Origin of the sequence: Natrinema gari JCM 14663 (assembly GCF_000337175.1) — an archaeon.
Taxonomy (GTDB): domain Archaea; phylum Halobacteriota; class Halobacteria; order Halobacteriales; family Natrialbaceae; genus Natrinema; species Natrinema gari.
On record NZ_AOIJ01000040.1, the window covers coordinates 54,021 to 94,853 of the forward strand.

A 40,833-nucleotide genomic window follows, 5' to 3' on the forward strand; every position below is an offset into this window, starting at 1 on the left:
CCGATGCCGAAGATCGCGCCGCCGATCAGGACGTTCCGATCGAACGGCTTCAGCCGGCGTTCGTACCGGTCGCCGGTCAGCGGCGCGCTGTCCCGGAGGCGGGGCATCACGGCGAAGGCGATCCCGGAGACGATCGCTGCGCCGAACATGACGAACAGCAGTCCGAGGTCCTCGAACTGCAGGAAGTGCAGCACGACTTCCGGGCGCGCCATCTGGCTGAACCCGAGGCCGAACCCGAAGATCAGGCCGCCGACGAGGACCAGCGGCATGAACAGGGGATGGCGATCCGCCATTACGGACTCACCCCCAGTGCCGCGACGATCTGTGCGGTGGCGATCGCGACTGTCAGGAACGTCAGTACGCCGACGATCGAGGTTTTCGACGCCGAGCCGACGCCACAGACCCCGTGGCCGGACGTACACCCTTTGCCGATTCGGGTACCGATCCCGACCAGGATGCCGCCCAGGAACAGCCGCCACGGCTGGACGGCCGTCGCCCAGAGCGTCACGCCGCCGACCTCGTACAGGTCGCCGGTCGTCCCGGCGTCGTAGAGCGGGGTCGTAATCACGCCCGACTGGACCGTCGCAGCGAACGCCAGTCCGCCCAGGACGATCCCGAGCGTGAACACGACCCGCCAGTCACGCGACGCGACGTACCGCTGGAACCGCGACCGCCCGGAGACGTACGACAGCGTCGACTCGAGGAACGTGCTCGCCCCGGCCGGGATGCCGGTTCCGACGTAGATGACGACCGTGCCGAGACCGACGAGCAGCCCGCCGACGGCGTAGCGACTGATCCCGTTGGGGAACAACTCGGCGGTCAACTGGAGTGGGACTGGATCTGCTACCATCGGGCGTTAGTCACCGGCGAGCGACTCCTGGCTCGCCGCACAGTTGTTCGGGCCGAGCTCGAGTTCGAACGCGTCCTCGTCGTCGGCCGTCTGCTGGCCGAGGTTCGTCGGGATGATCTCCTCGTAGTTGGCCGGTCGAGGCGGCATATCCGAGAGGATCAGTTCGACGAACGCGTCTTCGTCCATCGTCAGGGCGTCCATCTCTGCCTCGAGTTGCTCGAGCGGTGCGGTGTAGGTCCCGTCTTCGGCGGGCTCGGCTGCGTCGCTGGCGTGAGCGCCGCCGATCAGCGTGTCGTCGGGGAGGGACAGCACGCGCTCCTGGAGCGACTCGTAGAGCTGCGCGGCCGCCTCGGGAGCGCCGTCGTCGCCCTCCTCTAAGTCGGGCCGGGCGACGCTCTCGACGAACAGCCCGTCGCCGGTCGCGAGCAGCGAGCCGTCGAGCAGGTACGCGGTCATGCCGGAGGTGTGGCCGGGCGTGAAGACGGTCTCGATCGTCGCCGAACCGACCTGAAACTCGTCGCCGTCCGCCGCGAGCGTCATCTCGTCGGCGTAGGTGACGCCGCGGTCGACCGATGCCTCGGGGATGACGCCCTCGACGCCGACGGCGTCGAGCGCGCGGACCCCGGAGATGTGGTCCGCGTGAACGTGCGTGTCGATCGCGTACTGCAGATCGGCACCGAGTTCGTCGGCGTCCTCGAGATACCGATGGGTGAACGCGCGCAGCGGGTCGATCACGGCCGCCTCGTCGCCGTCGACGAGGAAGTAGCCGAGACAGCCCGTCGCAGGGCGCTGGTACTGATACAGCCGTCCGCTCCCGTCGTAGCGCTCGATTTCGACGCGGTCGTAGACGCGCGCCCAGCCGTTCATCCCGTTCTCGAGGTGATCGACATCGTAGCCACGCTCCGTCAGCGTCCCGGCGACATACTCGCTCGAGCCGCCTTTCGCACACACAACGGTAAATTCGCGGTCATCGGGAAGCCGTGCAAGAACGCTGTCATCGATTTCGTCGTCTAAGAACTCGAAATACGGGATGTTGATGGAGTCGACGTTCCCTCCGTCGATCTTCCACTCGTCGTACTCCGATTCCATACGGGTGTCGAGGAGCGTGAGCCCCTCTCCCGCGTCGATTCGGTCCCGCAACTCGGCAGGGCTGACCGATTCGATTTCCGCGTCCGGCGTTGGAAAGTCCATGTCGTCCATGTTGTACAGTTCCCGGTATCGGCTACTCGCACTTAAGGTTTTGTGTAGTAGTCCCCCCATAGCACAATACAGTGGCTTCGAGGACAGGACCAGAACCGATAATGTGCCCACAGTGGCCGAACATGGGCAAATAGTGGCTTACTGGTGCATATGGATGTTTGTGTATTGTACAATAACCGATGCCCTTTTATTGGCGCAAGCTATATTGTGCAATAGCTCCAATACGGGGCACAGAGAAAATCATGAGTTCGGAATACCAGACCACGGAAACGCTGGACGTGACAGGACAGTCCTGCCCGATGCCCGTCGTGAAGACCAAGCAAGCGATCGACGACCTCGAGGCCGGCGACGTGCTCGAGGTCGTCGCGACGGACTCGGGCAGCATGAGCGACATTCAAGGCTGGGCCGAGGGTACCGACGGCGTCACACTCCTCGAGCAGGTCACGGACGCCGATCAGTACATCCACTACGTGGAGAAGACAGCAGAATGAGTACGGAGCACTCGTCGCCGACCGACGACGCCGACCTCGAGTTCGACCCCGCCGAGTTACAGGCGCTGCGCGAGCGCGTCGCGGAACTCGAGGAGACGGTCGCCGACGGCGACGACGGGACGAAAATGACGATCGTCGCCACCCAGGGGAGTTTCGATATGGCATACCCGCCCTTGATCCTGGCGAGCACGGCCGCGGCCTTCGGCTGGGATGTCGTCGTCTTCCACACGTTTTGGGGCCTCGACATCCTCCACGAGGAGAAGTCGGCGGGCCTCAAACTGAGCGCCGTCGGCAATCCGAACATGCCGGTCCCAAACGCCATTGCCGCACTTCCCGGCATGGACACGGTGGCCACGAAACTGATGCAAAAGCGGATCGACGACAACGGGACCGCCACCATCGAGGAACTGATCGACCTCTCGCTCGAGAGCGGCGTCGATTTGCAGGCCTGCCAGATGACGATCGAGTTGATGGACTACGATGAGGACGACTTCTACGACGGCGTCACTACCGGTGTCGGCGCGGCCACCGCATTACAACACATGGCCGACTCCGACATTCAACTCCTCGTCTAGGCCGCGACCCGTTCGACTCGGGACGCGTCAGGACGTTCGGTTTCGCTCACGGTGTTCCGATGTCGGTATCGTGAGGCCCGTCATCCGATGGCACTACCCACGTTTCGAATTTGAAATTCGTCCCGCCGAATGACAGCATATGTCAATCATGGTCTATAATTCCCCCTTCGCATTCTGAAACAATTTATCAGGTAGATATTTAAGACATGAATTTCCAACCACTGCCGTATGGCAGTTCAAAGCGACGTGACCTTGCTTTACATCGTGGCTGGATATCTGGCCGTGATGCTTGGCGTCGGTGTCTGGGCATACGGCGAAACCGAGACGGCTGAGGACTTCATGGTCGCCGGTCGAAGCCTCGGCGCGGTCGTCATCGCCGGGACGCTGCTGGCGACGTGGATGGGGTCCGGGACGGTAACCGGCGGCGCGAACTCGATCGCGTACGATAACGGCCTGATCCCCGCGATCCTCATCGGGACAGCCTCCCTCATCGGTATCGGCGTGTTGAAGGCGCTCGCACCGCGTATCAGGCGGTTCGACAAGCTCACGGTCCCCGAAATGATCGGGGAAGAACTGGGCGACGAAGGGCGGATCATCAGCCTGCTCGTGATCGCGTTCGCGTACGTCGGGATCGTCTCCTACCAATTCATCGGTATCGGGTTCGTGTTGAACGTGACGACCGGGCTCTCGGTCATGCAAGGAACCCTCCTCGGAACGGCCCTCATCATCGCACTCGCGGCGATGGGCGGTCTCATGTCGGTCGCGTACACGGACGCGATCAGCGCGTTCCTGATGCTCGTGGGCCTCGTCATCGCGGTTCCGTTCGTGTTCTTCGAGGCCGGCGGCTGGTCGGGCATCACCGCGAACGTCCCCGCAGCCCACCTCGATACGCTCGGTAACCTGTCGTTCCTCGAGTTTTTCGCGCTCTGGGCACCGCCGCTCCTGTTGATCCTTGCCGACCAGAACATGTACCAGCGGATCATCGCCGGCGAAACCGACGACGGAACGAACGCGGGACTGATCGCCTGGTTCGTCGGCGCGATCGCGACGATGACGCTGGTCCCCCTGATCGCGTTCGCCTCGCGGGCGATGTTTCCCGCACTCGACCCGGGAATGGCCCTGATCGCGACGACGACCACGCTCCCGACGTGGGTCGGCGGTCTCCTTCTCGCCGCCGCGACGGCGTTTATTATCACGACCGGGAGCTCCTACCTGCTGTCGGCCTGTACGAACCTCTCACAGGACCTCTACAAGGGATTCATTAATCCCGACGCGCCGGACGAACGGATCTTCTGGCTGACGCGGGTCCTCGTGGTCGTCCTCGGGCTCTTCGCGTTCGTCCTCGGTCAGTACTTCCCGACCATTCTCGAGGTCCAGATGTACTCGTACACGGCGTACGGGGCCGCGATCACGCCGCCGCTGCTTTCGATCTTCCTGTTCCGGGATCGCCTGACGAAAATCGGCGGACTCACCGGGATGGTCGCCGGTGCCGTGCTCGCGGTTTCCTGGGACACGGTGCTCGGCAGCCCGTACGGATTGGACGCGGTGATCGTCGCGGCACCGATCGGGTGTGTACTCATCATGCTTGTCAGTTACCTCACGAGCGCGCGGTCGTCGCCGTCGCCGACCAAGGCTTGAGCGTCCGCCGACGAACGGTCGGCCGTTTCGGTGATGGCTGTGGCTTTCCGACTGTTCGTTCCGAGTGCGATCGAAATCACCAATCCGTACATCGGTGTGCAGACGAGCCCCCTTGGATACTCGTCATAAACTGGACCACGACCGACGGCGCACAGCGGATCCCTCACGCACGGAGCGTCTCGAACGCCTCGACGACGTGCTGCCGGTGATCGCTGTCCGCCTCGGCGTAGCCGGCCGCCGGCCCACCCATGCCGAACTGCTGTGTTCGCTCGTGGTTGGCCGTCGGTCGGTATGTGAGTCGTCTCGTCGACCGAGAGTGCGGATCGGGCGTTCATTCGCCAGTTCCCTGGTGGGATTTCGTCCGAGCACCTGAACGTAGATTTTTCATAACTATACCAGAATTTTTTATACTGCAACCGTTGGTGTATCGCGTGGGTGTAATACCCATGACAGAATACGACATCGAAGAGGTCGACGACGACGAAGAACCGGCGCTCCATCAGCATCACAAGGTCGTCGAGTCCGACGACTGACGACTTTCGGACGATCCACGGGGACGCGACCGGGCGTCATCGGATGCCCGCGGCCGGCGAAATGACGTCGGCCCGGTAGCGCCCGTGGGTTTCCGATTTTCGGGACCGGACGAGAGAAACTGAACGATTCGACGATACGTATGAAGGTTAGAACGAACAACCTCGTGCAGTTCGACTGGAACGGACCCGCGGACGGTGGCATACGCGGGACCGTGTTCGTCGACGGAACGACGAACACGTACGAACTCGACGACATCGATGTCGTCGAAGTCCTCGAGTACGCGTTGACGGCCCGTTCGAAGGACGACCTTCGAACGTTCGCTTGCGACTCCCTCGAGTGTGAGACGACGGCGGCCGACGACCTCCTCGACACGCTGATCGAGACCGGCTTCCTGCTGCCGGACGATCACGAGAACTTCGTCGCGTATCGGACGTGGATGGACAAGGGCTGGCAACGGGCGCTGTTCTACCATCTCCGTACCCGAACGGCGGATGTCGAACGGCCGACGCCCCCCGACGACCGGGAGGAGACGGCCCGGAGCGGCGAGTCCCTCGAGCCGCCGTCCGCGACGGCTCGAGACGGGCCGCGGCTCGACCTTCCCGACCCCGACGAACTCCCCGACGAGTCGTTTCGCGCGGTCGCATTGCGCCGACGCACCCATCGCAACTTCAGCGGTACCGAGATGGACTTGACGACGCTCTCGACGGTTTTACACCATGCTTTCGGGCCGGTGAAAGCGGTCTTCGATCACCTCGAAGAAACGCCGCTCGCCGAAACCGAGCCTGGTGCCATCCGGCGAGCGGGACTACGCGTGTATCCCGTCGTACAACGGTGTCGGGACGTGCCGCCTGGCGTCTACGAGTACGACATTCGAGAGCACGCCTTGGTCCGAATCCGGACGTTCGATACCGTCGAAACGGCCGACGACGCGGTTACTGATGCTGCACACCGGCAGAATCACCACACGGATGCGGCCGTCTCGTTGTTTTTCGGGTCGGTGTTCGACCACGATCAGCGATGGTGTCCGAAATCCCGCGGGCTTCGGAACAGTTACCTTCACGTCTCGGAACACGCGCATCGACTCGTCCTCGTCGCGACGGCACTGCGTTTGCGGAACTTCGTGACGCCGGCGCTCAAAGACGAGCGGATCGACGCGCTCGTTGGGGTCGAAGGGGACGACGAGGCGATCACGTACTTGGTCGCGATCGGTGAGTGACATGCGGGGACGCGTTCGGAGTGATCCGCGATGAGGCGAGTCGTGGTCGTCGCCGGCGTCGGGCCGGGGCTGAGCGCCTCTATCGTTCGCGAGTTCGCCGACCACGGATGGTCGGTCGGCTTACTCGCCAGGACCACCGATACGATCGGCTCACTCGCTCGAGAGATCGAAGACGATGAGACCGCGGCGGTTCCCGTCCAGGCCGACGTGACCGACCCCGGGGACGTAGAACGGGCGTTCGACGAGATCCGTGCGGAACTCGGAGCCGTCGACACCCTCGTCAATCACGCAGCCACCGTTTATGCTGGTGGCGTTTCGGATGTCACCGCCAGGCAGCTCGAGGAGATGTGGCGGGGGTGCGTCTTCGGCGCGTTCCTCTGTGTACAGGCGGTCGTCCCGAACATGCGCGATCGGAACGACGGCACGATCATCTTCACCGGTGCCGACGCCGGAACGCGTGCTCGAGAGGACGCGGTCGGGTTCAGCAGCGCGAAGTTCGCCGTCCGCGGACTCGCCCAGGGGATGGCGAAAGAACTGGGTCCGGACGGGATTCACGTCGCTCACGTCGTGCTCCACGGTGGAATGGATACGCCGCGTACCCGACGGGCGATGCCGGATATCGATCACTCGTCCCTTCTCGATCCGGACGAAATCGCGACGACCTACCGGCACCTCGCCGATCAACCGCCGCGATCGCGGACGACCGAAGTCGACATCCGGTCGTACTGAGCCCTGCATTGCGGCCCGCGGAACCGATCACTCGGTTATCCGGTTTCAGTGTCCACCCCGTCCCTGGAGCCGGCGGACGGAACGACGTCCTTCGGCACGGGCGATTCGACGACGACGAGGAGCCACAGTCCGGCGAGCATCACGACGGTCGTAATCGCGATCATGGTGATCGGAGACGTGACGTCCGCTATCAGCCCGCCGAGGGCCCTGAATCCGATCATAAACCCCATCGAGATCATCACGACCGTCGAGAGGATCGTCGCGCGGCCGATCGAATCGGCGTGGGCGTTCAGATACTGCTCCTGGAGCGGTTTACTGACGTTTCGAGCGACCCGACAGGCGAACAGGGCGAGCAGCGCCACGAGCGGAGACAACGGGGCGACGACGAACAGGACGCCGACGCAAAGCGGCGCGCTCACAAACCACCACCTGATCCCGACGATCCGTTCGATAGCTCCCGAAAAGAACGTGACGACGGCGGAAACGAGCGAAAACCCTGCGTAGAGCCAGCCGAGTTGGCTGATGTCGATCCCGATGCCCGTCGCGATCGGTTGCGTAAACGTCGCGACGAGACCGAGGTACGCCGTAAACAGACCGCTGTAGACGACGAAGGACCTGAGCCCCCGAACCGACAGGAACTCGCGGACGACCGGAAGTGCGTCCACCGGCGTGAACGCCTCGGCGTCGGACCGGTCGCCACCCGACGTCGACAAGCCGAAGACGGCGACGATACTGCAGAGATAGAGGCCGGCGTTCCCGAGGAACGGATACACCCAGTTTATCGTCGCCATCCACGCGCCGAGCAGGGCCGTACCGGCGCTCACCGCTAGCTTGAGCGCTTTCGCCCGCCCCTGAACGGCGGTGAACGCATCGGCCGCTTCGGCTCGAGTCAACCGATCATACAACCAGGCGGAGGCGACTCCGGAGCGAAAGACGATGCCGACCGCCCACACGACGTACGCGACGAGAAAGCCGGCGAACGTCCCCGAAACTCCGAACGTAAGCATGGCGACGATCGTGAGCGAACTGCCGGCGACGAGCATGCTCCGCCGGCCCAGCCTGTCGCCGAGATAGCCCGCGGGCACTTCGCCGAGCAACGTCGTGAGCGTAAAGAGCGCGGTCAGGAGTCCGATCGCCGAATAGGACAGCCCGCGGTGCCGAACGTATTCGATGATGACCGGGGCGATGAACCCCTGACTCATCGTCGCCCGATAGAGATAGTATCGACGGATGTCGCTTCGAGCGCGTTCGACGGTATTCGCGAGCAACGACTCGGTCAGCACGGGTGTCAGGGATCGGTAGACAGCGCGGCATAGGCGAGCAGCGGCTCTTCGGCGTGGTCGACGCCGAAGCAGTCCTCGAGGTACTCGTCGTCGAATTTGAACCCGGCCATCGTCGTCAATCCGGCCGCTCGAGCGGTGATCCTGAGCGTCTCGAGGACGTGCCCGAGATCGTGCAACAGGACGCGATACGTTCGCGGCTCGCGGTATCGCCACATGCTCCGTTCGACGACCGACGTACAGCCGATGAGAGCCGCCGGATCGGAGTCGATACCCCACAGCAGGGGTTTTTCGGGATCGGTGTCGATCGGGAGCCGTTCCAGGGCGTGCTCCCGAACCGAATAGTGGTAGATGCCGGCGGGGAGATCCGCCGCTTCGAACACGGCCACGTACCCTTCGGTCGGGTGACGCGCGCCGCCCGACGGAACCGGCTTTCTGAGCTTCGGCCCCTGGTGTTCCGTCTGCAGCTTGCCCGTCTCCCCGAACGCGAAGTACAGGATCGCAGCGAGGGTCCGCGCGTCGAGCGCGTCCCGGGTCGAATCGGCGCGTCCGAACAGCGACGTCGACAGCGCGTCGGCGACGGACACCCGTTCGGCTTCCTCGACCGGCGGTAACTCGATCCGCTCGTCGATGTCGTAGTCCTTGTAGATCGCCGGCGGTTCCTCCCGCGCCCGGTACTCCCGCATGATTTCGGTTTCCATTCCCTTGACGTCCTCGTAGTCGGAATTCTCGACCGCCTCGTCGATGAACGGATAGTCGCGGATGTACTCGTGATACTCCAGGGCGGCCCGCCAGCCGGTGGCCTCCCAGGAGGCGGTCCGACTTCCGTGCCGGTCCGCCGGGCGGAGAAATCCGGCCTCGATCAGGTCCGCGACGAGAGCGGCGGCGGCGTCCGCCGAGAGGTCAAGCGTCTCCAGCAGCGTCTCCTCGAGTTCGTCCCTCGAGTACCGCCCGTCTATCTCGGCGAGACCACGAAGGACCTCGGCGCTCGAGAGTTCGAACGTTCGGGTGGCAAGCGGGTCGATGGCCAGTAGCGACGGCTCCTCCGTCCGACCTGCCTGTTCGGTCGTCACGGACAAGAGTTCGTTTCGCGTATATTCGACTGTTCTTGTCATGGATTTCCAATCGACAATTAACAATATAACGCTTCTGGTGCAACTCTCACAACGGCGGCCGGGACGATACCCGACGGAACGGACGGTCGATCCGACCGCGATAGCTGGACGTTCTGTCCGTCCCGCCCCGGCCGGGCGCTAGGCGATCGGGTAGGACACGCCGGTTACCACGCCAACGGCCAGGCCGAAGGTGCTGATTGTCAGCAGCGCGAAGTGCGGGGCAAATGCCTTCGCCGCACGCCGTTTCGAGTCGGTCAACGCCGTCGCGACGTGCCAGGCGATCGCCCCGCTCCAGAGGACCGCGAGCCAGAGCCAGCCGGTGACGAAGAACGACACCCAGGCCGAAACGATCCCGGGACTCGCTCCCGGGGGAAGCGACAGGGGAATCCCTAACCCCTGTGCGACGACGGTCACGGTGTGGCCGCCGTTTTCCAACAGTCCGGCGATAACGAAATCCCCGAGCGCCCACATCAGGCCCAGCGGCGCGTAGCTGAGTCCGAACTTCGTGAACGACGTTTCCCAGTCGAGGCCGCTCCAGTCGCTTGCCAGCTTGTTGGCGACGGCGAACCCGACGAGTGCCGCGACGACGCTCGCGAGATAGGCCGTCGTCGAGACGAGCAAGCCCGGCAACCGTCCGCCGAGGGCGGTCAGGATTGCGCTGCCGAGGACGAAGTTGATCGGGATCGCACCCCAGATGACGAGTGCGATGATCGCTTCGTCGACCAGCGGGATCCGCTCGGTAATTACCTTAGCCCCGGGCCAGCGAAACCGGAGTTCCACGTCTTCGTCCGGCTGTTCCGACGTACACCTCATGCAGGCGGTACACCGGCGATCGGTGCTCAGGTAGTCGCTTTCGTACTCGAGCGTGGCACATTTGACGCCGGTTTCCTTGTTCTGGGCGACCTCGAGCGGGGAGAACTTCGCGGTGACGCTCATCACTCCCGTGGCGGGGCAGACGTACCGACAGAACGCCTGCCGCTGGTAGACGAGACTCACGGCCACGGCGACGCCGATGATCGCGAGCCAGTAGTACGGGACGCGACGCGGCAGATACGAGACGCCGAGGTCGGCCATTCCCCATCGCGCGAGGACGAAGGTAAACGTCGTTAGCGACAGGACCGAGAGCGGCAGCCCGAACGCGACCCGCTTCGATCGCGTGTACATCGGGAAATGGCGCTGGAGACCGAACCGCTGCGTGAACCGGACGATCGCTCCCAGCGGACAGAAGTAACACCAGATCCGGCCGAAAAAGAGGAGGCTAAGTATCATAATCGGTGCCCACCAGAACCCGAAGAACACGACGCTCCCGAAGTTCTGCCCGGAATCCGTCGGTCCGACCGCGGCTCGGTAGAGCGCGTAGAAGAACACCGCGACGGTGAGCAGGTTAACGGCATGCTGTACGTTCTTGTTCGTGAAAAGGAACCGAACGACCCTGTTTTGCGTGATCGTGATTCCCCTCTTCGAGGATCGATCTGCTGTCATCGGCGGTTTTTTTCTCCGAACGGATGTCAATCGTTTGGTGTGACACTCGAAGGAACTCGGATGAACGGCCTGGTGTCCGTCTCCTGTGACGGTTACGCGAAGCGAGGCGGTGCGAGTAGTGAAGCGGCGAGTGAGACGGCATGAGAGCGCTCTGTCACCCACTCCACGGGAATCCGTGTCGACACAGCGGTGATCGCGGGTCCTGTGCCTCGCTGGAGACCGATACGAAGCCAAACCAGAACGTTTACAACTGTACTTTCAGTAGGACAATTCAAGTTTCACATGGTCAGCATCGAACCGTTTGCACGGAGTGTCAGCCGCGGCGTATCGGCACCGTCGGCTGAGCGATCGTCCCGCGGCGGCGAGCGCTTTCGACGGCGTGACTCTCGAGACGACCTTCGAACCCGGCGGTCGACTGGAAGAGACTGATGGACAGTTCACGTCGACGGCTGCTCGCCGGCATCGCCGGCGGTGGACTCGCGTCCCTTGCCGGGTGTTCGGGGGCTAGCACAGCCGACGAGACCGCATTTACGATCGGGCTCGCGTCGGATCCGACCGACACCAGCCAGTACGACAACTGGGGCGGCATGACTCCGTACTGGACGCGCGTCATCGAGCCGCTGGTCTGGGGCACCGACGACATGCAACCCAAACCCTGGCTCGCGACCGACTGGACCGCGACCGACGACACCACCTGGCTGTTCGACCTCCGGGAGGGCGTCCCCTTCCACAACGGCAAGGAGCTGACCGCCGACGATGTCGTCTACACGTTCGAGGAGAACATCCTCACCGAACGCGGCGACTTCATCTACGGCTGGCTCCACCTCGAGCCGGGCAGCGTCACGAAGGTCGACGACTACACCGTCGAGTTCGAGACGACGGACCCGTTCCCCGGATTCCCCGGCACGATCGCCCACAACATGATCGACATCCAGCACCCGGACGCCGATCGGCAGGCCGGGAAGATCATCGGCACCGGACCGTTCACTCTCGAGGAGATCCAGCCCGGCCAGCACGTCCGCGTCGAACGGTTCGCAGACTACTGGGGTGGCGAACCGAACCCAACCGAACTCACGTTCCGGGCGGCCGAAGACGAGACGACCCGGACCGACCTCCTCGAGAGCGGTCAGGTCGATCTGATCTATAACCCGGCAAAGAGCCGGCTCTCGTTGCTTCGCGAGCGCGACGACGTTCGCGTCGACGCCCAGCAGTCCGCGGGGGCGGTATCGGTCTGGCTCAACATCCACCGCGACCCGACCGCCGACGTGGACCTGCGGCGCGCGCTCAACCACGCGATCTCCCAGGAGGAACTCGTCGGGACTGTGCTCGAGGGGGTCGGCGAACCCGCCCGCGGCCCGATTTCGCCGGTCATCGACTGGGTCGACGAGGACGAACTCCCGACATACGAGCGGGATCGAGACACCGCCCGCGAGCTCGTCGACCGGTCTGCCTACGACGGCGAGGAGCTGAGCTGCCTCGTCAGTGCCGACATGGACGACGGCAGGACGATCAGCCAGGTCCTCGAGTCCCAGTTCGGCGAGATCGGTGTCAATGTCGCCATCGAACTGCTCGAGAACGCGTCCGTCAAAGACCGGACGAACCGCGGCGAGTTCCACCTCCACATCGGGAGCACGGGATCGAACAGCCCCGGCGCGGACTACATCATGTGGGAGAATTTCCACACGATGGGCGTCGACAACAAGGACCTCTACGAGGCCGAGGGGACCGGGCTGTACAACCTCGGCGGCAAGGTCGACGACCTCATCGAGACCGGCTACCAGTCGCGCGATCCGGCCGCAAAGCGCGACGCCTACGTCGAAGCCCAGCGGAAGATCATGGCGGCAGCCGTCGTAGTCCCGCTGTTCTACCAGGAGTACATCGTCGCCGCCGACGCCGCGGTACAGGGCCTCGAACTCCACCCGATCGAACGGTTCGCCGAGTGGCGCGACCTGACGCGAACGGCCTGACGAAGCGATGATCAGCTACGATTACCTCGCATCCCGGCTCGCGACGTCGCTCGCCGTCACGTTCGGCGTCTCGGTCGTCACGTACGGCCTGATCTTCCTCACGCCCGGGGACCCGGCCGAGATCATTCTCTCCCAGCAACTCAACCGCCAGCCTTCCGCGGCCGAGATCGAGGCGTTCCGCGCGGAACACGGGCTGAACGATCCGGTCCCGGTTCAGTATCTGCACTGGCTGACCGACGTCTTCAGGGGCGATCTGGGAAGCTCCTACTACAGCGACACATCGGTTTCGACGCTGATCGTCGAGGCGGTGCCGCTGACACTCGAGTTAGCCCTCGCCGCGATGCTCGTCGCGCTCGCGATCTCGGTCCCCGCCGGCGTCGTCAGCGCCGTCCACCGCGGGTCCCCGATCGACTACGCGAGCCAGCTGGGCGCGCTGCTCGGCGTTTCGATGCCGAACTTCTGGCTCGCGTATCTGTTGATCCTGCTGTTCCCGCTGAAGCTCGGCGTCCTCCCGGTCGCCGGTGCCGGCAGTTTCGGCCACCTCGTGTTGCCGGCGATCACGCTCGGGACCGGCATGGCCGCCGTCGTCACGCGGCTCATCCGAAGTTCTATGCTCGAGGTCCTCGACGAAGCGTACGTCGACACCGCCCGCGCCAAGGGGTTGCGCGAGCGGATCGTCGTCTACAAACACGCGTTGCGAAACGCGCTCGTGCCGGTCGTGACGATCCTCGGGCTCCAACTGGGGACGTTGCTGAACGGGGCGGTCGTCGTCGAGATCATCTTCCAGCGGCCGGGGTTGGGTTCGTTGCTCGTCGACGCGGTCTTCGAACGCAACTATCCGGTGGTTCAAGGTGTCACCCTCGTCACCGCGATCGTCTTCGTCGCGACGAACCTGCTCGTCGATCTCACCTACCGGTACCTCGATCCCCGCGTCCAACTCGGGGGTGAGACGGCGTGATCAGCGCTCTCGATATCATCGTAACGGGCCTTCGACGCCGGTACCGGTCGATTCGCACGTCCCGAGCGCTCGCGGCGTTTTTCGCGAACCCCCTCAACGTCGCGGGGCTCGCGATCGTCGCCACCCTGTCGATCGCTGCCGTACTCGGCCCCGCCGTTGCCCCGTTCGATCCGGCGAGTCAGGATCTCGCAAACCGGTTACAGCCCCCGACGCTGGCCCACCCGATGGGAACCGATCAACTCGGACGAGATGTCTTCTCGCGACTCCTGTACGGGGCCCGGCTCTCGGTCGGCATCGCCGTCGCCGTCACCGCGATCAGGCTCGTCCTCGGGACGGCGATCGGTCTGCTTGCGGGCTACGCCGGCGGCTGGATCGACGAGTTCCTGATGCGACTCGTCGATATCCAACTCGCGTTCCCGGGCCTGGTGCTCGCGCTCGTGGTCGCCGGCATCCTCGGCCCCAGCCTGCGAAACGTCATGCTCGCGCTCGCGGTCGTCGGCTGGGCCTCCTACGCCCGCCTCGTCCGTGGCAGCGTCCTCTCGACGAAAGAACGCGAGTTCGTCGAGGCCGCCAGGCTGATGGGCGTCTCCCGGGTTCGAATCGCCGTCCGCCATCTCCTTCCGAACGTCGTCGGTCCGGTTATCGTCCTCGCCACCATGAATCTCGGGACGGTCATCCTCGGAACGGCCGGCCTCTCGTTTATCGGCCTCGGCGCACAGCCGCCGACGCCCGAATGGGGGACGATGCTCTCGGCCGGCCGCCATCATCTCCGTGGGGCGTGGTGGATCGCGAACGCCCCGGGTGCGGCGATCATGCTCACCGTCTTCGGGTTCAACCTGCTCGGCGACGGACTCCGCGACGTCCTCGATCCGAACCACGATACGACCCTCGAGAAACCGACGTGATCACGACGATGACAGAACAACCACAAGATTCCGCGCTCCTCTCCGTCGAGAACCTCCACACGCGCTTTCGGACCAGCGAGGGCCCCGTCCACGCGGTCGAGGGCGTCTCGATGACCGTCGACGAGGGAGAGATCGTCGGCCTGGTCGGCGAGAGCGGCTGTGGCAAGTCCGTGACCGCGCGCTCGATCGTCGGCCTGCAGGACCCGGGCGAGGTCGTCAGGGGATCGATCCACCTCGACGGCATGGCCGTGACCGACGCGACGGACCGACAGCTCCGCCGGCTCCGCGGGGACACCGTCTCGATGGTGTTTCAGGACCCGACCGAGACGCTCAATCCCGTCTTCGACGTCGGCGAGCAGATCGCCGAATCCCTCAAGGTCCACGATCAGCTCGACTCCCAGTCCCTGCTCGAGTACCTCCACGTCCCGCCGTTCAGCAGCCGATCGGAGTGGCACGAGTACCGCGAGCGGGCGATCGAACTCATGGCGCAGGTCGGCATCGCGAACCCCGAGGACCGCGTCGACGCCTACCCGCACGAACTCTCCGGCGGGCAGCGCCAGCGGGCCGGTATCGCGATCGCTCTCGCATCCGATCCGGACCTGCTGATCGCCGACGAACCGACGACGGCGCTGGACGTGACCACGCAGGCACAACTCCTCGAGCGACTCCGGCGGCACAACGCCGAGCGCGGAACGGCGATCCTGTTGATCACGCACGATCTGGGCGTCGTCGCCGACATCTGTGACCGCGTCGTCGTGATGTACGCCGGCGAGGTGATGGAAACCGGTCCGACCGAGCGCATCCTCGAGGACCCCCGCCATCCGTACACGAAGGCGCTGCTCGACTGTCTCCCCCAGCGCGTCGACCGCGGCGATCGCCTGGCGACGATCGAAGGATCGGTCCCCGAACCGACCGGCGACCGGACGGGCTGTCCGTTCGCTCCCCGGTGTGACCAGGCGACCGCCGCCTGTCGGGACGGCGAGATCTCGACCGTCGATCTCGGCGACGGTCGCGGAACCGTCACCTGTGGCGAGTCGAGCACGCTCGAGGCCCACGCCGCGCGTTCAGGGATGGCCGCTTCCGATGGGGCCCCCGAACCGGGTTCAGCGACCTCCGGGAGCGCTCCCGGCGGCGGTCCGGACCGGTCGACGCCCCCGCTCGTCGAACTCGAGGGTGTTTCCAGACGCTACTCGCTCGCGAACGGGCCGATCGAACGCCTCCTCGGGACCGACGACACACTCCGGGCCGTCGACGATGTCGACCTCGAAATCCGGGCCGGGGAGACGCTCGCGCTCGTCGGCGAGAGCGGCTGTGGCAAGTCCACGCTGGCCTCGCTGCTCACCGGCCTCGAGGCACCGACGACCGGCACGGTTCGAATCGACGGCACCCCGGTGGGAACCGCCGCCGACCGCGATGCCGATACCCTCGCCGACATCGGCGTCGTGTTCCAGGACCCGCGCTCCAGTCTCAACCCCCGACTGACCGTCGAGCAGGCGATCGGCGAACCGCTACGGAGCAGCGGCTGGGACCGGTCCCGTCGTCGGGACCGCGTTCGGGAATTGCTCGAGCGCGTCGGCCTGGCGGACCGACACGCGACGAGCTACCCGCACGAACTCTCGGGCGGCCAGGTCCAGCGCGTCGCCATCGCACGCGCGATCGCGCTCGAGCCGTCGTTGGTCGTCCTCGACGAGCCCGTCTCCGCGCTCGATGCCTCCGTTCAGTCCCGTCTCCTCAACGTGCTCGCGGACCTTCAGGCCGACCTCGACCTCGCGTATCTGTTCATCTCGCACGACCTGACCGTCGTCGAACATATCGCGGATCGCGTCGCGGTGATGTACCTCGGGGAACTGATGGAGGTCGGCCCCGCCGACCGCGTGTTCGACTGTCCGACCCACCCGTATACGAGGGCGTTGCTCGAGGCGATTCCGTCGCTCGACCCGGGCGGTTCGACGGGGACCTCGCTCGAAGGCGATCGGCCGAGCCCGGTCGATCCGCCAAGCGGGTGTGTCTTCCGGAACCGCTGTCCGATGGCCGAACCGAAATGTGCGGAGACCGACCCCGACCAGCGTCAGCTCGGGCCAGTACGCGCAAAATGCCATATTGCCCCTGATTGACGACTGGACGGCGTCTCGATGGTCGTTTGCAGCGACTCAGCACCCCGAATACGATGGTTGGTGGTATCCTGACCGCTCCCCTTTCCCAAGCGACCAGCGGTCGTCCTGACCTCACCCGCTCGTCGGACGCGTCCGTTTCGGAAAACCGTACGGCTTAATCGGGAGACCTGCCAACGAATACTATGGTTCGTCGAAGCGTTTTGTTCTCGCCCGGTAACAAACCCGACCTCATGCGGAAAGCGGCCGAGAGCGAGGCCGATGTCGTCGTCTTCGATCTCGAGGACGCAGTTGCACCGGCGGACAAGCAGGCTGCACGCGAGGCCGTCCGCGAAGTGCTCGCCGAGGTCGACTCCGAGCGGGAGATCTGTGTTCGCGTGAACCCGATCGGAACGTCGGCCGCCGCCGATCTCGAGGCGATCCTCCAAGGTACTCCGCCGGACAGCCTGCTGCTTCCGAAAACGGAGTCAGCCGCGGATGTCCGAACGGTCGACCGACTCCTCGCGGAACACGACGTCGAGCTGCCGGTTCTGTCGCTGATCGAATCCGCAGCGGGCGTCCTCCGGGCCGATGCGATCGCAGCGGCCGACGCGACCGCCGCGCTGTTGTTCGGGGCCGAGGATCTCGCGGCCGACATCGGCGCGACGCGGACGAGCGAGGGAACGGAGGTGTTGTACGCCCGCGAACGGACGGTGCTCGCTGCCAGCGCTGCCGGGATCGACGCCATCGACATCGTCTATACCGACTATACGGACACGGACGGCCTCCGCGAGGAAACGGCGTTCGCCGCACAGCTCGGGTACGACGGCAAAATGGCGATCCATCCCGATCAGGTTCCGGTCATCAACGACGCCTTCACGCCCAGTGACGAGGACATCGAGTGGGCGGAGCGCGTCCTCGATGCCCGTGATCGGACCGCCGCGGGCGTGTTCGAAGTCGACGGCGAGATGATCGATGCGCCACTCATCGCACAGGCCGAACGCATTCTCGAGCGCGCCGGACAGTCGACGTGACCGATTCGGGAGTGAAGCGATGCCCGTTCGCTACCGCGCGTCCCTGATCCCCGCGAGCGCGTCGGGGTTCTCGATGCTGCTCGTGTCGCCGAGGTCCTCGCCGGCATAGAGCGCCTCGACGACACGCCGAACGATCTTGCCGGACTGCGTTTTGGGAAGTTCGTCGACGAACAGCACCTCGCGTGGACGGAACGGTTTGCCCAACTCCTCACCGACTTGTGCGCGCAGGTCCGCGCGGAGGGCGTCGGTTTCGTCGACCCCGTCCTCGAGGACGACGTAGGTGACGACGGCGGTGCCGGTGGTGTCGTCGGGCGCGCCGATGGCGGCGGCCTGGGTGACCGTCTCATGGTCGATGAGTGCGCCTTCCACCTCCGCGGGGCCGACCTTGCGGCCGGCGACGTTGAGCGCGTCGTCGGCCCGGCCGTGGAGGAACCAGAAGCCATCCGCGTCTCTCTGGGCCCAGTCGCCGTGGTCCCACATGTCACCGAACGTCGACCAGTACTCCTCGAGATAGCGCTCGTCGCCGGCCCACAGGGATTTGATCATCGACGGACAGGAGTCCCGCGCGACGAGGTAGCCCCGTTCGGTGTCTTCTTTGACCGAGTTGCCCTCGCGGTCGACGATGTCGATGTCCATCCNTCATCGACGGACAGGAGTCCCGCGCGACGAGGTAGCCCCGTTCGGTGTCTTCTTTGACCGAGTTGCCCTCGCGGTCGACGATGTCGATGTCCATCCCGAGGCCGGGCCCGCCGAGCGTACAGGGTTTCAGAGGCTGGGGGGGCAGCGGCATCAGGAAACAGCCACAGATCTCCGTACCGCCGGAGATGTTGATGATCGGGGCCTCGCCCCCGCCGACGTTCTCGTGGAACCAGTGCCAGGATTCGGGGTCCCACGGCTCGCCCGTTGAGCCGAGGATTCGCAGCGAAGAGAGGTCGTGGCCGGAGAGCCAGTCGTCCCCGTGTTTTCGCAGCGCCCGAATCGCCGTCGGTGAGATGCCGAACTGGGTGAGCGTGTGGCGGTCGATCATCTCCCAGAATCGATCGGGCTCGGGGTAGTCCGGCGCGCCCTCGTACATGAAGACGGTGCCGCCGAAGGTGTGTGTCCCGATCAACGTCCATGGCCCCATCATCCAGCCGATGTCCGACACCCAGAAGAACCGGTCCGACGGCTTGAGGTCCATCCCGAAGTGTAGTTCTTTGGCGGGCTGGACGAGCGCGCCGGCGTGGGTGTGAACGATTCCCTTCGGCTTGCCGGTGGTGCCCGACGAGTACAGCAGCATCGATTCCTGCGCACTCGGGAACGACTTCGTCTCGTACGTGTCGTCCTGAGACGCCACAGCCTCGTGCCAGTGTTCGTCGCGAGCCTCGTTCCAGGGTGTGCCATCGGCATCGGCGAGACCCAGTCGGTCGTAGACGATCGTGTGTTCGACGTGGCCGACCGCTGCGATAGCCTCGTCGGCAGTCTCCTTGAGGTGGACCTCGCTCCCGCGACGGGAGAACCCGTCGGCGGTGAACAGGACCGAACACGCCGAATCCGAGATCCGGGTCGCCGTCGCGTCGACGCCGAACCCGGAGAAGATCGGCACCGCGATCGCGCCGAGCTTGAAACAGCCATAGAGGATCGAGATCACCTCCGGAACCATCGGCATATAGAGGCCGACAGTGTCACCAGTCCCGACGCCGCGCTCCTCGAGCGCGTTCGCGACCCGATTCGACTGGCGGTGGAGGTCGTGGTAGGTGACCTCGCGGACCGTGCCGTCTTCGCCCTCCCAGAGGCAGGCAACGTCGTCACGGGTTTCGCCGTCGGCTGCGTGGCGGTCCACGACGTTGTGAGCGATGTTGAGTTCTCCACCGGGGTACCACTCGGTGAACTGCGGTCCGGCGCTGTCGTCCCTGACCTCGTCGAACTCGATCCCGAGGTAGTCGACGAGTTCGTCCCAGAACCATTCGATGCCGGATTCCGGAACGCCATCGATGTCGGTCGTCGTTCGTTCGATGAGTTCCTCGTAGTCGTCGATCCCGTACTCCTGCATGAACTGCCGGACGTTCGTCGATTCGACGAACTCCCGGCTCGGTTCGTATGCGATGTCGTCGATCTCGGATAGCTCTGTCATTCGTCTCTCGGTTTCGCAGTGAGACTGCTGGTTGGCGGGCGATACGTCGATGCGAGTGGGGTGGGCCGATGGGAACACGTATTCCCTCGCCGCTCGTTGCCGAGCGTATGAAGGCCGTCGTCCGAACGAACTTCGACGACAGCGTCACCGCTTACGACGCCTACGAGCAGCGAACCGGCCGCTTCACCGCACTCGCAACGCTGCTGGCCGCCGAACTGTCGGCTCGAGTCGACGGCCCGTTCGAGTCCGTCCTCGACGCCGGTGCCGGCACGGGCGCGAGTACGCGCGTTTTCGCCGCGCGGGCACAGCGCACAGTCGCGCTGGACATCAGCCGCGAGATGCTGCGCGAACTCGAGGCCGCGCCGCGGGTTCAGGCCGACTTCGATCACCTGCCGTTCGCCGACGGCTCGTTCGACGGCGTCGCGTTTACCGCGTCGCTCTTTCTCGTCCCTGACCCGCCGGTCGCGACGCGGGAAGCCGCCCGCGTCCTGCGGCCGGGCGGGGTCGTCGGTGCCGTCGCGCCGTGTGGCTGGGTCGACGCCGACGGCACGGACGTCTTCGCGGACCTCGAGCGGGAATCGCGGTCGCCGACGGGTGCCGACGTGGTGGAGGCGGCGCTTGCCGAGGCGTTTTCCGTCACCACGGGCACCTGGCGGTTCGCGACGACGGCCGCCGACGTGCGGCGGTTCCACGCGATTCCGGCGATGGCGGCGCGCCTCTACCCGAACCTCGCCGCCGACGAGCGCGTCGCGAAGGCGCGCGACCTGCTTGGCGGTCTCGAGGGGACCGTCGAACAGCGGTGGCGCTGGATCGTCGGCGTCGCCGACTGATGTCTCCCCGACGTTCACGCCGAGGGGGATGTCAGTCGGCGTGCTCGCGTTTCAGCGAGAGCGCGGTCCGGTCGAACTCACAGACCAGCGGTTCCTCGGGATCGTTCACTTTGAACACGTCGACGTGCATGGTGACGATGCCGCGCTCGCCGTCGCTGGTCTCTCGCTTGTCGGTAACCGTCGACTGAACCCGGATCGTATCGCCGTGATAGACCGGGTTCGGATGTTCGATGTTGTCGTACGACAGGTTCGCGACGATCGTGCCGTCGGTGGTATCGGGGATCGTGAGCCCGACGGCCAGGCTCATGGTGTAGAGCCCGTTGACCAGCCGCCCGTCGAACTGCGTCCCCGACGCGAACTCGGCGTCGAGATGCAACGGCTGCTGGTTCATCGTCATGTCGCAGAACTGCTGGTTGTCGCGTTCGCTGATCGTCCGTCGCTTCTCGTGTTCGATGGTCTCGCCGACCTCGAACTCCTCGTAGTAGCGTCCTGTCATGGCTTATCTGGAGACGTTCGGGCGGTGATCAGAGGACGGTGCCGTGTTTCTTGTCGGGCAGGTCCTTCTCGACGGTCTCGTAGAAGGCAAACCGCGCCTCGAGTTCCTCCCGCAAGTCGCTTGGCGGGACGATTTCGTCGATGACGACCTCGCTTGCCATCCGGTGGACATCGATGTCCTCGCGGTACTCCTCGCGGAGTTCCTGCTCCATTCGCTTGCGCTCTTCCTCGTCGTCGATCTCGGCGAGCTTGCGGGCGTAGACCGCGTTGATCGCCGCTTCGGGGCCCATGATGGCGATTTCGCCCGACGGAAGCCCGATGACGCTCTCGGGGTCGTAAGCGGGGCCGGACATCGCATAGATGCCCGCGCCGTAGGCCTTGCGGACGACCACCGACTGCTTGGGCACCGTCGCCGACGAGGTCGCGTAGATCATCTTCTTACCCTGCTCCAGGATCCCGTCTTTCTCGACCTGTGAGCCGGCCATGAAGCCGGGCGTGTCACAGAGGTAGAGCAGCGGGATGTCGTAGGCGTCACAGGTCCAGATGAATTCGGCGGCCTTCTCGGCGGCGTCGGGGAAGATCGCGCCCGCCCGGTGTGCCGGCTGGTTGGCGACGATCCCGATCGGCCGGCCGTCGATCCGGGCGAAGGCGGTGATGATCTCCGGCCCGTACTCGGAACGCAACTCGAGCGTCGACCCCGCGTCGACGATCCGGTCGATAACGTCGAACATGTCGTAGCCCTTGTTGGGTTCCTGGGGAACGACGGCGTCGATGCCGTCGGGCGAGGCGGCGGGTGCCTGCCCGTCCGTCCGGGGCGGAGTCTCGTCGCTGTTGTTTGGGAGATAGCCGATGAGTTGGGCGACCAGTTCGCGGGCGTGTTCCTCGTCTTCGGCGATGAGGTCCGCACTCCCGGAGTGCTGTGCGTGAACGTCCGGACCGCCCAGTTCCTGGAGATCGATCTGTTCGCCGGTGACCATCTCGACCATGCGCGGGCTGGCGATGGCCATCGCGCTCACGTCCCGGACCATGACGGTAAAGTCCGCGAAGACGGGGGTGTACGCCGCGCCGGCGATACAGGGGCCGTAAAGCACGCAAATCTGGGGGACTCGACCGGAAAGCATCGAGTGGTTGTAGTAGTATTTCCCGATGCCCTCGCGGTTGGCGAAGAAGCCGGTCTGCTGGTCGATCCGCCCGCCCGAGGAGTCCATCAGGTACAGCACCGGCTTGCCCGTCTTCAGGGCGCGCTGTTGCATTCGCAGGAATTTCTCGACGCCCTTTGCGGCCATGCTGCCGCGCTTGACCGTGTAATCGTTGGCCATGAAGTGGACGTCTCGTCCCTCGAACTCGGCAGCGCCCGTAATCAGCCCGTCGGCCGGTAGCCGGTCGTCGTCGTCCGCGTCGGTGTTCGCACCGTCCGGATGCCAGTCGTCGAACGCCGCGAACTTGCCGTCCTCGAAGAGGAAGTCGTCGCCGAACCAGAGATCGATCCGGTCGCGGACGAACAGCTTCCCCTGGTCGGGCAGTTGGTCTTTGTACTTCTCCGGCCCGCCCGCGAGGATGTCGTCGATCTCGTCCAGCAGCGTCTCCTCGCGGGCCGTCGGGCCGAGTTCCGAGTCCGGGTCGGCCGCGGCCGTCGCGTCGGTACCGCCGTCGTAGGACGCGCTGCCGATCTCCTCGCCGCCGTCGGTGACGACGGTGACGTCGTCTCGGTACTGCGACGCCATCGCCTCGGCGATCGCCTGTGCCTCCGCGTCGGTCGTGTCCGTTGAAATTCGAATTCGCATCGGTGTTACTCCAGTGTGACGAGCGTATCGCCCATGTCGACGGAATCGCCCTCCGTGATCGGGACTGACTCGACCGTCCCGCCGGCGGCGGCGACGACGTCGTTCTCCATTTTCATCGCCTCGAGCACGCAGACGACGTCGCCGGCGGCGACCTCGTCACCCGCATCGACGGCGACGGAGAGGATCGTTCCCTGCATCTCCGCGGTGATGGCGTCGGCGGTCGCGACCTCGGCAGTATCCGTCGTTGCGGCTCCGCCACTGGAGCCGCCGCCGGTATCGGCACTTCCGGCCGTCGCTCGCGGGAGCCCGTCCTCGATGACGACATCGAACCGCTTGCCGTCGACCTCGACGGTCACCTCGTTGGTCGTCGCTCCCGTGCCGTCGCCGCCGGCGGCCGTTGTGGGACCCCAGCGGTCGACGGCCGCCTCGAGTGCGTCGGCATCGAGTTCGCGATCGAGGTACTTCGTCGTGTGATCGCCCGCGACGAAGGTCTCGTCGTCGAGCATCAGTCGGTGGAACGGGATCGTCGTGTGGACGCCCTCGACGACGAAGTGCTCGAGCGCGCGCTTCGAGCGCTCGAGGCAGTGGTCGCGGTCGTCGCCGCTGACGATCAGCTTCCCGATCATCGAGTCGTAGTCGCCGCCGATCTCGTCGCCCTGGGCGACCGCGTGATCGAGGCGAATCCCGATACTCGTCGGCGGCCGGTAGGTCGTCAGTTGTCCGGGGGTGGGCGCGAAGTCGGCGGCCGGGTTCTCGGCGTTGATCCGGTACTCGATCGCGTGGCCGTCGATCGCCACGTCGTCCTGGGCGAAGGCGAGTTCGTCGCCGGCGGCGACTCGCAACTGCCAGCGGACGATATCGATCCCGGTCACTTCCTCGCTGACGGTGTGTTCGACCTGGATGCGGGTGTTCACCTCCATGAAGTAGAACTCGCCGTCTTCCACGAGGAACTCCACCGTGCCGGCGTTCGTGTACCCGGCTTCGCGGACGCCCTGCCGGGCAGCCTCGCCGATGTCGCCGCGCAGGTCGTCGTCGAGGGCCGGGCTCGGGGCCTCCTCGATGACCTTCTGGTGGCGACGCTGGAGCGAACAGTCGCGTTCGCCGAGGTGACGGACGTTGCCGTGCCGGTCCGCGAGCACCTGCACCTCGATGTGTTTGGGTGCCTCGAGGTACTTTTCGACGTAGACCGAGTCGTTACCGAAGTAAGCCTCACCTTCGCGGCGGGCGCTCTCGAGGGCGTCGTCGACTTCGGCCTCGCTGCGGACGATCTTCATGCCGCGGCCGCCACCGCCGCCTTCGGCCTTGATGGCGATGGGATAGCCGAACTCCTCGCCGAGCGCCCGCACCTCGTCGGCGTCGTCGACCGGGTCGGTCGTTCCCGGAACGACCGGGACGCCGGCTTCCTGCATGACGGTTCGGGCCTTCGTCTTCTCGCCGAGGGTTTCCATGGCGTCGCTGGGTGGGCCGACCCACGTGAGATCCGGCGTCTCCTCGACGCGGCGGGCGAAGTCGGCGTTTTCCGCGAGGAACCCGTAGCCGGGGTGGATCGCATCCGCGCCGGCCCGCTCGGCGACGTCGATGATTTCCTCCTGATCGAGGTACGATTCGCTGGCCGGCGACGGGCCGACGTTGTACGCCTCGTCGGCGTACTCGACGTGGCCGCCGTCGCGGTCGGCATCGCTGTAGACGGCGACCGTTTCACAGCCCAGTTCTTCGCAGGCAGCCATGACGCGCACCGCGATTTCGCCGCGGTTCGCGACGAGAACTTTGTCGAACATGGTCAGTAGGATTTGGGGAAGCCGAGTTCCTGGCCGATGTGGTTGTAGGCCATCTGCTGGGAGACCGGCGCGAGTCTCGTGAGGTTGATCTCACGCCACCAGCGCTCGACGTCGTACTCCGTCGCGTAGCCCCAGCCGCCAAACGCCTGCATCGACTGCTTGACGGCCTCGATGCCGGCCTCGACGGCCGTCGCCTTCGCGACGTTCGTCTCGTAGCCACACTCCTCGCCCTGGTCGTAGAGCCAGGCGGCTTTCTCGCGCATGAGCGACGCCGTTTCCATCCGCGCGTAGGCCTGCGTGATCGGGAACGAGACGGCTTGGTGACTCCCGATCGGCGCGTCGAACACCTCGCGGTCGGTGGCGTACTCGATGGCCGTGTCCGCGGCCAGTTTTCCGATCCCCGTTCCGGCCGCGGCAAAGCCGATGCGCTCGGGGTTCAACATGTCGACGAGCGCCCACCAGCCCTCGTCTTCCTCGCCTAACAGGTTCTCCTCGGGTACGCGGACGTTCTCGAGGAACACTTCGCACGACTTCGAGTAGTTGATGCCGTGTTTGGCGATCGGCGAGACGTCGATGCCGGGCGCATCCATGTCAACGATAAAGAGGCTGATACCATCGGTGCCCCGATCGACCTCCTCGAGCGGCGTCGTGCGGGTGACGATGATCATGTTCTCCGCCCGGTCGGAGAAGGTAATCCACGCTTTCTGTCCGTTGAGGACGTACTCGTTGCCGTCTTTCTCCGCTCGCGTGGCGACGTTCAGCGTGTTCGTTCCCGCTTCGGGCTCGGTGATCCCGATCGAGAAGTTCCGCTTCCCGGCCGCGATGTCGGGGAGATACCGCTCCTGCTGGGCCTCGGTGCCGTTCTCGCGGATGCCGACGGCGGCCATGCCGGCGGTGAGCACCAGATACCAGGTGCCGGCCATGCCACAGCCCTCGGCACAGAGCGTCTCCATCGCCAGTCCCATCTCCTGCATACCCATCCCGGCACCGTCGTACTTCTCCGGGATCAACAGTCCGTGGAAGCCGGCGTCCGCGAGTTCGTCCCAGAACCCCTTGGCGAATTCGCCGGCTTCCTCTTTCTCCCGCCAATACTCCGGTCCGTATTCGGCTGCGACCGCTTCCGCGGTCGACTGAATCATCGAACGTTCGGTGGTAGCTTCGAAATTCATTGTGTGATCTGCGTGATTACGTCTTCGTGATCGATCGTCTCGAGAGACAGTCGCTTACGTCGATTTCTCGGTCTCTTCTTCCGCGTCGTCTTGGAGTTCGGTTCGACGGATCTTCCCGGTGACCGTCTTCGGCAGTTCCTCGCGGAACTCGATCTCCCGGGGGTACTCGTGGGCCGAGAGCTCGTCGCGCACGTGGGTCCTGATGTCCTCCTTGAGGTCCGCGGACGGCGTTGTGCCCTCGCTTGGCACGACGTAGGCCTTCACGATGTTGCCCCGCTCCATGTGGGGTTTAGGCACGACGGCCGCCTCGGCGACGGCCTCGTGTTCGCCCAGCGAACTCTCGACCTCGAACGGGCCGATCCGGTAGCCCGAGGACAGGATGACGTCGTCCGCACGCCCCTCGAACCAGAAGTAGCCGTCCTCGTCCTTGTGCGCGAGATCCCCCGAGAGGTACCACTCCCCGTCCGGTCCGTCGACGAAACACGACGCGGTCTTGTCCGGTTTCTGCCAGTATTCGTCGAAGAAGCAGGGATAGTCCCCGCGCTGGGCGATCTCACCCGTTTCACCGGGCTCGAGCACGGCACCGGTTTCGGGGTCGACGATGTCGGCCTCGATGCCAGGGAGCGGCTTGCCCATCGAGCCGGGTCGCAGCTCCATCGTCGGGTAGTTGTTGATGATCATGTTGCCCGTCTCCGTCTGGCCGTAGGTGTCGAGGATGGTGACGCCGAGTTCGTCCTCCCCCCAGTCGACGACGCCGGCGCTGAGTGGCTCGCCGATCGAGAGCGCGTGTCGCAGCTCGAGGTCGACATCGGCGAGGACGGACTCGTTCTCGCGGAGCATCCGATAGGCCGTCGGCACCGAGAACAGCACGGTGATCGGATATTCGTCGAGCAGGGCCGCCCATGTTTCGGGGTCGAACTCGCCCTCGTAGGTGAACAGCGAAGCACCCCAGAACCAGGCCCCGAGCGTGTTGATCACGCCGGTCAGCCAGCCCAGATCGCCCGTACTCCAGTAGAGGTCACCGGGCTGGAGATCGACGGTGTACCGCTGGGTCGCCGCCACGCCGGCCACCCATCGCTGTTTGTGGCGGACGCCCTTCGCCAACCCGGTCGTCCCCGACGTGTAATAGAGCAAGGCGTCGTCCTCGCCGCCGGTGTCGGCGGCCTCGTAGTCCGTACTCGCGCCGTCGAGTGCCGTATTGAAGACGACATCGTCCGCGGGCGCGCCGCCGCCGCGGTCGACCGTGATAACGTGTTCGACCGTCGGTGCGTCCGCGAGCGCGTCCGCGACCGTCTCGCGGTTGTCGGTCGTCGTCACGAGCACTTTCGCGTCGCAGTCGTCGAGCCGATAGGAGATGCCGTCCGGTCCGAACCGCTCGTTGACGCTCCCCCAGACGGCCCCCCGCTTCAGCGTCCCCACCATCGCCACGTAGTGTTCGGGAATCCGTGGCATATACGAGAACACGCGGTCACCCTGTTCGACGCCCAGCCCCTCGAGAACGTTCGCGAACTGGCTCGAGCGATCGGCCAGCTCCCAGAAGGTCATCTTGGTCAACTCCCCGTCGGTCCCGACCTGATAGAGCGCGACCGTCTCGCGTTCGGTCGCGTGCCGATCGGCGACCTCGTGTCCGATGTTGAGTTGCCCTGGTGCGTCCCAGTCGGCTGCCGCGTAGATGTCGTCCCACGAGAACTGCTCCCGTTCGGCCTCGTAGTCGGACAGATTGTGGCTGGACACCATACACCGCCCCGCAATCCCTTCACCGTATATAGCTGTACCGGTAAATTCTGCACCAACAATAGCATAACACTGGACACGAACACTGAAATTATAGACTCGTTCACGGTACCGGTTTGCGTAAACGCATCTGTTTTCAGTACATACGTCATAGTACATATTGGACCGATAGTGTTCGGCTTCGCGTCCGGCTCTCAGGTCTCGTCGCGTTCGCCGTCGCGTTCCGTGTCGTGACGGCCGTTCCAGGCCTGTCGAGCAGCGTCACGAACGGGTCCCGGGAACGACTGTTCGAACGCGACTCGCGGGGCGATGTACGAATCCTCCCATCGGGGGTCCCAGGCCGCGTTCACGTACAACCGAGCGCCGGTTTCCCCGTCCTGACGATATCGGGGCCGCTTCGCCGCCGGCGCGGCCGATTCGCTGAAGATCCAGTCTCGAGACGGGTGCGCTTTCACCCAGATATCGCCGAGGACGCGCCCGAGGTCTCGCGGCGAGACGTCCTCATCGACGATAACGACGGTATCGAACAGTGACGAGAACGTAAAGAGGATGTTGGCGAGTTGCCACTCGAAGCCGGCATAGAGGACGTCCGTGGCGACGAAGCAGATTCCGAGTTCGGTCTCCGCCGGCAACAACACCCACTCGACGGGCGAGATCCCCCAGTAATCGTTGACCCGATGGTACAGCGTCGCTGCCGCCGCAAGTCCCGTGAGCTGTACGTCGTCCGCGAGCGGTCGTCCGACGGGGGACACCGGGAGCACCGGGTCGTCGGTCGCGATCACTCGCTCGATAGAGAGGGCCAACGGCGTGCTCGCGACGACGTGCTCCCACGCCTCCTGCCGGTCCGACTGGAAGTCGGGGTGTCGATCCTCAACCGTCGTCTCGATGACCAGTTCCGTCGCACTCGGGACGAGGCCGCCGTTCGTCGGGACGAGCGGGACGTTGTCCGCGACGCCGCAGTCCTGCACTGGGTGTTCGATACGGCCCGTGACCGTGAGCAGATAGGCGGTCGTGATCGCCGCCGGCGGCACGCCGAGGGCGATCGAAAGCGTCCCGCCGTCGTCGAGCAGTGACGAGACCGCGGCGGGCGTGTAAACGCCGAGCGTGTCGTCGCTGATGACGGACCCGTAGATCGGTGCCCAGTGCGATCCGTCGGCCGTCGCGACCGACACGACCCCCAGGGTCAGCGAGGGCCAGACGTCGTCGGTGCCCCGGGGCAACTGCAGTTCCTGAACGCCGTCGACGGTGCGTGACGCGGCCTGTCCCGCGTACGTCGGTTCCACACCGTCAGCCGGGCCGAGGGCCGTGATCGTGTCCAACAGGGTGACGAACGGCGCGTCGGGATCGAGTCCGAGACCCAAGGCGAGCCGCGACCACGGGTGGGAGTCCCGGCGCTGCATTTGATCGGGACCGCTGAACGTCCCGCTGGCGAGATCGACGCCGTCGACCCGTTCGTATCGGATCGCCGGTCCGCTCGCGCGGAGCGCTTCCGCCGCGACCACGTCCACGGGAACGTCGTCAGGGTCGTCGAGGGTCACGAGATCATCGTCGCTCGCTAACCCCCGCAGGTATTGTGTGAACGGAATCATCGTGACTCACCGGTTCGCTCCTCGAGGTGGGCAAACGGTACCGGCGAGACGCCCGCGTCGACGAGGTGTTGCTGCGCTCGCTTTCGCAGCGACTCGTCGTCGGGTCCGTCCTCCGCGGGGGACTCGCTGGTCGCGTCGATGTACGCCTTCGCGGTCTTGGCTTTCGAGGTTCCGACGTCGGCGCTGCCCTTCTCGTCGGGGGTCTGGTAGATGTTGAGGGGGACTTTCGGCATCCGCTCGACGCCGAACTGGTGAAAGTCCGCGTCCGGATCGGCCTCGAGCGCGATCGCCGTCAGTACGGCCCGCGGGTCGAGCGGGTCGGTATCGGCGTCGACGAACACGAAGAAATCGATGTGAAGCATTCCCCAGGTCGTAAACACGAAGTTCGCCAGTTCGTGGAGATAGCCCGGATAGGGACGGTCCGTCGCGATGACCCAGACGGTGCGAGACGTAAAGCGCCACGGGACGGCCATCGTGACGTCGAAGCCGGCCGCCCGAAGGCCGAGGGTCGCGTCGGGGCCTGCTGCAGCGGTCTGGAGCGTGCTGCTCGAGTTCTGGCCGTATCCGACCCCGGTTCCTTCGACGCAAAACGGCACCCGCGGCTCGGTGCGGCGGGTTATCGCGTCGACCGCGAATACCGGCATGGACCGCCGCGGCCCGTTCATGTATCCGAAGTAATCGCCGAACGGTCCCTCGTCGAGTCGCTCGCCCGGAAGCACCCGGCCCTCGAGGACGAGTTCCGCCGTCGCCGGGACGTAGAGGTCGTTCGTCTCGCACGCGACGAGGTCGACCGGGCCGTCTTTCAAGCCGCCCGCGAAGGCCGCTTCGCTCCGGCCGGTCGGAATCCACATTTCCGTACTGCACTGGACGGCCGGTTCAGCGCCGAGGACGACCGCGACCGGCATCGGTTCCGCGCGCGGTTCGTAGTCGTAGTAGTAGAGGTTCGGGGCCTGTTCGCCCGCCAGCAACAACAGACTAGCAAGGGCGTCGTCGTGGATCATCATCCGATGGGTCGACCAGTGTCCCCACTGGGTCTCCGGGTCCGGCGCGACGACGGTGTGGAGGTTGGAATATCGTCCGCCATCGCCCTGATGGAGATACGGCCAGGGGATCGACAACAGGTCGACGTCCGCCCCGGTATCGACGACGTCCTTACAGGGGGCTGCGTCGCGGTCGACGATCCGCGGCTCCCGGGGCGACCGGAGTCGATCCACAATTCTCTCGTAGTACGCGGGCCCCGACAGCCCGGACGCCAGCCCGAACGCCTGGGCGAGGTGGTCCCACGGTCGACACCGCGGACCGCGATACGGATCGCCGACGAGCGACGCGTCGATCGCGGTCTCCCCGACCGACTCGAAGACCGGCACCTCGCCGTCCGAGCGGTTCGCGAGCGTCGTGATCGCACTCACCTCGAGATCCCACGATCTGTCATCACTGAACGAGACGAGCGCAGCCGCGTCGTCGAGGGACTGGAGGAACTCCCGGAACGACGGCCCCGTCATGGCTCGCGCTCCGAGCGGGCGCGTCGGAGCGGGTCGTCCTCGAACTCCGTCCGGACGTTTTCGTATGCATCCAGCAATGCGGGCTGGTTCTCCGCGAGATACTGAAACGATATTTCCCGAAGGGCCTCGGCGGTTGAATCGTACTGCCCCGATTCGACGAGATACCGCAACACCACTTTGAGATCGTCGGATCGCGTGTTGACGATGTTCGACGTCGCGTCTTGATCGCTCGCGAGCCGACGAAGGAGGTCCTCGTTGATGCCAGCCGAATCGATCTCGTCGATGAGTTCGATATACCGCTCCTTGCTGACGTTTTCGTGTGGTCCAGCGACGACGGTCAGTGGAGTCGGATCGGTGAGGTCGTCGGGTTCGCGAGCGATCCGTACTCGAGCCTCGAAGATTCGTTTCGTCTCCGCATCTGTAATCTGGAGTGTCGTTTCTGTACGCTCTTCGTCGGGCAGATGCTCCTCTGCTGTAATGTAGTGGTTCGACATAGCCTCCACGTTGTCGTTTCCGCGGCCCGTGTCTCGCGGGTGCACGAGCCAGTACGCGTCCCTATTCTCGTTCTCCACTTAAAGAGGATCGGTTCATCCGACTGCGGAGTCGGAGACCGTACGGTCCCGTCTCCCGTGACTGCGTGGAGACAGTTGGAGGCAGCGGCTAACTCGGAACGCAACGGTCATGGGATAAAAATATGTCTACAGCACGAATTGAGACAGCTATATGCCGGCCGATAAGACTGACGGGACGGACGACGAAGCGGAGCGATCGTGGCTAGACCGACTCATCGACCTCGTATGGATTCTGCCGTAACCGTATGCCACGCCGAGGTCGCCGAGCGCTCGGAAGGCTGTCCGACGCACAAACGGACACGAGGTGAACTCGAGGAGCCCGCGTACAGCGGTCACGGAGCCGATGCCAGCAGTACGCGTCGTATGCCATCGCCGAGGCAGCGATCAGTGGGTCGGCCTGTATGAAATACTTCGAAAGTGATGGGTTGGACATAATATCGCACCTCTGTCTGTTTTGGAGCTGTGTTGGGTGTCACTGTCTCGGCTCGAGATCGGACCCTGCGACCGTGGAGTACTGCCGTGAGAACGACGCTGGCTCGACGGAAATCACGGCGACTGTCGCTCACTGTGTCGCGTCCCATTCCAGAGTCGGCAAAGACGGCCGTTTTGTCCGGCTCAAACGATGACACGGCTCAATACCGATGCGGCTCGCAGCCGGTGAGAACGGTTGTCGACCCGGCCACGACCAACTGAGCGCACCGGCAGCCGATTGGATTCCAACTGCCGGCCGGTCCGCCACTCTCGAATCGCCGAGTGTGCCCGCTCGAGAGCGAACCCCTATGGAAGAGAAAGTATCGGTGCAGCTGATGGTTCGATGGGCGGCGAGTGCTCGATTCGATTTCGAGTCGTGATCGCTGCCACACCGACAGCGGCGAGTCACCGCTCGGAACTATCGGGCGGGGCCGGTTGCGTGGATTTACACACATACGAGTGTAACATCTGGCCGGACAGAGACACACGGATGAGACCGCGGGAGTATCCGACTCTCTCGAAACGAACTGTCGCCCTCCCCCGCGGACCGTGGACACCCCGTCCGAGTGGTTTCGGTATCGACGAAGGTATTCGTTCCGACGATGCCGAATCACTTGTACGTCGGCCGTAGGATCTCTTTCACCGGATGATTCATCGCCTCTTACCGGTCTCCTGCTCGAGATCCGTTTCGGGTCCTTCGAAACGTCATATCACCAGTAACACGGCAGGGAGTGCATGTTCGCTACGGTCCGGAAGCGTTGTGCGGTCGTTGGGTGGGCGTATCGGCTGTGCTATTTTTTCAGTGACGCCACCGAAGCCTCGGTCTTGAACTCTCCTCCTCGGCACGGGACAGTCCTTGGAGAACCATTCGACGGAGCCGAACGTTTACTATGGCTGCGACGAAACGGGTGCGTCATGACGGGCACATCGAACCGGTCGGTCGAACGGGCGTTCAGGATCGTCGACGAACTCGCGGAAAACGGGAGCGGACGGGTCTCGGAGCTGGCGGAGCGCCTCGATATGCCCGTCAGTACCGTGCACAACTACCTCCAGGCGCTCGTCTCGACGGGCTACGTCGCCGTCGAGGACAAGGAATACTCGACGACGACGCGGTTTCTCGAGGTCGGGCATCGACAGCGCCACCGGCTGGAAGTGTTCAAAGCCGTCAGCGACGAACTCCAGGATATCGCGGCGGAGACTGGCGAACACGTCACGCTGCTGGTCGAGGAAAACGACCAGTGCGTGATCGTCGCGGTGCAGGAAGGGCCCGACGCCGTCAATCTGTTCGCGTACCCCGGAGCCCGAATGCCGCTTCACGCGGCAGCCCCCGGGAAAGCGATCCTCGCACACATGCCCGACGACCGAGTTCGGGAGATCATCGACCGACAGGGACTCGTCGAGATGACGAAGCAAACGATTACCGATCCCGACGTGCTCTTCGACCAACTCGAGCGGATCAGAGAACAGGGGTACGCCGTCGACGAAGGCGAACGAATCGCGGGCATGGTCTGTCTCTCCGCGCCGGTACTCGACAAGGGAGACCGCATCCGCGGTGCGATCTGCGTCTGTGGCCCCCAGAGCCGCATCGACGAGGCGAGGCGCGAGGAGATCGCCGATATCGTCCAACGGTCGGCGAACGTGACACAGGTCAACCTCGATTACGTCTGATCGGGACCGGCCACACGCGTCGCCGTTCGTCCGGAGTCGGACGCGGATTCAGGAGCCGTCACGGCTATAGAAACATTGACCGTCACTGCACACCTGCTCGCACGACGGCTGTGCGCTGGATGTGTCAATCGGTCCGTTGGTGTACCGCGGCGCTGTCGCCGACGGTCAGTCTCCGGCCGACGCGGCCGACCGCGACCCGCGATGCCGACGGTAATCGCCGGCCACCTATCGGCCGACGAAGTCGGGTTCGTCGTCGCCGAAGAACGCCTCGAGTCCGCGTTCGTAGTCGTCCGTTCGCGTCGCGCGTGCGATTGCGTCCGTCTCCGCCGCAAGCTGGCGCTCGAGCGAGCGGTCGTAGCTGTCGGTTAGCAGCTGCGTCGTCGTCCCGAACGCGTGAGTCGGTCCGGCGGCCAGTTCAGCGGCCACGTCGGCCAGCCGGTCGTCGAACTCGTCGGCGGGAACGACCTCGGTTGCCAGCCCCAGTTCGCGGGCGTCCTCGGGTCCGATGGGCTCGTCTCGGAGGACGATCTCCTTGGCGGCACGGAGACCAACCAGTCGCGGCAGGAAGAACGTCGCGCCGCCGTCGCCGGTCAGTCCGATGCCCGGATACGCGAACGTGAGCGTCGCGTCCTCGCCGAGGACGAGCAGGTCGGGAAACAGCGTGAGACTGAACCCGATCCCGGCGGCGATCCCGTTGACGCCACCAACGACCGGCGTGTTCGCCCGGTGGAACTGGACGATCGCTTCGTGGGCCCGCCCGGCTAGCTCCCGGATATGCGCCGCGTCGGAGTCGTCACCCGACAGGGCGGTGAGATCGGCTCCCGAGCCGAAGAAATCGCCCGCGTGTGTCAGCACGATACACCGCGTGTCCGGGTCCTCGCCGAGGGTCGTCGCCACCGAGACCAGTTCGTTCGCCATCTCGAGGGTCAGCGCGTTTCGACCGGCCGTGCTATCGAGCGTGACCGTTGCAACGCCGTCGTCGTGATCGATCGAGAGGTTGTCGTATGCGACCATCGATCGGGCGTTCGCGGCCGTCTCGCTTAACGGTTTGCGCTTCGGTTCGGACCCGGCCGATCCTCGGGAATTCGATCTAGACCGCGTCGGTCAGATCGAGGGGATCATCGACGAACAGTTGCGGCTCCATCTCCGCCAGCTCGTCGGCCACGAGCGGCTCGAAGCCCATCTCGTCGATGACACCGGTCTCGGGATCGAGACCCGGTGCGATCTCGGTGAGGACGAGACCCTCGGGAGAGAGTTCGAAAACGGCGCGTTCGGTTACGTAGACGATCGGCTGCTCGGTTTCGACGGCATACTCGCCGCTGAAGGTGATCTGCTCGACCGACTCGACGAACTTCGGGCTCGTTCCCTCGCGTTCGATCGCGAGCGCGCCGTTTCCGGTCGCGATCTCGAGACCATCGGTCGTCAGGGTGCCACAGAAGACGACCTTGTCGGCGTTCTGGGTGATATTGATGAACCCGCCACAGCCGGGCAGTTGTGAGCCGAACCGGCTGACGTTGATGTTGCCCGCGGCATCCGCCTGTGCCATGCCCAGGAAGCCGATGTCGAGTCCGCCGCCGTCGTAGAAATCGAACTGCTGGGGCGAGGACACGAGCGCCTCGTGGTTGACCGCGGTCCCGAAGCTGATCCCGCCGGATGCGGCACCGCCGACCGGACCCGACTCGACGGTCTGGGTAATCTCGTCATCGACGCCGCCGTCGGCCGCGACGACCGGCACGAGTTCCGGGACGCCGACCCCGAGGTTGATAACCGAATCCGGCTCGAGTTCCATCGCGGCCCGGCGGGCGATGATCGTCCGCGCGTCGAGCGGGAGCGGCTCGCGCTCGTCGTCGGTCGGCTGCTTGATCTCGCCGCTGTAGGCGGGATTGTAGGCGTCGCCGTACGTCTGCTGGTGGTGACTCGGCGGCGCTTCGACGATGGAATCGACCAGCACGCCGGGGACGGCCACGTCGCGTGCGGTGAGCGTGCCCGACTCCGTGACGCGCTCGACCTGTGCGATCACCGTGCCACCGGAGTTGTGGGCGGCCTGGGCCATCGCCAGCACGTTCGAATCGAGCGCTTCCCGTTCCATGGTGACGTTCCCGTCTTTGTCGGCCGTCGTCCCCCGGATGATCGCCACGTCGATCGGCACCGAGTGATAGAACAGGTACTCCTCGCCATCGACAGTCATGAGCTCGACGATGTCCTCGTCGGTGACGTCGTTGACCTTCGCGCCGTCCTGGCGCGGATCGACGAACGTCCCAAGCCCGACGTGGCTGATCGTGCCGGGCTTGCCCGCGGCGGTGTCGCGGAGCATGTGATCCATCACGCCGAAGGGGAGGTTGTAGGCCTCGATCTCGTTGTCGACGATCCGTTCCATCAGGTCGGGCGTAAAGCCCCAGTGGCTCGCGATCGTGCGCTCGAGCAGCCCATCCTGGACGAGATGTGACAGGCCACGACCCTGTCGGTCGCCCTCCGCAGCGGGATGATACAGCGTGAGTGCGCCGGGCTGGCCGGTTTCGGCGTATCGCTCGCCGAGCGCCTCAAGGACGTACTCGGGGAGTCCGACGGCGACGAAGCCGCCGATGCCGACCGTATCGCCGTCGTCGATGCGTTCGATAGCCGCCTCTCTGGACTGACGAACTGTCATACCACCTCCTCTCGAGAGGTGCTATTTTTAGTTACCTATCTCCGGCTCCCGGGCCGCCGCATCGACCGAGAGCACCGGTCTCGAGGGCGTGCGCTCGCGGAGCGGATACGCCGCTGCCGCTGTCGGGCACCGAGCGGAGCCGGTGGACTATCGCTCGCTCGGACGGCTCGGGACGGCGACCAGCGGAATCGGACGCTTTACTATCCCACTCACGAAAGACCACGTATGGAGTTGACGAACGAACAGCAGCTTATACGGGACACGGTTCGAGAGTTCGTCGAGACCGACGTTCTCGAGGGGATCGATGAGCACGACGCTGACCAGACTTTTCCGGAAGACGTCTGGGACGGGCTCGCGGAGCTCGATCTGACCGGGCTGACGGTTCCCGAGGAGTACGGCGGGTTCGACGCCGACGAAGTGACGTACAGCATCGTCAATGAAGAACTAGGGCGAGGACATCTGGCGGTCGCGACGGCCCTGTCAGTCCACTGTCTGGCGACGTCGTGTATCCGCCAGTTCGGAACCCAGGAGCACAAAGACGAGTGGCTGCCCGAGATGGTCGACGGTCGCCCGGTCGGTGCCTTCGCGCTGTCCGAGCCCGACGCCGGCTCGAACCCGGCGGAGATGAGCACCGAGGCCCGACTCGAGGACGGCGAGTACGTCATCAACGGGAAGAAACAGTGGATCACGAACGGCAAGCGAGCGGGCGTCGTCGTCCTGTTCGCGAAGACCGATCGCGACGATCCCGACACCGTGACGCAGTTCCTGGTGCCAAAGGACACGCCGGGGCTGGAAGTCGGCAAGAAGGAGGACAAACTCGGACTGCGTGCCAGCGACACGACGACGCTGCTCTTCGACGACGTACGCATCCCGGAAGAGAACCGGCTGACGGAGGTCGGCGACGGATTGAAGGCCGCGTTCTCGATCCTGACCGGCGGTCGGATCGCGATCGCCAGCCAGGCCGTCGGTGTCGCCCAGGCCGCCCTCGACGCCGCCGTGAGCTACGCCAACGAACGCGAACAGTTCGGGGAGCCGATCATCGAGCATCAGGCGATCGCCCACAAACTCGCGGACATGCAGACCGACGTCCAGGCCGCACGGCTGCTGACCCGCGACGCCGCCCGAAAGAACGACGACGGGCTTGACCCGCAGGCGGCAAGCATGGCCAAGTACTTCGCGAGCGAGACGGCAGTCGATGTCGCAAACGAGGCGGTGCAGGTCCACGGCGGCTACGGGTATACCAAGGACTTCGACGTCGAACGCTACTACCGCGACGCCAAGATCACCACGATCTACGAGGGGACGTCGGAAATACAGAAGGAAGTCATCTCACGGCACCTGTCGGAGTAGCGTTACTCGTACTCGTAGAATCCGACGCCCGTTTTCTTGCCGAGGTCGCCGGCCTCGACCTTCCGTTTGAGGAGATAGGCGGGCTTGTACCGGTCGCCGAGTTCCTCGTGGAGCGTCTCGGACGCGTGGAGACAGACGTCGAGGCCGATGTGATCCGCCAGCGTCAGCGGTCCCATCGGGACGTTCGTGCCCAGTTCCATCCCCGTATCGATGTCCTCCTTCGAGGCGACGCCCTCGTCGTAGGCCCGAATCCCTTCGTTGATCCACGGCATCAGGATGCGGTTCGTGACGAAGCCGGGCTTGTCGTCGGCTTCCCACGTCGTCTTCCCCAACGCTTCGGCGAACGCGTGTGCCAGGTCGGTGACTTCGTCGGTCGTCTTCTCGCCGACGACGATCTCGACGCCCTCCATGATCGGCACTGGGTTCATGAAGTGTAGGCCGACGACGGCGTCCGGTCGCTCGGTCGCGCTCGCGATCGACGTGATCGAGAGCGTGCTCGTGTTCGTCGCGAGGACGGCATCGTCGTGACAGATCGCGTCGAGGTCGGCGAACACGTCGCGCTTGACCTCGAGGTCCTCGAGAGCCGCCTCGACCACGATGTCACAGTCCGCGAGGTCGTCGAGGACGGTCGTGCCGGTGATTCGATCGCGAACGTCAGCGGCGTCCGCGTCGGTCAGTTGCTCTCTGGCGACGAGCCGATCGAGACTATCCGCGATCGTCTCGAAGCCGTTGTCGACGTACTCCTGTTCGATATCGCGCATCACGACGTCATAGCCCGCGGTTGCGGCGACCTGTGCGATACCACTGCCCATCGTCCCCGCGCCGACGACGCCGACGCGGTCGATCGTCTCTAGCTGTGGAGCCATCGTTCGGTGATGCTCGGACAGTCATAGTAAAGCTCCCGACTCTCATCAGCGGCGACGACTGTGGTCGCGCGTCGACGGTCGACGTGCGATGAACAGTCCACACGACTGTTGTTGCCACTATCACGAGTGCGTTTCACTGGGACGGGAATCACTCCGTCTGGATCACACCGCGACCGTCGAACCGAACGCGACGGCCGACGATTACGCGCTATCCGGCCGCGTGAGGCGACGCCGTCCCGCTATAACCCGTGTTTGTGCTGCTCTTTCTCGCGGAGTTCGACGCGGCGGATCTTTCCGCTCGAGGTCTTGGGGAGTTCCGCGGTGAACTCGATCCGGCGGGGATACTTGTAGGGCGCGGTCTCTTCCTTCATGAACGCCTGGAGGTCGTCTTTCAGTTCCGGACTCCCCTCATAGCCGTCAGCGAGGATCACGTAGGCTTTGACGACGCTGCCGCGCTCCTCGTGTGGGCTGTCGACGACGGCGGCCTCGGCGACGGCGTCGTGGCTGACGAGCGCGTCCTCCACCTCGAAGGGGCCGATACGATACCCCGACGAGATGATGATGTCGTCGGCCCGGCCCTCGAAGAAGAAGTAGCCGTCTTCATCGCGGGAGGCGAGGTCGCCCGTCCGATAGTAGTCGCCGGAGAGTTTCGCCTCGTCGAGATGGGGTTTCTCGTAGTAGCCATCGAAGATCGCCGGTGACTCGACCGGGACGGCGATCTCACCGATTTCGCCCGGCTCGACTTCCTCGTCGTCGTCGACATCGATGATCGTCGCGCCGACGCCCGGCGTCGGCTTGCCCATGCTCCCGGGCTTGATATCGATCCCGGGATAGTTCGTGACCAGGGCGACGGTCTCGGTCTGTCCGTAGCCGTCCCGTGGGGTGACCCCCCAGGCGTCTCGAATGCGCTCGATCGGTTCGCGGTTGAGCGGTTCGCCCGCCGAGAGCGTATCGTCGAGTTCGACATCGTAGCTTTCGAGGTCGGCGTTGGCGAGCATGCGGTACTGAGTCGGAACGGCACAGAGCTTGGTGACGCCCTCCGACGCCAACAGTTCGAGGAAGGTGTCGGGCTCGAACTCGCCGTCGTAGATGAGTTGCGTCGCGCCGGTCGTCAGGCCGACGCCGACCGGGCTCCAGAACCACTTGGCCCACCCGGTCCCGGTCGTCGCCCACAGCAGTTCGTCCTCGAGATCGGTTTCCTCGTCGATCCCCCACCAGTAGGGCGCGTTGATCCGATTGAAACAGTACTGCCAGCGGTGTTTGTGCAAGACCGGCTTCGGCTGGCCGGTCGTCCCGCTGGTGTAGTTGATCGACATCGGATCGTCGGCGGAGAGGTCGGGACCGTCGTACTCGGTCGACTGGCCGTCGATCACCGATCGGAACGTCGTCCACTGGTCGCCGTCGTCTCCCCCATCACCGTCGAGCACGATCATCCGCTCGAGGGGAGTTTCCGCGAGGATCGGTTCGACCATGTCGGTCAGCGACTCGTGGACGACGATCGTCGACGCGTTACAGTCGGTCGCGCGGAATTCGATGTCCTTCGAGCGGAGCATCGACGAGCAGGGAACCAGCAGGGATCCGGTCGCGAGAGCGCCGAGCTGGACGGCGAACGCGTCGGGGTGTCGCGGGAAGAGGTGCATGACGCGGTCGCCGGTCCCGACGCCGAGTGCCTCGAGTCCGTTCGCGAAGCGGTTCATCCCGTCACGGAGGGCGGCGTACGTCCGCTCATCGCGGCCCCCGTCCTCGTCGAGGAAGCGGACGGCGACGCGGTCGCCGAACGATTCGGCGTGGTCGGCAACGACTGAGGGAATCGCGTACGATTCTGGAACGTCCCATTCGAAGCTCCCGACTGCCTCCTTGTAATCTACTCCCATGGATGGTCAATCATACCATACCATCTTTAGTGTTTTGTCGGTCCCGATCGGAGTGCCGGAACGGGTCCGCTCTCGGGGTGGTTCGACGGTCGAAACCGTCGGTCGGCGATCCGGAAAAGACCGATCCAAGCGGACGGGAACGACTCCTTCCACCACCGGACCGGGTCGCGCGATCGACAGCAAGACTTTAGAATACTGGCAGAGATAGTCACACTCATGTTTGACACTCAAGAGCTCGACGATATCCGCGAGCGGCGAGCGGAGTGGAAAGCGGAAACGCTCGAGCCGACCCTCGACGCTCACGGCGAGCGAAAGGACCGGTTCGCG

At 64.8% G+C, this 40,833-nt stretch carries 31 protein-coding genes and 1 pseudogene (1 of these 32 cut by a window edge); 13 read left to right on the forward strand and 19 right to left on the reverse strand.

Translation table 11 applies throughout. The annotated features are described in order from the left end of the window. The 3 genes in view from C486_RS05705 to C486_RS05715 are tightly spaced (at most 6 nt apart) and all read right to left on the reverse strand, a layout consistent with a single transcriptional unit that may run on beyond the window. A protein-coding gene (locus C486_RS05705; protein WP_008454042.1) for a YeeE/YedE family protein crosses the window boundary here: on the reverse strand, positions 1–293 show its 5' portion. 166 nt of this gene lie to the left of the window's left edge; only the first 293 of its 459 coding nucleotides appear in the window; it begins with the start codon at positions 291–293; its stop codon lies off the left edge, out of view. After that, positions 293–850 carry a YeeE/YedE family protein gene (locus C486_RS05710; protein ID WP_008454044.1) on the reverse strand — a complete coding sequence of 186 codons (558 nt, stop codon included), beginning with the start codon at positions 848–850 and terminating at the stop codon, positions 293–295. Before C486_RS05710 ends, C486_RS05705 begins: the two co-directional genes overlap by 1 nt. Before the next feature lie 6 nt (positions 851–856). Next, positions 857–2,050 carry an MBL fold metallo-hydrolase gene (locus C486_RS05715; RefSeq protein ID WP_008454045.1) on the reverse strand — a complete coding sequence of 398 codons (1,194 nt, stop codon included), beginning with the start codon at positions 2,048–2,050 and terminating at the stop codon, positions 857–859. A gap of 242 nt (positions 2,051–2,292) precedes the next feature. Between C486_RS05715 and C486_RS05720 the strand changes: the two genes are divergently transcribed. The 5 genes from C486_RS05720 (at position 2,293) to C486_RS05740 (ending at position 7,233) form a co-directional block, all read left to right on the forward strand. Further along, complete coding sequence (locus C486_RS05720; protein ID WP_008454047.1) at positions 2,293–2,541, forward strand: sulfurtransferase TusA family protein; 249 nt, start codon at positions 2,293–2,295, stop codon at positions 2,539–2,541. Beyond that, entirely contained in the window at positions 2,538–3,116 is a 579-nt protein-coding gene (locus tag C486_RS05725; protein WP_008454049.1) for a DsrE/DsrF/DrsH-like family protein, read from the forward strand. The genes C486_RS05720 and C486_RS05725 overlap by 4 nt, the downstream gene beginning before the upstream one ends. Before the next feature lie 228 nt (positions 3,117–3,344). Next, positions 3,345–4,754, forward strand: coding sequence for a sodium:solute symporter family protein (locus C486_RS05730; protein ID WP_014863982.1), 1,410 nt, complete (start codon positions 3,345–3,347; stop codon positions 4,752–4,754). 673 nt (positions 4,755–5,427) lie between these two features. Further along, positions 5,428–6,504, forward strand: a complete 1,077-nt coding sequence (locus C486_RS05735; RefSeq protein WP_008454056.1) for a SagB/ThcOx family dehydrogenase — start codon at positions 5,428–5,430, stop codon at positions 6,502–6,504. Between the two features lie 30 nt (positions 6,505–6,534). Next, positions 6,535–7,233 (forward strand): SDR family NAD(P)-dependent oxidoreductase, encoded by a 699-nt coding sequence (locus tag C486_RS05740; RefSeq protein WP_008454057.1) that lies wholly within the window; start codon positions 6,535–6,537, stop codon positions 7,231–7,233. Positions 7,234–7,268: 35 nt separating this feature from the next. On the opposite strand, the gene C486_RS05745 is transcribed toward C486_RS05740, so the two are convergent. From C486_RS05745 to C486_RS05755, 3 genes are all read right to left on the reverse strand, one after another. Continuing rightward, positions 7,269–8,435, reverse strand: a complete 1,167-nt coding sequence (locus C486_RS05745) for an MFS transporter (protein ID WP_241432469.1) — start codon at positions 8,433–8,435, stop codon at positions 7,269–7,271. A gap of 86 nt (positions 8,436–8,521) precedes the next feature. Beyond that, complete coding sequence (locus C486_RS05750; RefSeq protein WP_008454061.1) at positions 8,522–9,628, reverse strand: SagB/ThcOx family dehydrogenase; 1,107 nt, start codon at positions 9,626–9,628, stop codon at positions 8,522–8,524. A gap of 138 nt (positions 9,629–9,766) precedes the next feature. Next, positions 9,767–11,110 (reverse strand): 4Fe-4S binding protein, encoded by a 1,344-nt coding sequence (locus C486_RS05755; RefSeq protein WP_008454063.1) that lies wholly within the window; start codon positions 11,108–11,110, stop codon positions 9,767–9,769. Between the two features lie 428 nt (positions 11,111–11,538). On the opposite strand from C486_RS05755, the gene C486_RS05760 reads away from it, so the two are divergent. The 5 genes from C486_RS05760 (at position 11,539) to C486_RS05780 (ending at position 18,064) form a co-directional block, all read left to right on the forward strand. Further along, positions 11,539–13,077, forward strand: coding sequence for an ABC transporter substrate-binding protein (locus tag C486_RS05760; RefSeq protein WP_008454064.1), 1,539 nt, complete (start codon positions 11,539–11,541; stop codon positions 13,075–13,077). A 7-nt stretch (positions 13,078–13,084) separates the two neighbouring features. Beyond that, a complete protein-coding gene (nikB, locus tag C486_RS05765) occupies positions 13,085–14,035 on the forward strand; it encodes a nickel ABC transporter permease (protein WP_008454066.1) in 951 nt (316 codons plus the stop codon). Beyond that, the gene (nikC, locus tag C486_RS05770; RefSeq protein WP_008454067.1) at positions 14,032–14,940 is read left to right on the forward strand and encodes a nickel transporter permease; all 909 of its coding nucleotides are present in this window, start codon (positions 14,032–14,034) and stop codon (positions 14,938–14,940) included. Before nikB ends, nikC begins: the two co-directional genes overlap by 4 nt. Before the next feature lie 8 nt (positions 14,941–14,948). Beyond that, positions 14,949–17,054 (forward strand): dipeptide ABC transporter ATP-binding protein, encoded by a 2,106-nt coding sequence (locus C486_RS05775; protein ID WP_049910201.1) that lies wholly within the window; start codon positions 14,949–14,951, stop codon positions 17,052–17,054. 182 nt (positions 17,055–17,236) lie between these two features. Continuing rightward, entirely contained in the window at positions 17,237–18,064 is an 828-nt protein-coding gene (locus tag C486_RS05780) for an HpcH/HpaI aldolase/citrate lyase family protein (RefSeq protein WP_008454071.1), read from the forward strand. Positions 18,065–18,094: 30 nt separating this feature from the next. Here the strand turns inward: C486_RS05780 and C486_RS05785 are convergent. Continuing rightward, a pseudogene (locus C486_RS05785) lies at positions 18,095–20,177 on the reverse strand (AMP-binding protein). Positions 20,178–20,284: 107 nt separating this feature from the next. On the opposite strand from C486_RS05785, the gene C486_RS05790 reads away from it, so the two are divergent. Continuing rightward, positions 20,285–21,007, forward strand: coding sequence for a class I SAM-dependent methyltransferase (locus C486_RS05790; RefSeq protein WP_049910202.1), 723 nt, complete (start codon positions 20,285–20,287; stop codon positions 21,005–21,007). Positions 21,008–21,038: 31 nt separating this feature from the next. Here C486_RS05790 and C486_RS05795 read toward each other — a convergent pair whose 3' ends face one another. The 8 genes from C486_RS05795 to C486_RS05830 form a co-directional block, all read right to left on the reverse strand. Beyond that, positions 21,039–21,503, reverse strand: coding sequence for a MaoC family dehydratase (locus C486_RS05795; RefSeq protein WP_008454076.1), 465 nt, complete (start codon positions 21,501–21,503; stop codon positions 21,039–21,041). Between the two features lie 28 nt (positions 21,504–21,531). Beyond that, entirely contained in the window at positions 21,532–23,286 is a 1,755-nt protein-coding gene (locus tag C486_RS05800) for an acyl-CoA carboxylase subunit beta (RefSeq protein ID WP_008454078.1), read from the reverse strand. Positions 23,287–23,291: 5 nt separating this feature from the next. After that, complete coding sequence (locus C486_RS05805; protein WP_008454080.1) at positions 23,292–25,064, reverse strand: acetyl/propionyl/methylcrotonyl-CoA carboxylase subunit alpha; 1,773 nt, start codon at positions 25,062–25,064, stop codon at positions 23,292–23,294. A gap of 2 nt (positions 25,065–25,066) precedes the next feature. Continuing rightward, positions 25,067–26,233 carry an acyl-CoA dehydrogenase family protein gene (locus C486_RS05810; protein ID WP_008454081.1) on the reverse strand — a complete coding sequence of 389 codons (1,167 nt, stop codon included), beginning with the start codon at positions 26,231–26,233 and terminating at the stop codon, positions 25,067–25,069. Between the two features lie 54 nt (positions 26,234–26,287). Next, complete coding sequence (locus C486_RS05815; RefSeq protein ID WP_008454084.1) at positions 26,288–27,970, reverse strand: acyl-CoA synthetase; 1,683 nt, start codon at positions 27,968–27,970, stop codon at positions 26,288–26,290. A 191-nt stretch (positions 27,971–28,161) separates the two neighbouring features. After that, on the reverse strand, positions 28,162–29,556 hold the full coding sequence (locus tag C486_RS05820) for a UbiD family decarboxylase domain-containing protein (RefSeq protein ID WP_008454086.1): 1,395 nt from the start codon (positions 29,554–29,556) through the stop codon (positions 28,162–28,164). After that, on the reverse strand, positions 29,553–31,058 hold the full coding sequence (locus C486_RS05825) for a UbiD family decarboxylase (protein WP_008454087.1): 1,506 nt from the start codon (positions 31,056–31,058) through the stop codon (positions 29,553–29,555). The genes C486_RS05820 and C486_RS05825 overlap by 4 nt, the downstream gene beginning before the upstream one ends. Beyond that, a complete protein-coding gene (locus tag C486_RS05830; protein WP_014864003.1) occupies positions 31,055–31,552 on the reverse strand; it encodes a hypothetical protein in 498 nt (165 codons plus the stop codon). The genes C486_RS05825 and C486_RS05830 overlap by 4 nt, the downstream gene beginning before the upstream one ends. Positions 31,553–33,016: 1,464 nt before the next feature. On the opposite strand from C486_RS05830, the gene C486_RS05835 reads away from it, so the two are divergent. Next, on the forward strand, positions 33,017–33,769 hold the full coding sequence (locus tag C486_RS05835; RefSeq protein ID WP_008454090.1) for an IclR family transcriptional regulator: 753 nt from the start codon (positions 33,017–33,019) through the stop codon (positions 33,767–33,769). A gap of 225 nt (positions 33,770–33,994) precedes the next feature. On the opposite strand, the gene C486_RS05840 is transcribed toward C486_RS05835, so the two are convergent. Continuing rightward, positions 33,995–34,783, reverse strand: a complete 789-nt coding sequence (locus tag C486_RS05840) for an enoyl-CoA hydratase/isomerase family protein (protein ID WP_008454092.1) — start codon at positions 34,781–34,783, stop codon at positions 33,995–33,997. A 76-nt stretch (positions 34,784–34,859) separates the two neighbouring features. Further along, on the reverse strand, positions 34,860–36,416 hold the full coding sequence (locus tag C486_RS05845; RefSeq protein WP_008454093.1) for an acyl CoA:acetate/3-ketoacid CoA transferase: 1,557 nt from the start codon (positions 36,414–36,416) through the stop codon (positions 34,860–34,862). Positions 36,417–36,641: 225 nt separating this feature from the next. On the opposite strand from C486_RS05845, the gene C486_RS05850 reads away from it, so the two are divergent. Next, the gene (locus C486_RS05850; RefSeq protein WP_008454095.1) at positions 36,642–37,766 is read left to right on the forward strand and encodes an acyl-CoA dehydrogenase family protein; all 1,125 of its coding nucleotides are present in this window, start codon (positions 36,642–36,644) and stop codon (positions 37,764–37,766) included. A gap of 2 nt (positions 37,767–37,768) precedes the next feature. Here C486_RS05850 and C486_RS05855 read toward each other — a convergent pair whose 3' ends face one another. Then, positions 37,769–38,632 (reverse strand): 3-hydroxyacyl-CoA dehydrogenase family protein, encoded by an 864-nt coding sequence (locus tag C486_RS05855; RefSeq protein WP_008454097.1) that lies wholly within the window; start codon positions 38,630–38,632, stop codon positions 37,769–37,771. A 239-nt stretch (positions 38,633–38,871) separates the two neighbouring features. After that, positions 38,872–40,506 (reverse strand): acyl-CoA synthetase, encoded by a 1,635-nt coding sequence (locus tag C486_RS05860; RefSeq protein WP_008454098.1) that lies wholly within the window; start codon positions 40,504–40,506, stop codon positions 38,872–38,874. Between the last annotated feature and the right edge of the window lie 327 nt (positions 40,507–40,833).

Coding starts and splice junctions, on each gene's coding strand:
- C486_RS05815 (WP_008454084.1), bottom strand. CDS start 27,970: ATGGTGTCCAGCCACAATCTGTCCGACTACGAGGCCGAACGGGAGCAG.
- C486_RS05805 (WP_008454080.1), bottom strand. CDS start 25,064: ATGTTCGACAAAGTTCTCGTCGCGAACCGCGGCGAAATCGCGGTGCGC.
- C486_RS05855 (WP_008454097.1), bottom strand. CDS start 38,632: ATGGCTCCACAGCTAGAGACGATCGACCGCGTCGGCGTCGTCGGCGCG.
- C486_RS05845 (WP_008454093.1), bottom strand. CDS start 36,416: ATGACAGTTCGTCAGTCCAGAGAGGCGGCTATCGAACGCATCGACGAC.
- C486_RS05860 (WP_008454098.1), bottom strand. CDS start 40,506: ATGGGAGTAGATTACAAGGAGGCAGTCGGGAGCTTCGAATGGGACGTT.
- C486_RS05735 (WP_008454056.1), top strand. CDS start 5,428: ATGAAGGTTAGAACGAACAACCTCGTGCAGTTCGACTGGAACGGACCC.
- C486_RS05850 (WP_008454095.1), top strand. CDS start 36,642: ATGGAGTTGACGAACGAACAGCAGCTTATACGGGACACGGTTCGAGAG.
- C486_RS05760 (WP_008454064.1), top strand. CDS start 11,539: ATGGACAGTTCACGTCGACGGCTGCTCGCCGGCATCGCCGGCGGTGGA.
- C486_RS05720 (WP_008454047.1), top strand. CDS start 2,293: ATGAGTTCGGAATACCAGACCACGGAAACGCTGGACGTGACAGGACAG.
- C486_RS05715 (WP_008454045.1), bottom strand. CDS start 2,050: ATGGACGACATGGACTTTCCAACGCCGGACGCGGAAATCGAATCGGTC.
- C486_RS05810 (WP_008454081.1), bottom strand. CDS start 26,233: ATGAATTTCGAAGCTACCACCGAACGTTCGATGATTCAGTCGACCGCG.
- C486_RS05825 (WP_008454087.1), bottom strand. CDS start 31,058: ATGACGGGGCCGTCGTTCCGGGAGTTCCTCCAGTCCCTCGACGACGCG.
- C486_RS05725 (WP_008454049.1), top strand. CDS start 2,538: ATGAGTACGGAGCACTCGTCGCCGACCGACGACGCCGACCTCGAGTTC.
- C486_RS05775 (WP_049910201.1), top strand. CDS start 14,949: ATGACAGAACAACCACAAGATTCCGCGCTCCTCTCCGTCGAGAACCTC.
- C486_RS05745 (WP_241432469.1), bottom strand. CDS start 8,435: ATGAGTCAGGGGTTCATCGCCCCGGTCATCATCGAATACGTTCGGCAC.
- C486_RS05790 (WP_049910202.1), top strand. CDS start 20,285: ATGAAGGCCGTCGTCCGAACGAACTTCGACGACAGCGTCACCGCTTAC.
- C486_RS05800 (WP_008454078.1), bottom strand. CDS start 23,286: ATGCGAATTCGAATTTCAACGGACACGACCGACGCGGAGGCACAGGCG.
- C486_RS05830 (WP_014864003.1), bottom strand. CDS start 31,552: ATGTCGAACCACTACATTACAGCAGAGGAGCATCTGCCCGACGAAGAG.
- C486_RS05740 (WP_008454057.1), top strand. CDS start 6,535: ATGAGGCGAGTCGTGGTCGTCGCCGGCGTCGGGCCGGGGCTGAGCGCC.
- C486_RS05780 (WP_008454071.1), top strand. CDS start 17,237: ATGGTTCGTCGAAGCGTTTTGTTCTCGCCCGGTAACAAACCCGACCTC.
- C486_RS05795 (WP_008454076.1), bottom strand. CDS start 21,503: ATGACAGGACGCTACTACGAGGAGTTCGAGGTCGGCGAGACCATCGAA.
- C486_RS05755 (WP_008454063.1), bottom strand. CDS start 11,110: ATGACAGCAGATCGATCCTCGAAGAGGGGAATCACGATCACGCAAAAC.
- C486_RS05840 (WP_008454092.1), bottom strand. CDS start 34,783: ATGGTCGCATACGACAACCTCTCGATCGATCACGACGACGGCGTTGCA.
- C486_RS05750 (WP_008454061.1), bottom strand. CDS start 9,628: ATGACAAGAACAGTCGAATATACGCGAAACGAACTCTTGTCCGTGACG.
- C486_RS05835 (WP_008454090.1), top strand. CDS start 33,017: ATGACGGGCACATCGAACCGGTCGGTCGAACGGGCGTTCAGGATCGTC.
- C486_RS05730 (WP_014863982.1), top strand. CDS start 3,345: ATGGCAGTTCAAAGCGACGTGACCTTGCTTTACATCGTGGCTGGATAT.
- C486_RS05710 (WP_008454044.1), bottom strand. CDS start 850: ATGGTAGCAGATCCAGTCCCACTCCAGTTGACCGCCGAGTTGTTCCCC.
- C486_RS05820 (WP_008454086.1), bottom strand. CDS start 29,556: ATGATTCCGTTCACACAATACCTGCGGGGGTTAGCGAGCGACGATGAT.
- nikB (WP_008454066.1), top strand. CDS start 13,085: ATGATCAGCTACGATTACCTCGCATCCCGGCTCGCGACGTCGCTCGCC.